Source organism: Nonomuraea deserti (genome assembly GCF_004348685.1).
GTDB lineage: Bacteria > Actinomycetota > Actinomycetes > Streptosporangiales > Streptosporangiaceae > Nonomuraea > Nonomuraea deserti.
The window spans coordinates 1-57671 of sequence record NZ_SMKO01000024.1 but is presented as its reverse complement, the minus strand read 5'-3'; the positions used below and the strand labels follow the sequence as shown (position 1 = coordinate 57671).

General features: G+C 67.2%; 48 protein-coding genes and 3 pseudogenes. 26 read left to right on the top strand and 25 right to left on the bottom strand.

The features are described 5' to 3' along the window. Window positions 1–48 precede the first annotated feature (48 nt). Window positions 49–1476 carry an amidohydrolase family protein gene (locus tag E1292_RS12815; RefSeq protein WP_220446797.1) on the top strand — a complete coding sequence of 476 codons (1428 nt, stop codon included), beginning with the start codon at window positions 49–51 and terminating at the stop codon, window positions 1474–1476. Window positions 1477–1556: 80 nt separating this feature from the next. Here E1292_RS12815 and E1292_RS12810 read toward each other — a convergent pair. The 11 genes and pseudogenes from E1292_RS12810 to E1292_RS12760 form a co-directional block, all read right to left on the bottom strand. After that, a pseudogene (locus E1292_RS12810) lies at window positions 1557–1751 on the bottom strand (integrase core domain-containing protein); the annotation flags it as partial. Window positions 1752–1804: 53 nt separating this feature from the next. Next, a complete protein-coding gene (locus E1292_RS12805; RefSeq protein WP_132595350.1) occupies window positions 1805–2104 on the bottom strand; it encodes a hypothetical protein in 300 nt (99 codons plus the stop codon). After that, window positions 2101–3432 carry a site-specific integrase gene (locus E1292_RS12800; RefSeq protein WP_220446796.1) on the bottom strand — a complete coding sequence of 444 codons (1332 nt, stop codon included), beginning with the start codon at window positions 3430–3432 and terminating at the stop codon, window positions 2101–2103. The genes E1292_RS12805 and E1292_RS12800 overlap by 4 nt, the downstream gene beginning before the upstream one ends. 539 nt (window positions 3433–3971) lie before the next feature. Then, window positions 3972–5012 (bottom strand): tyrosine-type recombinase/integrase, encoded by a 1041-nt coding sequence (locus E1292_RS12795; RefSeq protein WP_220446795.1) that lies wholly within the window; start codon window positions 5010–5012, stop codon window positions 3972–3974. A 229-nt stretch (window positions 5013–5241) separates the two neighbouring features. Next, window positions 5242–5763, bottom strand: coding sequence for an IS3 family transposase (locus E1292_RS12790; RefSeq protein ID WP_132595346.1), 522 nt, complete (start codon window positions 5761–5763; stop codon window positions 5242–5244). Continuing rightward, entirely contained in the window at window positions 5763–6068 is a 306-nt protein-coding gene (locus E1292_RS12785) for a transposase (RefSeq protein WP_132595344.1), read from the bottom strand. The genes E1292_RS12790 and E1292_RS12785 overlap by 1 nt, the downstream gene beginning before the upstream one ends. 73 nt (window positions 6069–6141) lie before the next feature. Beyond that, window positions 6142–8823: an alanine--tRNA ligase gene (alaS, locus tag E1292_RS12780; protein ID WP_132595364.1), complete on the bottom strand. Its 2682-nt coding sequence runs from the start codon at window positions 8821–8823 to the stop codon at window positions 6142–6144. Between the two features lie 1090 nt (window positions 8824–9913). Next, window positions 9914–10927 carry a beta-ketoacyl-ACP synthase 3 gene (locus E1292_RS12775; RefSeq protein WP_132595342.1) on the bottom strand — a complete coding sequence of 338 codons (1014 nt, stop codon included), beginning with the start codon at window positions 10925–10927 and terminating at the stop codon, window positions 9914–9916. After that, a complete protein-coding gene (locus E1292_RS12770; RefSeq protein ID WP_132595340.1) occupies window positions 10924–11697 on the bottom strand; it encodes a nucleoside/nucleotide kinase family protein in 774 nt (257 codons plus the stop codon). Before E1292_RS12770 ends, E1292_RS12775 begins: the two co-directional genes overlap by 4 nt. Continuing rightward, on the bottom strand, window positions 11694–12434 hold the full coding sequence (locus E1292_RS12765; RefSeq protein ID WP_132595338.1) for a dTMP kinase: 741 nt from the start codon (window positions 12432–12434) through the stop codon (window positions 11694–11696). Before E1292_RS12765 ends, E1292_RS12770 begins: the two co-directional genes overlap by 4 nt. A 99-nt stretch (window positions 12435–12533) precedes the next feature. After that, a complete protein-coding gene (locus tag E1292_RS12760) occupies window positions 12534–13361 on the bottom strand; it encodes a hypothetical protein (RefSeq protein ID WP_132595336.1) in 828 nt (275 codons plus the stop codon). 173 nt (window positions 13362–13534) lie between these two features. Between E1292_RS12760 and E1292_RS12755 the strand changes: the two genes are divergently transcribed. Then, window positions 13535–14488: a phosphotransferase enzyme family protein gene (locus E1292_RS12755; RefSeq protein WP_165974501.1), complete on the top strand. Its 954-nt coding sequence runs from the start codon at window positions 13535–13537 to the stop codon at window positions 14486–14488. A gap of 95 nt (window positions 14489–14583) precedes the next feature. Here E1292_RS12755 and E1292_RS12750 read toward each other — a convergent pair whose 3' ends face one another. From E1292_RS12750 to E1292_RS12700, 11 genes are all read right to left on the bottom strand, one after another. Next, on the bottom strand, window positions 14584–14949 hold the full coding sequence (locus E1292_RS12750) for a thioesterase family protein (RefSeq protein WP_132595332.1): 366 nt from the start codon (window positions 14947–14949) through the stop codon (window positions 14584–14586). 93 nt (window positions 14950–15042) lie between these two features. Continuing rightward, entirely contained in the window at window positions 15043–16383 is a 1341-nt protein-coding gene (locus E1292_RS12745; protein WP_132595330.1) for a preATP grasp domain-containing protein, read from the bottom strand. A gap of 11 nt (window positions 16384–16394) precedes the next feature. Next, window positions 16395–17627, bottom strand: coding sequence for an aminotransferase family protein (locus tag E1292_RS12740; protein WP_281284017.1), 1233 nt, complete (start codon window positions 17625–17627; stop codon window positions 16395–16397). A 23-nt stretch (window positions 17628–17650) separates the two neighbouring features. Then, window positions 17651–18844: an acyl-CoA dehydrogenase family protein gene (locus E1292_RS12735; RefSeq protein ID WP_132595326.1), complete on the bottom strand. Its 1194-nt coding sequence runs from the start codon at window positions 18842–18844 to the stop codon at window positions 17651–17653. Further along, complete coding sequence (locus E1292_RS12730) at window positions 18835–19896, bottom strand: 3-oxoacyl-ACP synthase III family protein (RefSeq protein WP_281284019.1); 1062 nt, start codon at window positions 19894–19896, stop codon at window positions 18835–18837. Before E1292_RS12730 ends, E1292_RS12735 begins: the two co-directional genes overlap by 10 nt. Continuing rightward, window positions 19896–20882, bottom strand: coding sequence for an ATP-grasp domain-containing protein (locus E1292_RS12725; RefSeq protein WP_132595322.1), 987 nt, complete (start codon window positions 20880–20882; stop codon window positions 19896–19898). Before E1292_RS12725 ends, E1292_RS12730 begins: the two co-directional genes overlap by 1 nt. Before the next feature lie 329 nt (window positions 20883–21211). Next, window positions 21212–21784: a GTP cyclohydrolase I gene (gene folE, locus E1292_RS12720; protein ID WP_132595320.1), complete on the bottom strand. Its 573-nt coding sequence runs from the start codon at window positions 21782–21784 to the stop codon at window positions 21212–21214. Further along, window positions 21785–22537 carry a 7-carboxy-7-deazaguanine synthase QueE gene (locus tag E1292_RS12715; RefSeq protein WP_220446794.1) on the bottom strand — a complete coding sequence of 251 codons (753 nt, stop codon included), beginning with the start codon at window positions 22535–22537 and terminating at the stop codon, window positions 21785–21787. Next, the gene (locus E1292_RS12710) at window positions 22534–23070 is read right to left on the bottom strand and encodes a 6-pyruvoyl trahydropterin synthase family protein (RefSeq protein ID WP_132595318.1); all 537 of its coding nucleotides are present in this window, start codon (window positions 23068–23070) and stop codon (window positions 22534–22536) included. The genes E1292_RS12715 and E1292_RS12710 overlap by 4 nt, the downstream gene beginning before the upstream one ends. A 774-nt stretch (window positions 23071–23844) precedes the next feature. Further along, window positions 23845–24645 carry an isochorismatase family protein gene (locus E1292_RS12705; protein ID WP_132595316.1) on the bottom strand — a complete coding sequence of 267 codons (801 nt, stop codon included), beginning with the start codon at window positions 24643–24645 and terminating at the stop codon, window positions 23845–23847. Next, entirely contained in the window at window positions 24642–26276 is a 1635-nt protein-coding gene (locus tag E1292_RS12700) for a dihydroorotase (protein ID WP_132595314.1), read from the bottom strand. Before E1292_RS12700 ends, E1292_RS12705 begins: the two co-directional genes overlap by 4 nt. A 1894-nt stretch (window positions 26277–28170) precedes the next feature. Here E1292_RS12700 and E1292_RS12695 point away from each other — a divergent pair. The 7 genes from E1292_RS12695 to E1292_RS12670 all read left to right on the top strand — a co-directional run bounded on the left by E1292_RS12695 (window position 28171) and on the right by E1292_RS12670 (window position 34619). Continuing rightward, window positions 28171–29118: an ABC transporter ATP-binding protein gene (locus tag E1292_RS12695; RefSeq protein ID WP_132595312.1), complete on the top strand. Its 948-nt coding sequence runs from the start codon at window positions 28171–28173 to the stop codon at window positions 29116–29118. After that, window positions 29118–29852, top strand: a complete 735-nt coding sequence (locus E1292_RS12690; protein WP_132595310.1) for an ABC transporter permease — start codon at window positions 29118–29120, stop codon at window positions 29850–29852. The genes E1292_RS12695 and E1292_RS12690 overlap by 1 nt, the downstream gene beginning before the upstream one ends. Window positions 29853–29855: 3 nt before the next feature. Continuing rightward, window positions 29856–30584 (top strand): ABC transporter permease, encoded by a 729-nt coding sequence (locus tag E1292_RS12685; protein ID WP_132595308.1) that lies wholly within the window; start codon window positions 29856–29858, stop codon window positions 30582–30584. A gap of 65 nt (window positions 30585–30649) precedes the next feature. Beyond that, a complete protein-coding gene (locus E1292_RS12680) occupies window positions 30650–30814 on the top strand; it encodes a hypothetical protein (protein ID WP_165974498.1) in 165 nt (54 codons plus the stop codon). A gap of 70 nt (window positions 30815–30884) precedes the next feature. Then, complete coding sequence (locus E1292_RS51000) at window positions 30885–31958, top strand: PqqD family protein (protein WP_165974497.1); 1074 nt, start codon at window positions 30885–30887, stop codon at window positions 31956–31958. Further along, window positions 31958–33325, top strand: a complete 1368-nt coding sequence (locus E1292_RS12675; RefSeq protein WP_165974496.1) for a TldD/PmbA family protein — start codon at window positions 31958–31960, stop codon at window positions 33323–33325. The genes E1292_RS51000 and E1292_RS12675 overlap by 1 nt, the downstream gene beginning before the upstream one ends. A 1-nt stretch (window position 33326) precedes the next feature. After that, window positions 33327–34619, top strand: coding sequence for a hypothetical protein (locus E1292_RS12670; RefSeq protein ID WP_132595304.1), 1293 nt, complete (start codon window positions 33327–33329; stop codon window positions 34617–34619). A gap of 385 nt (window positions 34620–35004) precedes the next feature. Here E1292_RS12670 and E1292_RS12665 read toward each other — a convergent pair. Further along, window positions 35005–35786 (bottom strand): annotated as a pseudogene (locus E1292_RS12665) (IS1634 family transposase); the annotation flags it as partial. Window positions 35787–36281: 495 nt separating this feature from the next. Between E1292_RS12665 and E1292_RS55725 the strand changes: the two are divergent. The 13 genes and pseudogenes from E1292_RS55725 to E1292_RS12600 all read left to right on the top strand — a co-directional run. Next, window positions 36282–36422, top strand: a pseudogene (locus E1292_RS55725) (LUD domain-containing protein); the annotation flags it as partial. 349 nt (window positions 36423–36771) lie between these two features. Then, window positions 36772–37275 carry a nuclear transport factor 2 family protein gene (locus E1292_RS12655; RefSeq protein ID WP_132595302.1) on the top strand — a complete coding sequence of 168 codons (504 nt, stop codon included), beginning with the start codon at window positions 36772–36774 and terminating at the stop codon, window positions 37273–37275. Window positions 37276–37443: 168 nt separating this feature from the next. Further along, window positions 37444–37797 (top strand): LamG-like jellyroll fold domain-containing protein, encoded by a 354-nt coding sequence (locus E1292_RS12650; RefSeq protein WP_181958219.1) that lies wholly within the window; start codon window positions 37444–37446, stop codon window positions 37795–37797. Window positions 37798–38185: 388 nt separating this feature from the next. Further along, window positions 38186–38893: a transposase family protein gene (locus E1292_RS12645; protein WP_220446791.1), complete on the top strand. Its 708-nt coding sequence runs from the start codon at window positions 38186–38188 to the stop codon at window positions 38891–38893. A gap of 541 nt (window positions 38894–39434) precedes the next feature. Further along, window positions 39435–40736, top strand: coding sequence for an ABC transporter substrate-binding protein (locus E1292_RS12640; protein WP_132595298.1), 1302 nt, complete (start codon window positions 39435–39437; stop codon window positions 40734–40736). A gap of 61 nt (window positions 40737–40797) precedes the next feature. Next, a complete protein-coding gene (locus tag E1292_RS12635) occupies window positions 40798–41676 on the top strand; it encodes a carbohydrate ABC transporter permease (protein ID WP_132595296.1) in 879 nt (292 codons plus the stop codon). Further along, complete coding sequence (locus E1292_RS12630; RefSeq protein WP_132595294.1) at window positions 41673–42560, top strand: carbohydrate ABC transporter permease; 888 nt, start codon at window positions 41673–41675, stop codon at window positions 42558–42560. Before E1292_RS12635 ends, E1292_RS12630 begins: the two co-directional genes overlap by 4 nt. Beyond that, window positions 42557–43273 (top strand): GntR family transcriptional regulator, encoded by a 717-nt coding sequence (locus E1292_RS12625; protein WP_132595292.1) that lies wholly within the window; start codon window positions 42557–42559, stop codon window positions 43271–43273. The genes E1292_RS12630 and E1292_RS12625 overlap by 4 nt, the downstream gene beginning before the upstream one ends. Continuing rightward, entirely contained in the window at window positions 43270–44334 is a 1065-nt protein-coding gene (locus tag E1292_RS12620) for an ROK family protein (RefSeq protein ID WP_220446790.1), read from the top strand. Before E1292_RS12625 ends, E1292_RS12620 begins: the two co-directional genes overlap by 4 nt. Continuing rightward, window positions 44331–45794, top strand: coding sequence for a DUF4127 family protein (locus tag E1292_RS12615; protein WP_132595290.1), 1464 nt, complete (start codon window positions 44331–44333; stop codon window positions 45792–45794). Before E1292_RS12620 ends, E1292_RS12615 begins: the two co-directional genes overlap by 4 nt. Further along, window positions 45773–47434, top strand: a complete 1662-nt coding sequence (locus E1292_RS12610) for an FAD-dependent oxidoreductase (RefSeq protein WP_132595288.1) — start codon at window positions 45773–45775, stop codon at window positions 47432–47434. Before E1292_RS12615 ends, E1292_RS12610 begins: the two co-directional genes overlap by 22 nt. Then, the gene (locus E1292_RS12605) at window positions 47431–48117 is read left to right on the top strand and encodes an N-acetylmannosamine-6-phosphate 2-epimerase (RefSeq protein ID WP_132595286.1); all 687 of its coding nucleotides are present in this window, start codon (window positions 47431–47433) and stop codon (window positions 48115–48117) included. Before E1292_RS12610 ends, E1292_RS12605 begins: the two co-directional genes overlap by 4 nt. Then, window positions 48114–50636, top strand: a complete 2523-nt coding sequence (locus tag E1292_RS12600; protein WP_132595284.1) for a glycoside hydrolase family 38 N-terminal domain-containing protein — start codon at window positions 48114–48116, stop codon at window positions 50634–50636. The genes E1292_RS12605 and E1292_RS12600 overlap by 4 nt, the downstream gene beginning before the upstream one ends. A gap of 68 nt (window positions 50637–50704) precedes the next feature. On the opposite strand, the gene E1292_RS12595 is transcribed toward E1292_RS12600, so the two are convergent. After that, on the bottom strand, window positions 50705–53080 hold the full coding sequence (locus tag E1292_RS12595; protein ID WP_132595282.1) for a glycoside hydrolase family 10-like protein: 2376 nt from the start codon (window positions 53078–53080) through the stop codon (window positions 50705–50707). A 189-nt stretch (window positions 53081–53269) separates the two neighbouring features. Here E1292_RS12595 and E1292_RS12590 point away from each other — a divergent pair, with 189 nt between their 5' ends. The 4 genes from E1292_RS12590 (at window position 53270) to E1292_RS12575 (ending at window position 56261) form a co-directional block, all read left to right on the top strand. Next, window positions 53270–53530 carry a hypothetical protein gene (locus E1292_RS12590; RefSeq protein WP_132595280.1) on the top strand — a complete coding sequence of 87 codons (261 nt, stop codon included), beginning with the start codon at window positions 53270–53272 and terminating at the stop codon, window positions 53528–53530. Window positions 53531–53625: 95 nt separating this feature from the next. Next, window positions 53626–54213, top strand: a complete 588-nt coding sequence (locus E1292_RS12585) for a TetR/AcrR family transcriptional regulator (RefSeq protein WP_132595278.1) — start codon at window positions 53626–53628, stop codon at window positions 54211–54213. Continuing rightward, complete coding sequence (locus E1292_RS12580) at window positions 54201–55400, top strand: FAD-dependent monooxygenase (protein ID WP_132595276.1); 1200 nt, start codon at window positions 54201–54203, stop codon at window positions 55398–55400. The genes E1292_RS12585 and E1292_RS12580 overlap by 13 nt, the downstream gene beginning before the upstream one ends. A 663-nt stretch (window positions 55401–56063) precedes the next feature. Next, the gene (locus tag E1292_RS12575; protein ID WP_132595274.1) at window positions 56064–56261 is read left to right on the top strand and encodes a hypothetical protein; all 198 of its coding nucleotides are present in this window, start codon (window positions 56064–56066) and stop codon (window positions 56259–56261) included. Here E1292_RS12575 and E1292_RS12570 read toward each other — a convergent pair. Next, on the bottom strand, window positions 56253–57035 hold the full coding sequence (locus E1292_RS12570) for a transposase family protein (protein WP_132595272.1): 783 nt from the start codon (window positions 57033–57035) through the stop codon (window positions 56253–56255). The genes E1292_RS12575 and E1292_RS12570 overlap by 9 nt on opposite strands. Window positions 57036–57671: the final 636 nt, after the last annotated feature.

Here is a 57671-nt window from a genome sequence, read left to right as displayed (position 1 = left end):
AGAAAATCAGACTGACTCCGACATGGCATGGGGAATGGAGGGAATTCGATGACTGAACGGTCCGACCGCCTGCATCCGACGATGTCTTCGGAGGGGACCGCCCATCTCCGTCAGTCGGATGCTGGATTCCTGATTCGCGGCAAGTACGTCCTGACAGCGTCAGAACCCGAGATGATTTCAGATGGCGCCGTGCGCGTGGTGAGCGACACGATCGCAGACATCGGGTCGTTCGACGATCTGTCCAGCAGGTTTCCTTCTTGTCCCGTTCTCGGCGGGTCCAACGATATCGTCACCCCCGGATTCATCAATACTCATGGGCACTTCTCCGAAGCCCTCGTGACAGGAATCGCGGAGAACTTCGCTCTCGGTGACTGGCTTCGAGTCCTGATCGACGCCGTCGCCCCCCACCTCAACCGGGAAAGCGCCTTCATCGGTACGCTGCTCGGCGGTGTTCAGATGCTGAGGACCGGGATCACGCTGACGAACGACATGTTCGTCTGTGACCCGAGGACGACGTCCGTCACGCCTGGAGTTGTCCAGGGCCTCGAGGAACTGGGCCTGAAGGGAATCGTCTCCTATGGCGCGAGTGATCGGCGGCCAGGGACTCCGGTGGAGGATGTGTTCGCCGAACATGCCGCGCTATGTGAGGCCGCGGCCGCCAGTACGCTGTGCCGGTTCCGCGTCGGAATGGCGACGGTGGCTGCGCAAGCCCCTTCGATGTTCGCACGGTCGGTTGACTTCGCATCGTTGAATGCAGACGGAATCCACATCCACCTTCATGAGACACGAGAGGAGATCGAGTTCATCCGAGAGTCCCGACATATGAGCCCGATCGCGTACTGCGCACAGAACGGACTGTTCGCTTTGCCGACACTCGCAGCACACTGCGTCTGGCTCGAGGATACTGACATCCGCCTCTTGGCATCGCACGGCGTCGGCGTAGCGTATAACCCGGTATCGAACATGATCCTTGCGTCGGGGGTATGCCCGGTCTCACGGCTGCGCGGTAGCGGGATCAATGTCGGGCTCGGCGTTGACGGCCCAGCCAGCAACGACCGCCAGGACATGCTGGAAGCGATCAAGACCGGCGTTCTCCTCCAACGGCTGGATCAGCTCGACCCTGCTGCTCTGACCGCGCGTGAGGCCTTCCGCATGGCGACCATCGAGGGTGCCGCCGCGCTGCACCTCGAAACCGCGGTCGGTTCATTGGAACCCGGAAAGGCCGCCGACCTGGTTGTCTTCGACGGCGGCTCGCCAGCCCTCGCCAATGTCCACGATCCGTTCCAGGCGATCGTCTACTGCGCGGGACCTCGCGAAGTGAAAGACGTCTGGGTGGCGGGACGGCGAAGGGTCGCCGACGGCGAGCTAATGGGCGTCGATGTGCCCGCCTTGGTTAGCGAATCGCGCAAGCTGGCTAACCGCCTGGCTCGGCGGGCTGGCCTCGGGGAACTGTCGTTGCTCGCAACATCGAACTAAGGGGGCATTTGATTTGACCGGCCCCCGGGTTCGGTGGAGGTGGTGTGCCCCGGGTGGGGTGGAGTCGCGGTGCTGGATTGTCATGCCACGGTGGACGTGTTCTCGAACTGTATCGGGGTGAGCATGCCCAGGCTGCTGTGCCGTCGTTGCCGGTTGTGCCAGATCTCCAGGTACTCGAAGATCGCGTTGGCGAGCTCGATGCGGCTGTTCCAGCGCTGACGGTCGAGTAGTGCGACCTGCATCCGGGACCAGAACGACTCCATCATGGCGTTGTCGAAGCATTATCCGGCTAATGAAGCCGGTTCTGGGCGTTGGCCGGTTAACGCTTTCAGCCGACCCGAGTAGTAAGTCGGCGGAGTTGCTCTTCGTGGTGCCGGACGCGTGCAGCGACGGCTTCCAGAGCGGTTTGGAGTGTGCGGATTTCGTCCAGGAGGCCGGTGAGGGTGCCGTTGGTGGCGGCGCGGCGGCGGTTCTCCTCGATGACGGCGCGGAGGGTGGCGCTGCGGTAGAGGGTGGTGCGGCCTAGCCCGGTGAGGTGGGCGACGGCGATGAAGGTGACGGGTTGGCCGTCGCGGTGGAGCTGGGCGCATGCCTTCTCGACGCGGTGGAGGGTGTCGCTGCTGGTCATCCGGCGTGGGCCTCGCTGATCAGGTGGTCGAGTCGGGTGATGAGCCGGCGGTGTCGTTCGGCTTCGGCGATCCAGCCTCGATTTTCGGCGTCTTGGGCGAGCGCGTCTGCGTCGACACGCTGGGCGGCGAGGATGGGCAGCGAGCTGGGTTCGGTGTGGAAGCTGGGGCAGTGTTCGCAGATGTTGGCGTAGGTGCAGGCGCCTTGGGCGGGTGCGCGTAGGCAGAAGCCGCCGGCCATTCTGGATTTGATCAGCGGGGTGTCTTTCCAGTCCTTGCCGCCGGTGATGTCGGCCAGGGGCAGGTGGACACGGCCGGGGGCCGGGGTGTGGGCTTGTTGTTTGGCCAGGTCGAGGGCTCGTTCGTATTCGGCGCGGATGGTGGTGTCGAACAGTCGTCCATAGCGCAGGCTCATCTCGGCGGAGGCGTGTCCGAGCAACGCCATCAGCGCTTGCAACGAGACCCCGGCGTTCACCAGGGCCGTGGCGTAGGTGTGGCGGAGCTGGTGGGAGGTGATGTGACCGAGTCCGGCTTGGTGAGCGGCGCGATCGAGTTCGGCGCGGACGGCTCCTTGGCCGAGGCGGCGGCCGTGGTGGGTGAACAGGAACTGCGCGGGACGTCGGTAGCGGGGATGCGGCATGGGTCTGCCGTGCGTTCGGAGCTCGATGGTGTGGTCGATCAGGTCGAGGATCTCTTCGTCGAGGGGGACCATGCGTTCGGTCTCCAGCTTCCCGAGCGGGATCTTCAGCCAGCTGCCATGGCCGGGAACCTCGTGGACGCAGTCGAGTTCCAGGTCCAGGAGTTCTCCGATGCGTAGCCCGCAGGCGCGTTGCAATCTTAGGGCGCAGGCGGCCAGCTGGTTGCCGGGACGGTCGCGGAGCTCTTCGGTCAGGCGGCGATCGGCATCGATGGGCAGGTAGCGGGGCAGCACCTGCGGGAGCTTGGGGTTGTCATCACGGAACACCAGCTTGCGGGCGGGCGCCTCAGCCCAGCCCCACTCGGTGATATCGGTGAGGAAGCCGGTCAGCGCGATCACCCGGCGGGAGCGGTCGGCGACGGTGATGACTTCGCCGTTCTTGGGGTTGACGGCCTCGACCAGGGCGGTGAGGTAGGGCTCAATGTGACGCTGGCGGTCCAGCTGGGCGATCGGGGTGAGTCCGGGATCGATGTGGGTGAGGAAGAGGCCGAAGTGTTTGAGCCGGGTGGCGATCGCGGAGACGGTCTTGGGCTGGCAGGTGGCGCGCTTGCGTTCCAGGTAGGCGATCATCGTGGTGCGGATCGGTTCTGCCACCTCGGCCAGCCGCTGCTCGAAGGGGACCGGCCCGCCCATCGTCGGCAGCGTGTCGATAATGCCCAGGTGGAACAGGACCCGCTGGGCATTGGCTGAGCGCGGACAGATAGTGACGGTGGTCCTTGCCGGTGCGGGCGCTGCGCGCGGCGCAGGCGGCGGCGAACTCTTCCAGATCGTCCAAGGTGAGCTGCTCCAGAGGGCGTCCGGCCTGGATGAGCAGCCGGGCCGGCACCTGAGAGCCGGTGGCCAGACGCACGCGCAAGGAGAAGCCGAGGTCCTCGGCGGCGGTCATGAAGCGCTGCACTCCCGCAGCGATGGGCGAGTCCTCGATCTCTCGCCAGAACGTGGACAGTTTGCGTTCCAGCAGGTAGTCGTAGCCGGGTCGTAGTCCGCGGTGCAGCATGAGAAAGGTGATGATCGGCCGCGTGTGCGCATCAGCCGACAAGCGGATCTCCAACGGTTCCGCGGCCCAGCACCCGGGGTCGGGCCAACGCTCGAAGAACACTCGCGCGGCCTGCTGATAGGGACGGTTGCCTCGCCCGGTCCGCTGCAGATAGTCCAGGTAATCGGCGTGCAGGCTATTGCTGGGCGCGGATGCGGCTGCGTGCGGCATCGAACTCGGCTTTCACGTGGGCGGGTGCCAGATGGATATAGCGGGCGGTGGTGTCGACGTGCGCGTGACCGAGCAACGCCTGCATCACCGCCAGGTCGACTCCGGCTTCGGCCAGTGCGGTGCCGAAGGTGTGTCGCAGCGCGTGGGGATGACCTGCGGTGATCCCGCTGACGGCTCGGTGATAGCGGAAGATCGTGCGCAGCCCGGCCGCTGTGAGCGGTCGTCCTCGGTTGGGGCCCTTGGCCACCAGGAACAGCCGCTGCTCGGTCGACTCGGGACGCTCAGCCAGCAGATACACCTGGATGACCGAGGCGACGTCGGCGTCCAACGGGACGCGCCGCTGCCGATCACCCTTGCCGATCACGCTCGCCCAGCGGCCACCGATGTCGGCGTCGGCGACGTTCAAGCCGAGCACCTCGGCCGAGCGCAGCCCGCAATACAGCATCAGGCCCGCGATCGCTCGGTCGCGCCAGGTGTGGAAGCTGGCCAGCAACTCGGCCGCCTGGGCCTGGGACAGTGCCTTGGGCAGGCGCCGTGGCTCGCGCAGTCGTAGCGAGGAGCGATTCTTCGGGCGGCGGATCGTGTGCGCGAGCATCCCGGACCGCTCGCCGGCCACCCGCCAGCGCGCCTCGCGTCCTTTCGGGACCGGGTTGATGGACTCCGGGTCGCGCATCGTGACGAACGTGAACAGCCCCGAGATGGCCGCCAGTCGCCGGTTGATCGTCGTGGCGGCGTACTGATCCATCCGGCGGCCTGACAAGGTGACGACGTTCGGGCCGCCGCGACGCCCGGGGACCTTGGCCTCGCGACAGGCGTGCAGGAACTTCAGCAGCGTCTCGGTCGTCACCTCGCCCAGCGACACGTCCTCGGTCGCCAGCCAGCGGCAGAATGCCAGCAGGTCATAGCCGTAGGCGCGGACGGTCTTGGGCGAGTAGTTCCGGTCTGCCAGATACGCCAGATACTCATCGACCAGGACGAACTGCCCGGCGGAGGGTCCGGCCAGCATCCAGCTCCCTTCACGCTCCTCCAGCCGGAGTCCCTGTTCGATCATGAGGACAGATGTACCCGCGATGACCCCATCCGGCCAGCAGGTAACAGATCACGGCGTGTCGCTGATCTGGGGAAACATAGGTGTTAGCCGGTTAAGAGGGAGGACCCCACGCTGCCCATCGACGGCAGCAGTCCGGAGCCCCTGGCCCGCTGAGTGAAGGCCCAGGACCCGAATTTGCTCGGAGTCAATCAGTCGTCGCAACACTGCTGCTCAGCAGCAAGTCTAGATGCTCGCTGAACGCTTCTGCCGGTGTCTTCCATCCGAGCGTCTTTCGGGCCTGGTGTTGAGCGCGAACGCAGCAGTACACCTTGCCCTCGTGCGTCGGGTGTTCGGTGATGTCGGTGATCCACAATTGGTCGGGCCCGGTTCGGGTGAAGGCGCGGTCGACCAGGTCGGTGGCGATCTGGTCGGGCTTGGCAAGCCGCCACTCAGGCCGGCTGAGGCCTTCCAGCCCGGCCCGGCGCATCAGCAGTTCCACCGCGCCGTGGCTGACCGTGGCCTGGTGGCCGAGGGCCGGTTCGGCACACACCCGGCGGGCGCCATAGGTGCCGCGCGAGTCCTGGTGGATCTGCCGGATCAGGTCGGTCAGACAGGCGTGCCGGATGGCCCGTGGCGAGGGCGGCCGAACCCGCCAGGCGTAGTAGCCGGACACCGACACGTTCAACACGTGGCAGGCGACCTCGACCGGGATGCCTTCGCCGGCCATCACCACGATGGCTGCGAACCGTCTTTTGGGGGCGCCGCCTCGCGAATGAGCTCGATGGCCCGGCGGGTGGCCTGCAATTCGGTCTCCAGCCCGGCGATGCGCCGTTTGGCGGCCGCCAGCTCGGCCTTCTCGCCGCTGGTCAGGCCCGGCTCCAAGCCGCGATCGATACGGTCTTGGCGTCGCCAGGTGTAGATCGTCTGCGTGCTGATGTCCAGGTTATGCGCCAGCTCGGTGGCAGCGCGGCCTGCTTCGAGCAGGTCCAGTACCTTGCGCCGGAACTCCGGCGGGTAGCCCCGTCGTCCCATGCCACTTTCCTCTCATCAAGTGGCACAAGAATCCAGTAACCCACCTCCACCCAACCCGGGGCACACCATCACACTAGAGACCCTGAGACAAACCCTGCGTGAGGATAGCCTGGCGCACCGCAGCGATTGCTTGGTCCACAGCGCTCGTGTCGGTGCCTGCTCCCTGCGCCACGTTGTCCTTGCCCCCTCCGCGACCCCCGAGAACCGTCATCGCCGTACGGATCAGCTCGCCGGCTTTCAATCCGCCCGCCTGTCCCTCTTCATTCACCGCGGCCGCACACAACGGTCGACCGTCCTTGACGGAGAATAGGGCGACCGCGGCTTCCGTGGACGTGAACTGAGCACACACATCCCGTGCCATCCGCCGCAGGTCGTCCATCACGATCCCGTCTCGCGCCTTCGCGGCGACCAGCGCGACGCCGCCGACGTTCTCGGCCGATTGCACCAGCGACGCACTCGCCTGCATGAGATTGTCCAGCCGGAAGCGGTCGATCTCCTTGTCTGCGTCCCGGATCCGCGTGATCATGCCAGCGACCTTCTCTGGCAGTTCCTCCGGTCTGCCCTTGACCAACTCGGTCAGCTGCCTCACCAACGTGTGCTCGCGTGCCATGAAACGGTAAGCGTCTACGCTGACCAGTGCCTCGACCCGCCGTACGCCCGCACCGATGGACGACTCGCTCATCAGCTTCACCAAGCCGAGTTGCGCGGTGTTGCGGACATGCGTTCCGCCACACAGTTCCTTGGAATAGTTGCCGATGGTTACGACGCGCACCCGGTCCCCGTACTTCTCGCCGAACATCGCGACGGCACCCTGTTTGCGGGCCTCATTCATGGTCATCACCGCGGCGGTCACTTCCAGCTCGCGGGCCAGCACTTCGTTGATCTCCTGCTCGACGTCCGCTAGCACGGAGTGGGGCACCGCGGACGGTGAGGCGAAGTCGAAGCGGAACCGCCCGGGGGAGTTCTCCGAGCCGGCCTGCGCGGCCGACGGACCGAGCGCGACGCGTAGCGCCTGGTGCGTCAGGTGGGTCGCCGAATGCGCACGGGAGATGGCACGACGGCGTTCGACATCGACCGTCGCGAGCACCGTCGAGCCGAGTGTGATTTCGCCGACCAGCACAGTACCTGAATGCACCAGGACGCCGGGTACCGGTTGCTGCACGTCGTGCACGGCCACGATCGCGCCCGAGTGTGTCTGGATTCGGCCGTAGTCGGCCAACTGGCCGCCGCCCTCGGCGTAGAGAGGCGTCCGGCTCAGGACGATCTCGACGTCGTCGCCCTCGGACGCCGCGGGCGAGGGGACGCCGTCGACCAGCAGACCGACGACCGAGGCCTCATCCTCCAGCAACTCGTATCCGGTGAACTCGACGGTCCCGGCGCGGTCTGCGACCTCCCGATAGGCGGAAAGGTCGGCGTGGCCAGCCTTCTTGGCCCGGGCATCGGCCTTGGCCCGGTCACGTTGCTGTTTCATGAGCTGTCGGAAAACGCCCTCGTCGACTTGCAGGCCCTGCTCGGCCGCCATTTCCAAAGTCAGGTCGACGGGGAAGCCGTAGGTGTCGTGCAGCATGAAGGCCTGGTCGCCGCCCAGGACTGAGGAACCGCGGCGTTTGGTCTCGGTGACCGCCTCGTCGAGGATGGCGGTCCCGGTTTTCAGTGTCTTGAGGAATGCGGCTTCTTCGGCCCGCACAACGATTTCGATGCGCGCACGGTCTGCCAGGAGCTCGGGGTACTGCTCACCCATGATGCCGAGAACGGCGTCGAGCAGGGCTCCGGCCACCGGCCCGGTGGAGCCGAGCAGCCGCATATTGCGGATGGCGCGACGTAGAATCCGGCGCAGCACGTAGCCGCGGCCCTCGTTGCCGGGCGTGACCCCGTCTCCGACCAGTATTACCGACGCCCGCATATGGTCCGACACAATGCGGAGCGAGACATCTGATTTCGGATCCGCGCCGTACGGCACTCCGGTCAGCTCGGTCGCCTTGCCGATGACGGCACGCGAGGTGTCGATCTCGAAGATGCTGTTCACGCCCTGGAGGATCATCGCTAGCCGCTCGAGGCCAAGACCGGTGTCGATGTTCTTCGCCGGCAGCTCCCCGAGGATCTCGAAGTCCTCCTTTCCGATACCTTCACCTCGTTCGTACTGCATGAACACGAGGTTCCACAGTTCGATGTAGCGCTCGTCGTTGACGGCTGGGCCACCTTCAGCGCCGAACTCCGGGCCGCGGTCGTAACAGATCTCTGATGAGGGTCCGCAGGGCCCGGGCACATCCATGGACCAGAAGTTCGGCCCCATGCCCAGGCGTTGGATCCGCTCCGGCGGGACGCCGACGACATCGCGCCAGATCGCCTCGGCTTCAGAGTCTTCGTGGAAGACGGTGATCCATAACCGCTCGGGATCCATGCCGTAGCCGCCCGCGTCCTGCGGGGAGGTCAGCAGTTCCCAGGCGAGGGTGATCGCTTCCTTCTTGAAGTAGTCGCCGAACGAGAAATTGCCACACATCTGGAAGAACGTGGCATGGCGAGTGGTCTTGCCGACCTCGTCGATATCCGGGGTGCGCACGCATTTCTGGATGCTAGTGGCCCGCTGGAAGGGTGGCGTTTCCTGGCCGAGGAAGTATGGTTTGAAAGGTACCATGCCCGCAGGTACCAGCAGCAGGGTCGGGTCGTCCGCGATCAACGATGCCGAAGGCACGACCGTGTGCCCGTGTTCCTCGAAAAAGCCGAGCCAGCGTTTGCGGATTTCCGCCGACCTCATCAGCATTCGTCCTTCCATGTCGCCGAGCGACCTGTGGCGGTCGCCCGGCTTCGTCGTGGATTTCCCGTCGTGTGACACAATGCCATGTGTCATCGGGCAGTCTAGACTCGAAGTATCGTAACTGGTTAGGTCTCCCGGATTAAGGCGGATGCGGTAACGCGACTGTGGGCTGAATGATGAGCTCTTCCGTGTAGGCCTCCGCGACTGGTGTTACTTTCGGGCGACCGCCGACGCCGATACCCGATAATCGAAAAGCGCGACTCTGCGGTCAGCCGATCCACCGCCGAGTTCCTCCCCGCCGAACTGGCAGCTCACCGGTTCGCGATCGACACCAGGACTGGAACGCCGACGTTGGCCCGTCCAAGCAGACCGTGCTGGTGCTGGCTGGTCCATCGAAACCACGCGGGTCCGTGACCTGGCCGTCGACAACGACATCGGCAAGAGCACCGCTTACGCCTACCTGCATGAAGGGATCGATGCACTGGCCGCCCGGGCTCCCGACCTGCACACCGCACTGGAGCAGGCCAAGACCACCGAGGTCTTGCACCTATACCTGGACGAGACCATGGTGCGTACCGATCGGTGTCCACGCCCGGCCCGAACGGTGCTGATCTGTGGTGGAGCGGCAGGTACAAGCTTCATGGCGGCAACATTCAGCTGCGCAGAGCCTGGCATCTGCGCGCCGCCATGCGGCGGAGCAGATCGCCATCTGCCCAATCTGCCGCAAACCGCGTCATCGTTTCGCAGAAGCTCACCCGAAGTCTGTTTCAGCACGCACTGGGACACGCATCCTGATTTCCGTCAGCGGCCAGACACCAGTCCTGATCGCGATGATCAGCCGGGATCCCCGTCCATCCATGTCCGGCCGTTCAAGAACCTGCACCGCTCGGGATCCGAACGCCGGGCGGGCGGTGGTGGCTACGCGGCCCAGGCTGTTGGCCAGCACCGGCGTCCAACTGTCAGAGTCCAGCGCCGCCGACAGTCGGGACGCGGCGGAAGGCTTCCGGCCCTACGTCGGCGTCCGGAGAAGGTCCGCGTCCGCCTTCCCGCCCGCGTCCCCTCGGATCGCATGGTCTGTGCGGGAGCGAGTTCAGGGAACGGTGACGATCTGAGCTGAGTAGCCGAGCCCGGAGCCGAACCCGGCCAGCAACGCCAAGTCGCCGGACTGGACCTTTCCGGTGGCACACAATGCCTCCAGTGCCATCGGAATAGACGCCGCCGACGTATTGCCGTCCTCCCGGAGACTGTGCGCCACGACAACGGACGCCGGCAGTTTGAGCTGATTCGCAATGCTCTCTATGATCCGTACGTTCGCCTGATGCAGTACGAGCGCTTTGATGTCGATGGGCTCGAGGCCTGCGGCGTCCAACGCCTCACGGATGACATCCGCGAGTGCACTGATCGCCCACCGGAACACCTCCACCCCTGCCATCTCCAGGTAGGGCCACCGGACAGCACTCGGTGTCTTCAAGGCCGAGAAGGACGCACTTTGCTTGATCGCGTGCAGATGCGTGGTGTCGCTGCCCCAGACGACAGGACCGATGCCCGGCTGCTCCGAAGGTCCGATTATGACTGCGCCGGCGCCGTCGCCGAACAGGAATGCTGTAGACCGGTCTGTGATGTCGACGATGTCGCTCATACGCTCGGCGCCGGCGACCACCACATACTGCGCGTCCCCCGAAGAAACGAGACTGCTTGCCACCGCGAGGGCCTGGGAGAAACCCGCACAGGCTCCTCCGATGTCGAAAGCCGCGGCGCCGGTCGCCTCGAGTTCCGCGACACATGCCGCGGCCGCGGGCGGCGCCTGGTGCAGATAGGACATCGTCGCGAGGATGACGCACGACACGTCTTTCGGAGTGAGGCCGGCGGCAGTGAGCGCCTTGCTCGCAGACCAGGCTGCCATCTCGGGAATGCTCTCGCCGGCCGCGAACCGGCGCGAGACGATGCCCGACCTGGTCTGGATCCACCTATCGTCGGAGTCGATGTACTTGCTGATCTCCTCGTTGCCCACGACACGGTTCGGCCGATAGGCGCCGATTCCCAGGATGCGGGCGGATCGTCGTCCGCGACTGCGAACCTTCGCCGAAGTGACGCCATCACTCATCGGTTCTTCACACTCCCAAGACCTGTTCGCACCGGCGGAATACGATCGGCATCGGCCTGCGGTGGCGGCTCCGCGGAGTCCACAGGGGTCGCCAAGACTCGTGACAGCCCGCCTGCCCTCGGTCGCAACATCTCCCACAGGAGAGGTCTGACATCTTCGAAGTCGTTGGGTGCGCTCGTGCCCACAACTGAATAAAGGTTCTTTTCAGCCAATTCTCGAAACCGCTTGACCTCGATCTCCTTGTCGTGCCGCGTCTGCGGGTGCACGGGTGAGTCAGTACGTTGCAGCACGCGGTCGAAAAGGAGATCGCTCGGTGCGTCAAACAACAGCCCGAGGTCCGGCCGGTAAAGTCGCTGCAGCGGCTTCGAGAACATCGCTTCGGAATTGAATACTAGCGGGGTGAGGGCGTATCGCTCGCAGATCACGAGATGACCCCGCCGAAGAGCGGGTTCAATGATCGCCCGCTGCCGGACCAAACGATCGCCGACCGCCATCAGTTTCAGGCCGGCATCGTCGATGAGGCTCCGATCGAACCCAAGAGACTCGTCGCTCCATGCCCGCCAGAGGTCATAAGCGCGCATGTGCTCTCCCGGCATCAACACGTGCGTGCACGGGATATCGTCACTCATGGCCGACACGAGCCACGAAACGAAATAGGACTTCCCGGATCCGTCCGATCCTTCGATGGCCAAGAGGCGGCCGGGAAATTCATGGCGCGGTCCGTCCAGTACGACGGGAGTCCAGTCCTGGCTTCGGTCGGTGTGACTCATCGCTGCTCCCTGGCGCTCGCAACTATCCGGGTACCGCAGGCCTGAGAAGGCAGCGCGTCAATGGCGATGAGACGCTCCCTGACAGCCCTCATAGAATGCGCAAGGCCGATATCCGTTCGAACCGATATGCCGTCGTTCAACTTGGCAAATTCACGAAAGAGTTTCGCTCTCATGGACATGCCTTCCAAATCGATTGACTCCGCCTCAGCTCCCCCACGGTCCCGCAGCCGATCGGCGGCAACCTCCACAGGAACATCGGCGAAAAGATAGCAATCTGGCCGGGGAAAATGCCCGGCGCAGCTCCAGACGGCACGACGCTCGGCAGCCGAGTGCGGCGTCAGCAAGAACTCCACCAGCGTCGTGAACAAATATCGATCGATTATCACCGTGTGTCCCGCCTGGAGATGACTCCTCACCTGATTGTGCAGCGTGAGCAGGCGGTCTCCCATCAGGACGAGCGTCAACCCGAACGGGTCGATGAAACCACGGTCCAGACTGCCCTGGCGATCCCTGTCGAACTCTCGGAACAGCGCCGTGTCCTTCAGCTCCCGAGATGGGAACTTGAAGCGCCGCACCACGATCGAGCGGCGCCTTGCCTCTGCCGCGATGCACCGGATCAACGTCGTCTTTCCGCTGGCATCGATTCCGGATACGGCAATGAGTTTCCCAGGCCAGATATGACGTCGCATATCGATCCGGAAATCTAGGTCGCCGTAACCACTCTCAGAATGATTCATCCAGTGTTCTCCTCCACCGGCTGACACGCCGGGTACGGGCTGTACCGTACCCGGCGTGCTCGAACACTTCCGATCCCCACCTCGCCGTCAAAACAGGGCTCAGGGAATGTCCGCCTCGATCGCCGTCGTCTGCGCGAAGGTCAGCACCGCCATGTCCTTCACGAAGGTGGTCTCGTGGGGATCGAGGAGCTCCCGCACATCGTCGGCGCGATCTCTCGTCGCGTCTGTCAGGACAGCGTGGGGGTTGTTCCCCGTACGAACGCCGTGCGCGAGGTTGTGCGGGTAGCCGAGGACGAGTGCGGCACCCTCGTACTCCTGGGGTGCGAATGTGATGTCGTGGTCGCGGCGCCGCAGCTCATCGACAGGAAGACCGGAGAAGTGAGCGCCGAATTCCGCTCCCTCGATATTCTGCGTTCTCACCGTGGGATAGAAAATCACACTGCCCACCGGCTCTTGCGGGGAAGCGATGTCGCGGTGGAGGAATCCTTCGTAGATCTGCCCGGCGCGCGCGATCACCCGGTAGAGGAACAGCGTCACGACTACGCGTTGCTCGTCGGATACGTCCGGGATCGCCAGCTGCGCCGCGAGGCGCACGATGCCGTCGAGGTGGGCGAACGCCGGCACCTCGGTCACGTCGGGGAGCTCGAGTCCCGGTTCCCCACGAGGCTCGAACTTGGTCTCGGACAGCGAGAAGGACGACTTGATGTCGCCGGCGACCAGCGCCGGAGTCTCGCCGCGCCCCAGGGAAGCGCGCTGGTAATTGTCCCAGCCTCGAAGCCGCGCGGCGACTTGTTCGGTTGATGACATTCGGAGACGATCGGTGATCTCGGAGAATACCTGCTGGAGGTGGCCAATCGAGGAACTGACCGGGCCCCCCTTCACCAGCCGCGCCATCGGCTCCGGGCTCTCCAAGTCGGGCTGAGCCATTACACACTCCTTCGAAGTAGTTTTGCAGCTGTGTCGGGCGAGGTAATGTAGCCACGCAAAACTCACCCATTACCGAAGCTGGAGATCGATATGGTAAGCGCAGGAAGTATTGCGGCATGACATCAATTCGACGCCCGATTCGCCCCCCCTATGACGGGGAGCCATTCCCTACCGTGACGCTAGTCCAGGCCTCGGCGGTCATCGACCGATACCAGCTCGACATAGATCCACGGAAAACGAAGCGGCTCAATTCGTCGGGCAACGTGCATTCGGTGTACCGGCTCGACGATAAGTATATCCTGAAAATACCGCGAGACCATCCGCGGGCGATCGGAGAAACACTCACTGCTTCAGTGGCGGTGCCGGCCGCCACTTCCGCCGGCGTACGGACCGGATCACTCGTCGTGTTCGACGACAGCCTGGAGATATTCAGCGTCCCGTTCTCGGTTTTCGAGTACGTGCGCGGCGACTCGGTGACCCCGTCCGCACAAGTCCTGCCGTCCGACGCGGCCGTCTGGCACGGCGTCGGACGTGAACTTGCGACACTCCACCACTCCGTGGGTCACGTGGACGATCCGAAGGGGTGGCTCGAGAAGTGGACCCGCCCTCTCGACCACGTCGCAATCCTGACAGGGCTCGTCGAAGCCGGCGTGGTGGCCGCGCACATGGCCGAGTGGTTCGACGAATTGTTGAGCGCCCTGAAGCCCTCGGTCAGCGGTGCGAACCGGTATCGGCGGTTCGTGCACGGCGACCTCAAGCCGGGGAACATCCTGCAGTTCGACGACCAGCTTCGCGCGCTGATCGACTGGGATGACGCGGGTTGGTTCGATCCGGCGATCGATTTCGCACAGATACCCCTGCACTTGGTCGACGTCGCTCTCGCCGGTTACCGAGCCGTCGCTCCGCTGGACGGGGACGACACGGCCGAGCAGCGGATCCTGTGGGACCACGTGATGACCGCGCTGACGGAGCTCTGGCGGCTTCGCATCGACATGGCCAAGATCTACCATCCCTGCCCCGGCGACGGGCTCGTCGAGGTGCTCGCCCTCGCCGTCGACGGCACGTCGTCGTTGCTCAAGTATTTCCCGGTTCGCCGGGGCCTGTCCCGGCAGGCGGCGCGGGGCTGACCGTGATCCGCCGCTGGAACCCTCACCCCGGCCGCTCGTGGGCGACCGCTTTCGCCGAACCTGAGCGGCCGGGGTGAGGAGTGTCACGGGGGATCTCAGGCGGATATGCGGGCTCGGAACCGGTCGGCGTCGACCACGGCGCGCTGGTGAACACCGTCGCAGAGCACACTGCCGTCGACGCTCTTGACGGCGAAGTCGAATCGAGGCGGCGAGCCGGAGCCGGCAGCGGTCGCCTCGATGACGACGACCTCGCCGACCCGGGCGGGTGCACGGTGGTTCATGACAACCTGTACGCCGACCGTCATCTCGCCAGGTGCCAGCTGCGGCTCCAGGAGATCAGCACACAGGCGCTCCACGTGGCCGAGGATGGCTGGGGTCGAAAGCACCTCGATACCGGGATTCCCCCAGCGCGAAGCGGAGTCGTCCGGGCTGACGGTTATTCGGCGTTCATTGCTGGTCATGGATACTTCTCCTGACATGTAGAGGCTCCCTCACGGCCACTGATCACGCCGGACCGGGGAGCCATGACCGTTGCTCGACGTCCGCTCAGCTGTCTACGGATGTTGTCGGCGCGACGTCGACAGCAGGTGGAGCCGCCGCTCGTAGTCAGCGGCTGTGGCGACGTCGGTTCCGACGGCGCAGTACTCGACCGCCCCGGACTGGGCGGTGTGGTCGCAGGTGAGGATGACGCCCTCGCCACGCTCGGGGTCGAACGCCAAGCCGGCCCGCTCCAGCGCCTCCGCGGCGCTCGAGAACGAATCCACCTTCAGATCGTTGTTGCTGATGAGGTACCGCCGTCGCAGGTAGTCGTCGCCGATGAGCGCCCGGCCAATCCAGTGGAGATGGGTGGAAGCGCCAAGGCGACCGTTGAACTCGTTGAGGACGACGACTTTGCCGTCGTCGGCCGCAAGCCCGTCGATATTGATGTACCCGCGATAGCCCATCGCGTGCACGACGTTGGCGAGTTCGAGCGAGTACCGTGAGAACTCGGCGTTGCACTCCTCGGAAATCAAACTCGGGGGTATCAGGAATCCGTCGAAGACGGGCGTCATCCGCATCTCCACGGTGTGGCGCATGACTGCGGACTCGCCGGCCAAGCTCACTTCACACCCCAACGAGATCGCGTTCTCCAGGTAGTGCTCGATGACGACGGGGTCGCGACTGTTCGAGCTGAAGCGCGGCCACTGCTCGCCCAATCGCTCCTCGACGGCGTGGCGGTCCGCGACGACGGTGAGGACAGCGGCTCCCAACTGAACGGTGTCCGCCGATGGCGTGAGGATCTCGTTGCCGTGACCGCCTTGGTGCGCGTCCTGTTTGACGATCACGGACTGTCCCGCCTCGATGAACGAGGTGACGAAGTCGGTGGCCTCGCTCACCGATCGGGTCACCAGGCCGTCCGCGACGGGGACGCCGGCTCCCCCGCAGAGTGCCCGAAACACACTTTTCCGGTTGATCAGGTCGACACCACCGGCCTCGCAGAACGCGGCACTCGCATCGTGCGACCCGATACCGACATCGCGGGCGAGCGACGCGATGATCTGGTCGTAGCAGTAGGGGACGATGCGATCGAGTCCCCGGCCGGCGATCATCGCTCGTAATTCGTCTACAAACCGGCCCTCCCGAAGTCGGTCCGCCGTCAACACGTCTTCGCCGAACCCGCCCGGCGGCGGAATGACGACGTCTGCCGATGTGATGGGCACACCCTTCAACCGGGAGGCGTAGCCGAGGAACTCGTCGCTGATAGGTTGCGGGCTGACGAGGAGGTCGCCGGGGTCCATCAACCAGACCAACCGACAGGACAGGTTTCCGCCGATCCGGCGCTCTTCGGGGTCGAACTGACTGAGGTCGCCGACAAGTGTCTCGTTGTACGAGTTCCCGACGTACAGGGTAGTCATCGTCACCGTCCTCAGACGCGCTCTGCTACGAACGATTGAGAGACCGCGCGGGTGAAGCGTGCGATCAGCATCTCGACCTCTCGGTCACGGATCGTCAGTGGTGGGCACACCATCACCGACTGCGTACGCGCATCGACGCCTGAGGGGTACACCAAAAGTCCGTTCCGCAGAGCGGCCTCGACGATCCGGCGATTCAACGGCGTGGTCGCGAAATCGACCGGGTTCTGCTCGATCCCCATGCCGAGGAGTAGACCTCGTCCACGTGGCGGCTGGAGGAAGGGGACCGACTCCGCGACAAGTTCCAGCTCTCCCCGAAGGAAGGTGCCCACCTCCCGCGCTCGCGAGACGAGCCGCTGGTCTCTCGTGTATTTGAGTACGGCGAGCGCCGCCGCAGCGGCCAGCGGGTTGCCGCTCATCGTGTGCCCCATCGACACGTCCGCCGCCGAGGCACCGGACAGCACGCGTTCCCCCACAATGCAAGCGCCAATCGGAAGGTAACCGCCGCTGAGGCCCTTCCCGGTGACCACGAGGTCGGGCGTGATACCGGACTTCGTGACGCCGAACCATTCACCGGTCCGGCCGAATCCGGTCATGACCTCATCCGCGATCAGCAGCGCGCCGACACTGTCACAGAATTCGCGGAGCCCGCGAAGCGTCCGGACATCCATCTCCGCCCCTCCGCTAGCTGCCCCTCCTACCGGCTCGAAGACGACGGCGGCAATCCGGGCTGGATCCACCCGTTCGAGGACGAGCAACCAATCCTCGAGCGAAGGGAGGATCTCGGCGTCGCGTGAGGATGACACCTGCTCCAGCTTCGCCACCCCGCCGAGCAGAGCCTCGAGGTTGCGGCGGCGAGGCGGATGTCCGGACACCGCGAGCGCGCCGACGGTCATGCCGTGATAGCTAGGCCGCTGCGAGACGATGATGTCTCGCCCGGTCCCGGCGTGGTGGTGCATGACGAGCCGGACTGCGGTCTCCATCGTCTCTGAGCCGGAATTGGTGTAGACGACCTCCCTGTACCCTGGGCCGGCGATCGCTAGGATCATGGCGGTCAGGTCTTCGACGGGCTGACTGCGGAATTGGCTGCGATGGGCGAACGTCACGAGCTGCGACTGCGCCGAGATCGCTTCGAGCACGTCGGACACACCGTGGCCGATGTTCACGCAGATCGTGCCGGAGCATCCGTCAACGTATTCCCGGCCGTCGGTGTCGACGATCATGACTCCATACGCCCGATCCACCATCGGCAGTGTGGATGCTCCCGCCATCACGTCCCTGACCCCCTCAGGCCTCGATCGAGCTCGCGGGACCGGTACGCACGCCGCACGTGGTTGAAAATGTTCTTCTTCTGCATCTCGTCCGTCCCGGCAGCGATCTTGAAGGCCACCGAGTCGCGCAGGTTGCGTTCTACTGCGCTGCCGGATTCGTAGCCCGAGTGGCCGAATGCCTGGACCAGGTCGAGCCCCGAGCCGACGAGACCTGTCGAGGCCAACAGCTTCGTCACCGAGGCACTGAGGCTGTATCCATCGTGCCGACCGTCCAGCAGGCCGAACGACCGATAGGCCAGCGCGCGGGACCCTTCAAGGGCCATGGCGAGCGACACAGCCTTTTCCTGCATGTACTGCTGCTCGCTCAGCGGTGCGCCGAACGCGTGCCTCGTCTCGAGCTGCCGGATCAGCGGCGCGAGCTGTGCCTCCAGCGAGCTCCCGACGATGATCCCGAACAGAATCCTGTCGTAAGCCAACGTGTCGTAGAGACAGGTCAGGCCTTTGCCGACGCCTCCGATCACCGCGTCGGCACGGACGCGCACGTCGCGGAACTTGATCGGCCCGGTGGGACTCGTCCGGAGTCCCAGAAGATCCTCACCGGGCCCGATCTCGACCCCTTCGACGCTGGTGCGCGTCACGAACAGGCTGAGTTCGAAAGCCCCGGGCTCAGTGTCAGTGCGAGCCGCGAGCATGACGACGTCCGCAACGGGCGCATTCGTGATGTGCGCCTTGCCGCCGTTCAGAATGAAGCCGCCGTCGGCTGCGGGGACCGCCCGGGTTGAGAACCCCCGGACGTCGGACCCGCCGGACTCCTCGGTGGACCCCGTGGCCGCGATGTCTCCAGATGTCAGACCCGGCAGCCACTTGTCCTGCTGCTCCGCGGTGCCGGCCGTCACCAGCAGCCGGATCAGTCCGCTCTGCGACGCGACGGACATGAGGAAGCCGAGATCATGCGCACCGAGCGAGAGGCCCTCCATCGCTGCCAGCCAGTCCCAGCCGTCCTGGGCGAGGCCTCCGATGTCCGCCGGCACCTGCAGCCTCCAGAAATCGGTGGCCGCCAACTCCTTCCAGACCCCCCGATCGAAGAATCCGTCTCGATCGCGGGCCTCGGTCCCGACCGCCACCAGATCGGTGGCGACCTCATGGAACCGCTCTCGGATCTCCAACTGACGCTTGTTCCACGTTATGTCCACGGCTCCTCCACTCTGGCACCCGGGTTCGACCATCTGATCAGGGTGCCTCCCCACGACATTCCGGCGCCGAAGGCTGCGAGCAGTACCAAAGACCCCTGTCGCAGCCGACCGTCCTTCACCGCCGCGTCGATACCGAGAGGCACCGACGCTCCGACGGTGTTGCCGAACACCTCGCCGGTACTCACATTCCGGTCCGCGGCGAAGCCCGCTTCCTCAGCGCATCGCGCCACGAGTTTGGGATTCGCCTGGTGACAGATCAGGTAGTTGACGTCCGCCACGGTGACACCCGCCATCTGCGTCACTGTGTTCACCAACTTCGGCAGTTTCTCGAGCATCAGCTCAGAGATTTCCCGGCCGCGCATCTTGAAGAGATGGCCGGCACTCTCGGGGGTCCGACCCGGCAGCGGAGGTGAGAAGCCGCCCACGGCGTAATCGCCTAGCGCGCCGTTCGTCGCGAGCTTCGTCGCCATGAACCCGCCCTCCTTGACCGGGCCAAGCACCACTGCCCCGGCCCCGTCTCCGAAGAGCGGCCAGGTCTGACGATCGAGCGGGTCTGTCATCCGCGACCAGAGATCACAACCGATGACCAGAACGAACGGCCGCTCGGCATCCACCCCGACCAGTGGCCGTGCGACCTCCAGCGCGAAGACGAACCCCGCACACGCTGCGTTGAGGTCGAACGCGAAGGCGTGTGTAGCGCCGAGGCGGTCCTGGACCCGGGCGGCGACCGCCGGGACCGGCGGGTCGGAACTGACCGTGGCCACGATGACGGTCCGCACTTCGTCGGGGCGGACACCGGCGGCGCGGAGGGCCTCCCGTCCTGCGCCGACGGCCAGGTCGGTGAGCGATGTCTCGGCGGGGGCACGACGCCGTTCGCGGATCCCCGTCGCACGCTCCGTCCACCCGGGCCTGGCATTGAGCGCCCGATCCATGTCGTCGCAGGTCACGACGGTGCTCGGCAGGCACGAGCCAGTGCCGATTATTCCCGTCGACGGCTCCGCCGCGGTATGGCCTGCGCGACCCTCCGACCGGCTCTTCGACCCGTGGTTCATCATCGCCACCCCCGTGCCGACTGCGCGCTGACGCTGCCCCGAGCGTTGACCTGGGTCTCCGCGAACTCCACGAGGTGAACGTTGGGGACTCGTGCCATCTCCGGGGTCCATGCGGCCCAGCCCGGCACCGGGTTCACCTCGATCACCGTCAGGCCGGACTCGCTCATGATGATGTCGACGCCGGCCATCGTCAGGTCCGTCGCCTTCACAGCTTGCAGGGCCAGGGACGCGAGTTCGTCCGACGGCTCGATGAGAGCGGAGCTCACCGGATCGTCGGCAAGGTCACCGGAGAAGGGCTTCCAGTCGTCGCCGGCGGTGTCGAACCGCGTGCAACTGGAGACCTTCGACCCGATGATGAGCACTCGGAAGTCGCCCTTGTGCGCCAGGTAGGGCTGGCAGAGGAGCGTGCCGTGGCGTTCGAGGAGTGTTTCGGTGAGTTCCAGCGCCGAGGTGGTCGGGCCTTCGAGGAGGCGCTCGACGTCGAGCCCTCGGTAGCCCAGAGCCGGCTTGACCACCACCTGGCCCCATGCGTCGAGCGCGGCGCGCACGTCGGCGGCGCTATGGCACTCCTTGGTCGGAGGGACGGGGATGCCGTGCAGCGTGAGCTGGTGGATCATGGCTCGCTTGCTTGCTGCTCTGATGTGCACTTCCAGCGGATCCAGGACGGTCACGCCTGGTTCGCCGTTGAGTAGCAGAAGCTGTTGGATCTTCTCCGTCCAGGGTGGCGTGCTGAGATCGCACCGACAGAGAATGAGGTCGAACTCCGACAACGGGGTCCCTTGGATGGTCGCCACCGCACCCGCGGGACCGGGATCACAGCGTAAGTCGTCGAGCTCGAACACCATCGCACTGTGCCCGCGTTCCCTGGCGACGTCCGCTATCCCGAGCGCTTCCGGTTCCGCTTTCTCCCACGCGAGAATTCCGAGCTTCACAGCGCCCACCAGAACGTGGGCACGTTGGTGACAGTGGTCATCAATATCCTCCATTCGCAGATGACTTACGCCGATCGCAGAACCCTCTGACCGGCTTCAGACAATGTCTGCCGCAGACAACACCAGGTGTGTTGCCGACGTCAAGGCGCGCACCGGTGCCCGACCTGCTCAGTCAGCAGTCGAGAAGAGAGGGTTAATCAGCCTGCGGCGTTCATACTCAACACCAGCACATATACAACGGTCGGCGATGACGAAGGTTCAGCTCCGGATCTCGTCTGTGCAACTGAGGATTCTCTTCAGTTGCACAGTTCAGTTGTACTGATCGGCCCGGACTTGGGAGCTCTCGATTTCGATCGCCGCCGGAATCGCGCCGGTTCGAGTGTTCAGACGTTCCGGGCTGCGTGCTCCGCGAGAATCGCTTGAAGATCGGCATGCCCCGGCTCCCACTCACCGACAGCTGCCTGCGTCGTCGTCAGTACGCTGTGTTCCAGGACGCCCCGCGTGCTGATGCAGCCATGCTCCGCCGTGATGATGCACGCGGCACCGACCGGGTCGAGCTTCTGGCGTATCGCTTCCACAACTTGGTAGCCGATGTGCTCTTGGACCTGCAGTCGCCGCGCATACCCGTGGAGCACCCGAGCGAGCTTGGACAGGCCGACGATGGGTGCTCCCGGTCGCGGGCGATACGCGACTGTCGAAGTGCCGGTGATCGGCAGCAGATGGTGCGCGCATGTGGAGGTCAAGCGGATCCCGCTGAGCACGACGAGGCCGGGATCCGACGGCCCGGTGAACGTCGCGTCCAGGTGCATGGCCGGATCGGTGTCGTATCCGGCGAGGCACTCGGCCCATGCTTCGGCGACGCGTCGGGGCGTGTCGTACGTATGCGAATCGCGCTCCACACCGAGCGCGAGCAGGAGGTCGGAAACACTCGACGCGACCTTGTCAATGTCAATCATTCAGTGACCCCTACAGTCTTGCCAGGCGAGAATATGCAGCCGGTGGGTAGCGTTGATGCCGGCATGCGCAGCCGCGTCCGCGATCGCGCGCCAGCGGCCGTTCAGCTCTTGTGCGGTCGTCCCCTCCGGCATCACCCAGACTTGACTGAGGGGCCAACCGGTTGTGCGAGCGATTTCGAGAGCGCCCGCGACATCGTCGGTCGAAGCGCACACCACCTTCAGGTGTGCGTTGCCGGATTCTGCGACCTCAACCCACCCGGTACGCAGTGCCGGATCGATGTTGCCGCGATGAACACCCGCATTTGCGAGTTTCGGTGACACCACGAATGTCTGGACACAGCCTCGAGTGGTCTCGTTCGGCACGATTGTTCCGTTGGTCTCGACATGGAGCGTGCAGCGGCGTGCTCTCAGCCCGTTGCACAGTGCGCGCCACGCAGGTCGATTCTGGTGCAGCAGCGGCTCTCCACCAGTGACGACGACAAGCGACGATGAGGGAACCTGGGCGAGAACCTCCTCTACCGGTGTCATTGGGATCTCGCGTCGCAGGTCGAAGCGCTGCGCATCCCAGGTGTATGCCGAGTCGCACCAGGAACACGAAAGATTGCAGCCGCCGAGCCGGACGAACCAGGCGCTTCGGCCGGCATACGGGCCTTCGCCTTGGATGGTCGGACCGAACACCTCGGAGACCGGCAGTGCCGGCATGCTGCCGTCTCCGGACTCGGGCAAATCCTGGTCAGCCTCGTCTGTCTTCACCTCGTAACCTCTGCGGCATTGACATGGGTTTCCCGCACCACGACCCGAGACACGCGCACACCTGGCCACCTCCGCGATCGGATGTATCCAGCTGTGACCCGGATGAGAAGCTCGGCGACGTTCTCAACCGTCGGATACTCGAGACCGACCGAGGGATCCGAATCGCCGAACACGAACACCTTGCAACCCGCCGCCTTCAAGGCCGACACCAGCTCGTCCTCGCGGCCCAGCATGGCCCCGTGATCGAGATTGCCGTCGATCCACTCCCGCAGGTAGCTCTTCAAGTCATGGAACTCCACAACTATGCCGTCGGTTCCAGTTTCGCCCGCGACGGTTGCCTCCACCCACCAGGAGTGACCGTGGAGATTTTGGCATTTTCCGCCCAGCTGCGGCAGACGATGCGCGGACTCGAAGTTGTGCCTAACAGTGATAGCGGTAGTCGCTGCGGCCTGCTGGATTTCACTGCGGCCGATCTCTTGCTCCTCCTCGCACCATGTCGCACCGCGTGCGAGTTTATCGGTTCTTCCATCCATCAAGCTCTCCTCCAGTTCGCACCAGGCTTCCGGTAAATGACGCGGAGAAGGTGCCGCCGACATTCACACGGCACATGTTCGCTCGTTCCCGCTATCGTGATGCGGCCGCAGGCAACATCACAAGAGACTCGTTGCCGACATGCCAACGCACAACGGGAATTTGATGCGGCCCACGCAGGTTCGATCGCACGTTGAATTACCCGTAAATGGCCAGGTCCCTTCAGTCGTAGATCGGTGAGGCCGCTGTAGTTGTCTGGGTCGTGGCTGATCGGGGGTGGTGGCCGCGCAATCCGGCGAGCGGCTCGGCGGGTTCGGTGGCAGGCGCGGGCTCGGGCTTGATGCCGGCGTCGCCAGGCCGGCCAGGCAAGCGCCCGGCGGAGCTGTTCGGCCGGATCGGACTGGTCGGCCAGCGGCCTCAACCTGAGCCTTCATCGCCAGCATTGCGCCGGCGACCTGGCAGCCCAGCACCACCGCCCCTCGGCGGTGGTGCCGATGACCTGCTGCAACCGCGCAGGACATGGTCACTACACAAACTGGGTTCGTGTGTCGTACGGCGCCCACGCGTCGTGCACCGCGACCCCACTGCACGCCGGCGGCGTCTATCTCGCCTCGGTGCCACATCTCTAGGTGGCGGAGATCGCCGTCTGGCCCAGTACGGCCTTCAGCGACGGCCGGGTACGGCCCCTATCCGCACGCCACCGCGCCCGCGGCGTGCCCATCCAACCCGACGTTCGTACGCTCAGGCATAGCCGGCGCCTGCATGGCGTCTAGGTGTCAGCTGGAGCTGGCCCTAGCTGCCGCCGGCGGGTAGACGTCGTCGAACATCCCCTCCTTGAGTCCTTCGAGATGGCCGAGGACCTCGTCAAGCCCGGTGACGTCGGCGTACTTCATATGGATGTCCATCAAGCTCACCTTGTGGGAAAGCACTGCTCGATCGAAGACCGCCTCATGCGGGATGGTGACACGAAGGTCGTAGGAGATGGCGTCCACGGCCGTGGCCCGTACGCAACCGCTCGTCGTCGTGCCCGTGATGATCAGCGAGTCGGTGCCGAGCATCGTCAGGTGACTCATCAGCGGTGTACCGAAGAAGGCCGAGGGCTTCCGCTTCTCGATGAGGATGTCATCGGCTTCCGGTGCGACCTCGGCGACGATTCGGTTGCCCATGTGTCCGTTCACGTCCACCGCCTCACCGCTGCGGGTGCTCTTCGACGTCCAGACGCCGAGGTCGAATCCATCCGGCCGCCGTGGGTTGGTCGTGTAGATCACCGGTAGCCGCTTGCGTCGGGCGACCTCCAGCAGCCGCGCGATCGCCGGTATCGCCGTGGTCCACGCGACCTCACCGCAGGAGTACCGCCAGCGGTTGATCGACTCAAGGATCGGCTCGGGCACGTCTCCGCAGAAGTTGTAGTTCACGTCGACGATCATTAGCGCCGGCCGTCGGCCGAAGCCTGCCCGACGTCCCCAGCCTGCGGCTTCGAAGACCATGCGGTCGGTCTTGCCGAGGACATCCGCCCAGACCTCGTCGTTGACAGCAGCATCTTCGTTGATGCCACCACCGTGGGTGTTGTCCCTCATCGCTCGACCTCCCCGAGCACGTCCGCACGCACGGAGGTGTACAGCTGGGTCTCCGCGCTGAAGCCAGGCCGGCTGAAGGCCGAACCGCTCCACCGGCGGTGCGACAGGTCGATGGCGGTCGGCTCCGCAATCGGGTAGGTGTGCGGTGCGCGCCCCGGGTACCGAGCCAGATACTCGCCCCGGGCTTCGGCTACCGGACGCATCCCCGGGGAGTCGTCGGCCCATTCGGCGGTGACCTTGCCACGCATGATCGTCTTGACCGGCCAACCGTGGAAGGAGTGGCCTTCCATGATCGACCATCCGGCTCGGGTGTTGATGTGTTCCTTGCCGACGGTGACCTCGCGTCCGGCGTCGACGATGACCATGTCCGCGTCGAAGCCGGGCAGCAGCGAGCCCTTGCGGCCCCAGAGGCCGCTGGTCTTGGCCGGGTTCTCGCAGCTGACCTGCACCAGGCGTTCCATGCTGATCCGGCCCTTGTGCACGCCTTCGGACAGGAGGACGGGCAGGAAGAGTTCGACCCGGCTGAAGCCGGTGCGGCAGTCCCAGATGTTTGGGTTGTACATCTCTTCAAAACTCGCCGGCTCCCAGCCGACCACGTGATCGGACCCGACGACGTCCACGGTGCCGTCGGCCAGCGCCTGCCACAGGGCGTCGATGTTCTCCCGGCGCCGCAACGGCACGTTGATCCGCCAGCCGTCCTCCGGCTGCGCCCACAGCCATGCCGGACCGGTCTGCGCGAAGATCCTCGCGCCTTCTGCGCGTGCCTTCGCCACCTCCTCGAAGCTGAGGCGCGTGGTGCAGTGCTGAAGGTACAGCGGAGGATTTCCCGGCGTCTGCTGCGCCAGATATGAGTAGGCCCGGATGTGCTGTGCCTCGAGGAAGTCGGGGGAACGGTCCGTCCAGGCGCCGAAGTCGGTGCGGTCAGCCGCGCGCAGACGGTCCTCGAAGACCCGGCCGATCTCCCAGTTCTCCGGGTGGATGTGCACCATTCCCGGGTAACCGAGGTGGGCCACTTGCTCCATCACCTGGTAGACGGTTCCGTCGTCGATGCCGGTACCGAGGCCTGCGCGCCGAGAAGGCCAGTTGCTGTCGTCCCCGTCCCTCATGGCCTTGAGGCCGCGCGTCTGCAGGTAGAGCTTGAACGAGGTGACGCCATGTCCCTCGGCATACTCCTGGATCTCGTGGGCCTGCTCATCGGTCTCGAGCATGTAGGTGAGGTAGGCATCGACGTGCGAAACGGTCTCGATCACCTTCCGAGCCGATGGGAACGCCTGATGGAACGAGACCACGTCGGCCCGGTTGACGACCTCTTGGAACGGTTCGGTACCCATACGCGTCACCGGCGCCTGGATACCCCAGGTGGTCACCCCGGCGCACGCCGCGGTCCGCGACTCGGTGCGCATGTCGTATTCGAAGGGCACGTAGCAGCCGGGGTGGGCCTCCGAGTCGACGATGCCTGGGAGGATGTAGTTGCCGAGAGCATCGATGCGGTCCTTCGCGGGTGGCAGCAACTCCTCGGGCGCGAGGGCGACCACCTTTCCGTCTTTGACGCCTACAGCCACGTTGTGGCGTCCATCGCCGAGGACGACCGTCCCGTTCGCTACGACCAGATCAAGGATTCCATCAGCCACGATATGTCCTCCAGTGAGTGCGCGATATGTGGTGAGTGCGAGGAACGTGACGGAACCTGCGCATTGACAGGGCGATACGCCGATCGGCGGGACGAAGTGCATTCGGGGAGGCGGATCGCCTTGTGTGATAAAGGGTTGAGGCCGCATGGCGAAGCGTTCCCGCCCACGGCTTGATGCGATCTCCTGGCGACAATACGGCGGTTCCTCGTCGAGCGCACGTGTGTGACGCTCAAACCAATCTGTCTCCCTGAGCCGTTTGTTCGACTGAGTATTATCGGCAGTTGAACAAGGATCTGACTCCCAGCTGCGGCTCATGCGTGCTCCGGCTGGCCATGGATGAGATCAAGAGGTAGTGCTGCTGGAACGGGCGTCGCCGACTATGCCCGTCAGTCATTGACGGCTCATGGGGACCGGGCGAAACGTCGGCTGGATTGGGCCGGAGTATCGCGAACCTTGCGTTCCAGCAGAAGCTGATTGCGCGATTCGCGAGGGTTGGATGGCGGTATCGGAGCGGGTTTCTTGACCGCTGGTGACTCTGCTCGACCCCGGTGCCACACTCCCGTAGACCGTACGATCTCGGCCGGCTCGGCGGTAGGGCTTGACCAAGTTCCGGGGGCGCGGTTGTTGGTGGTGCCAGGGAGCGGGAGTGCTCGTTAGGTAGTCGGCCTGCCGATCACGCATCCGCATTGCCGGCGCGTGCTGCTTTCGCATCCGCTGCGAGGTACGGGCCTCGGCGTCGTTGGCCCTGATCACCACGGCGCTGAGCCACAGCGGGACCTGCCCGGCCAGCGCCGGCTGCCGCCTTCCTGGCCGTCCGGGATATCGTCACCGTCCGGCAGCAGGCATGTTCGCCCCAGACGAACTCCACTCGAGCGCGGAGGCCGACCCGTCCCACGCGGAGGGCTCGCGCCGGGCCCACCGGTAGCATCCCGCCCCTGCGGTTCATCGCGTACGAGATCCGACGCCTGCTCGTCGCCCTGGCCGACCAGTCCGATCCGGCCGAACAGCTCCGCCGGGCGCTTGCCTGGCCGGCCTGGCGACGCCGGCATCGAGCCCGAGCCCGCGCCTGCCACCGAACCCGCCGAGCCGCTCGCCGGATTGCGCGGCCACCACCCCGATCAGCCACGACCCAGACGACTACAGCGGCCTCACCGATCTACGACTGAAGGGTCTGCCAAGTGCACGACGGAGATGCTGGTCCGAGATCGGCCCGCCAGTCGCTTCCCCACCCTGTGTCAGACCGCCCTCGCCTGAAAAACCGCCAATAGTCGCGGCATTTGTGCAAGAGGTGTAGTTGACATCATTTATTGTGCATGCCATGATCCAGAATCATCTCACCTGGAAAAGCAAAGCGGAATTGGTCTTGCACGAGAACTTCGACCTTTCCCCGTGATGCCGTGCATAATGGCCTTGCACTTGGAAGTCGGCATCCCGAATCCCGATCACACCCTTGGTGCTTGATATGGCGACTATGCGAATAGACAGAGAGCCCTTTGATTCATTTCCGCTTACCATCTCCGGATGGAGTTAGGTCAGCAGCAATACATCGAGGTCAATACTCATTTATAAAGTCCGGCGTCGGAGTTGATTTGGAGGTCAGCGACCTGCCGGCTCTGATATAGGCGCTGAAGCGGGTCTGCCCTGAATCTCGCTTCGGCGGGGAGGACGCGAGCCTCGCCTGGAGTGGAGAACTCGACCGGGCGTACGAACTCGTACGGGCGGTCAAATCACTGGCATACAGGCCGAGTGACTATGTTGCTATCATTGAGTTCCATCGGCGGTGCATTGCTGGCAGTGAGCGGAAATATCCTCGAGTTAGTTTCATTACAAGGCCCAGCGTCCGCAAGGAATCGGGCAAATACCCTGGGAATCTCCTGCCTATGGAGCGGTGACCATGCCTACATCTGTCAGCGGGATCGCCACCCGACAACTACGCCGAGAGTTCACCAGCAACGACGTTTCGACACGCGTGGCGGTTGATGATCTCGATCTCATCGTCAGGCCGGGTGAACTCGTGTCTATTCTCGGCTCCAACGGCGCGGGAAAGACCACGACAGTCCGGATGCTGACCGGTCTTCTTCTGCCCACAGCCGGGGAAGCAGTCATCGAGGGATACGACGTGGTGCGTGAGCGGCGAAAAGCCGCGCTGGCGTGCGGTTCGAGCCTCGGCGGAGATTCGGGACTCTATCCGCGCCTGACCGCGCTGCAGAACCTTGCCTTCTTTGGACTGATGTACGGCATGCGTGGACAGGCCCTCAAACGCCGCGCCGCCGAACTCCTTGACCATGTCAATCTCACCGATCGCGCGGACGAACCAGTCAGCACCTTCTCCAGGGGCATGCGTCAGCGGCTCCATTTGGCCAGGGCGCTGCTCCACAAGCCCCCGGTCCTCATCCTGGACGAACCCTCCGCGGGCCTCGATCCACACTCGGCGGCATCCATGCGGCGCCTTGTCCGCAGCTTCGCCGACGAGGGCCACAGCGTTCTGCTCACTACGCATGACATGCGAGAAGCCGAAGAACTCAGTTCGCGGGTGGTGCTCATGAAGGACGGATCAGTCCATACCGAAGCCACCCCTGCGGAGTTGCGTTTAGGGGCCGCACGCCAGCATGGTTTCGTCGTTGAGGTGATCTGGAACGGTTCCGATTCCACCGGTAACTGCTCAAATTGCCCCGGCTTGATGGACATCAAGCAGGATCGGGGGGTAACACGGCTGCGCGTCCGGGACGGCGGAATGGCAGTGCAATGGCTGCTCGCTGAACTCGGCGCTCAGATCCCGAGCCTGTCGGTCTCCCCGCCAACGCTGGAAGAGGTCTTCCTCAGTATGACCGAGGTCCGCTGATGTTCCCCACAGCCTGTCGGGCGGCAATCGATCAGATCAGAACCCAGGCCGTCAGCCCGATGTCCCTTCTCGCGGCTCTCGCGATGCCGGCGGTCTTCGCCTTCATCCTCTACAGCCACACCGCCACCCATACAGACGCCGCGACGGCAGTAGGAATAGCCGGCATCGGCATGCTGAACGCGGTGATCGTGGATCTCCTAGTATCTCTGTCAGGGGAGAAGAGGTGGAAAACACTGTATCCGGCGCTCAGCAGTCCGGGTGGGCTGATTCCCTTGGTGGTGGGGCGCCTGGTAGGAGTCGCCGTACAATCGCTCATCTCACTGCCGGGAACGCTGCTGATGCTGACCCTCATATGGGGGATGTCACCGAACTTCGACTGGAGCAGATGGTTCCTTGGTGGCCTGTGTCTTGCGGTCGCCACAACCGCCCTCGTAGGCCTGCTGTCGTATTCTCTACTGCGGTTTCCCTCCTCTCCCGGCATGACCAACGGGTTGACTGGAGTGCTCATCGCGCTTAGTACCCTACTTGTCCCAAGTACGGCGCTGCCCCCCTTCATGCAGCCCATCGCGTGGTTGGTGCCGCAATCCCACGTAATGGCATGGGTGCACGGCGGCGCTGTCGCAGAGTTGGCGACAGCGCTGTCGCAGAGCACCCTGATTTACCTCGTCATTCTGCTGTCCGTCAGGCGTGTCGAGCACGCGGCGCGCGCCCGTGCCATTCCGCTGGAGGCCTGACCCATGGACAACCATGTCGTCCGAGGGGCTTTACTGTCCTACCGAGCTCTGTTCACCTGGTCGAACCCGCTGGGCTACCTCAGCTCACGCATTGTCAGGCCCATCGGCCTGACCGTGACCTTTGGCGCGCTCAGCTCGCACTACGGAGCCGTCGTCGGCCCAACCTTGATCGGCGCCAGTCTGCTCGCTGGCGCCCACGCCGTGATCTACGGCATGGCATTGTCAGTGGGCAACGAACGTTCTTACGGGACCTTGGACATCTGGCTGGCGAGCCCTCAGAACAAACTCGGCGCCGTCTGCCAAAGAGCGCTACCACATCTTGTGGACGCTTTCATCAGCGGAATGATCACATACCTAGCGTGCTGTGCCCTGTTCGGCGTGCTTCCGCTGCCTGCCCAAACGTTCGCTTGGCTTCTCGTGCTGTCACTGATCAGCTCCTTTGGCTACGGGACGATGGTCAGCGGTCTGTCTATGACGATCAAAGATGTCTTCGTGCCGCCGAACCTTACATATCTGACGCTCATGGTTCTGTCCGGCGCCCTGGTCCAGGCTGACATGTTGCCTGGGCCCGTGCGGTCCGTCTCGGCTGTCTTCCCGCTCAGCCACGTCATGCAGGGCATCGAGGAGCCCGATGTTCTCGGAGCCGTGGGCGGAGAGGCGGCGGTCGGCCTCCTGTGGTTCACAGTAGGAGCCCTGGTCATCCACCGTGCGGTGCTTCACGCGCGCCGATGACCATGTCCCAGACCCCCCGCGCCGTCCGGCCCGGGGTCGTTGACGAGTGCTGAGAGGAGGATCCCATGGAGGACATCTTGGAGTTCGACGCCGTGGACGCGGTTGACGCCGTGGACGCGGTTGACGCCGTGGACGCGGTTGACGCCGTGGACGCGGTTGACGCCGTAGACGCGGTTGACGCCGTGGACGCCGTGGACGCCGTGGACGCCGTGGACGCCGTGGACGCCTAATCGGTCGCTTTCAACGGGGCGTGAATGCGGTAAGCGTTCGCGCCCCTTCTATGGATTACGAGGCAAATCGATGGCCTATCGCGAAGAAAAGCTCGCCACTGCTCGAACTGCAGTCGCTACCTTCATCGCAGACGCTCAGTTGGACTCCGTCTATCTCGCAGGCAGTCTCACCGCTGGACTTGGCAGCCCCACCAGCGATGTTGACGTGTTCGCCATCACGTCGGACTCCGAGAAGACCGGGGTACGGCAGGAGCCGCTTGGCGGGCAACGTCTGGATATCGAGACCTATACCGCTGAATGGTACGAAAATACGCTACGAAAGCTGGCCGATTGGGAACTCAGCCGTACCGACCTGCGGTCCAAGCAGCTGAGCGAAGAACAGCTAGACGTCCTCATACGGATGCGCCAAAGCGAAGTCATCAAGGACTCCCCCCGTCTGACAACCTTCCGCGACCAGCTCCTGCGTAACGAAGACAAGCTCCGCCAGATGGTGCTGTCAGCGTGGGCGGTCGAGGCCAACGGGCACCTGTCCGACTTCCGGGGTGCGCACCAGGACGGTGATATGGAATCGGCCGCCCTCATCGGGCAGGTCCTGATGCTGTGTGCCGGCAAAGCGGTCGCCGCGGCAGCGGGGGATCTCTACTACGGTCACAAGTGGGTGCATTGCCAGCTCCGCCGATCCGCAGGAGCGGCCTTCCCACTCCACCGGTTCTCATTCCTCCAAACGGGGGCGTGGGCGCGCGAGGACTACACATCGGGCGCCACCGAGTTCGCGACCTTCACGCAGACGCTGATGGCAGCGGCCCAGATCCTCGGGTGGGAGGGCACGCACCTGACTGAATGGCCGTTCTGGATCGCCGGGCCGGAAGGCTATCGACGGAACCCCGACTTCACCACAATCCACCTGACCCAGGGCGTGCTGCTGAACGACGAACTGAAGAGGCAGTTCGTCGTTCAGCCTCATGTGGCGTTGATCTGGAGCCTGTGCAACGGCCGTCCGGACGAGGAGATCATCGATGCAGCCCTCCACCTGGAACCCTTCACAGTCGGCGCAGAGCAAGTGCCGCTGACGGCCGGGCGAGTTCGTGGGATCCTCAAAACCCTCGACGAGCGAGGCCTGATCTCCCGGACACAGTTTCGATGATGGCCGAGGATCTGGAGGGCTTCGAGTCCTCGCTGATCGATATCGCCGCACACTGGTGCGAGGAGGGTCTGCGGCTTGGAGCCGAATACGCCCAGGCCTTCGTCGAGGCTGGTGCCGACCTCCGATGGGAGTCGCGACTGCGCGGTCCGGCGGTCTCGGCCACCGCAACCTCGGTGAACCGGCGGTATGGCGTCGGTCTCCTCTTACGTCGCGCGGGAGTCTGGACGTACAGCTGCGCGCCGTTGCACGAGCCACAGACTCTGGCGGAGAAGATAAGCGCCCTCTGCCCCGGCACTCCGCGGATCCCCTCGCCGTGGCGCGGCCGCAGTCCGTTGGAGACGGTGCCCGCTACCACAGCCCGACCGCTGACCGACGAAACCTGCGTGACGCTCCAGCCCAACACAGCGGTCCGGTTCATTCAGGATTTCTTCCGCCAGCACCGTGTGATCGTGGACTCTGCCGGTACCCGACGAGCGCTGCGGGTAGGCGGCGGCCGCCGACGGGCCATCGCCACCGTGTTCGACGGTACGGCGACTGCTCGTGCCTTCACTCGGAGTAACAACCCGCACTGGGAACCGGCTAGCGCTGAGACGAGCTTTGTCGAGTCAGCCGCACACCTGATCAAGTCCGCTGCCGACCAGGCTCGTGCCCTTCTGCGATTCCGCTCTATGGGACACAAGACGACCCCTGTCGTGTTCGGGCCCAAGACCGGCGCGGCGTTCCTGCACGAGCTCATCGGTCACGCGTTGGAGGCGGACAACCTTGCGAAGAACTCGCCCTACTCAGTCGGCCTCATGGGCGAACGGCTCACAAGGGCATCTCTGAATCTGCTGGACGACCCGTTCCTTCCCGACGGGATGGGTAGCCGCGCGGTAGACGACGACGGTCAGTTCTGCGCCCCTACGCCTCTCGTGACCGATGGGACAGTGGTCGGTCGACTCACCTGTGCCAGGCTCGACTCCCCGAGTGGCAGCGGGCGCCGGGAGAGTTATCGCCACGCTTCCCTGCCTCGAGCCTCCAACACCTCGGTTCTGGGCGGCGAGGATAGTGTGCCGTCCCTACTACAGCCGTGCCCTGGGTCGGGGTTGCTGTACATCTCGTCGCTCGGATCGGGTGAGTTCAACCCCGCGCGAGGGGAGTTCTCCTTCTCCGCAGCGGCGGCCCACTATCTGACCTCCGCGGGAGAAGCCGTGCCCCTGAAGGACGTCAACCTGTTCGGAGACGCACGGGAGGCCATAGATCGCCTGGCAGGCATCGCCGACGACGTCGAGGGTGACAACGCGACCTGCGGGAAGCAAGGACAGTCGGTCCTGATTGGGCTCTACTCACCGACTATGCGCTTCGACCGCCTCGATTGGCACTGCTGACATGAATTACGACGAGCTGCTCAACGCGGCCACCCGGAACTCGCTGTGTCTGGTGGAGCTGGTTCGGCCGGGCGAACGGATCCAGGTGGTGTCCACCGCACGCCTGCGCCGCGCGCATACCGTCTCTCCCCGCGGGGTTCGGTCGAGGACCCCGCAGAGCGAAGGGTTCACCCTGCTTGGCCTGGCCCATGATGGGCGAGACGTCCATATCGGTCAGGACGGTCTCGCCGCGCACGTCGGCGTCGAACTCGTAAGTACGGCACGCGAGCTCGCGCCCCATGGTCGTGCGTACCGCGACCGGACGCCATCATGGTCTCCCCACCGGTGGGATCGGGACCGGTTCCTGGATCAGGAGTTGGGCACCAACCCTGCCGGAGCGCTGACCGAACTCCAGGCGAAGCTCACCTACTGGGCCACCGAGACTGCTCATCGTCAATGTCTGGACATGAAGGTCGTCAAGTGTGCCGTCACCGAGCATGTGACCGCAGAGGCCTTCGCCTCGTCAGACGGGTCTGCCGTCGGTTTCGCGCAGACGTGGTCCGAGGTTCGGGTCTTGTACGAGCTGGAAAAGGGGGGCAGGACATTGCGGCTGTGGGCGTCCCGGCACACGGGCAGGCTCCAGGATCTCCACGTGGAAGATCTCACCGTGGAGGCTGCCTGGCGAGGAGGCGCCTTGTTGGCACCAGTAACGGACGAGAGATCGGCGGACGATCTCGTCCTCTCTCCCCGTCCGTCCGCCACCGTCCTGCGCGTCCTCGTACAGGACATGGTCGAGCGGGAGCAGCCGATGATCAATATGATGGCCGATCTGCCCTGCTCTCTAGTCGACGATCCGCATGCCGCTCTCGGCGGTCATTCGCGCCCCTTCGACCATGAAGGGATCTCCACGCAGGCGACGGTCCTGCTTGACCGCCACGGCCGGCGGACGGAACTGAACGGCAACGCCGTACGCTCTGCGGCCAGCCTCACCCCCGAGTACTTCCCGTCCAACGTCCGTCTCGAGGCCGATCCCTTCGACGTGCCGGTGGAGTACACGGGCCTGCTCGGCTACGGCACCCGAGGGGAAGGAACACAGGGGATGCGGGCGGGGGATCGCATCACCTTCCGCGTCGACGTCGCCCGCGTCCAGCAAGGGGAGGTTGTGTCGCGGAATGCTCCGGTGGTCTTCTCGGCCACCGCGCTGGACATCCTTTCCGCGATCACGGGGGCGAACGCGGCCCTATGTTACTTCCCCTGGCGCGACTACTCCACCGCTGGATCATGGCTGCGGCTCACCCCGTCTTTCGCGGTGTGAGAGCAGATGCGGGGGGATGCACCCCATGGAGGACGGCATCGACATCGAAGACTTCTCAGCCGTTGTCGCTCTCCCTGCCTCCTGGCTGAGCGTCCCGACTCGACCGAGCAGCGGCTGTTCCTGGTAGCCAAGGGCCCCAACCGGGTGACGACCACTCACGGCAGCCGGGCTGCGCACGATCTTTCCGCTATCACCGCGCCGTCATCGGATCACCGCTGGTCATCCTCACGCGCTGCGGCACACCTTCGGCACCGCACCGGCCGAAGCCGGACCCGCGTTCCGCAGATGTGTAGTGGGAAAAGCACACAGATCTGGGCTGTGAACTGCGGGAACACTTGCGGGCGCGCTGATGCGGCGTGTCACTAGGCGTGAGTGTTGTGCCTGGTCAGCCGTCTGTGGCTGGGATGGCTTCGACGATCTTCTTCGGGGTCGGGATGTCGGTGGTCTCGATGATGCGGATCACCAGCAGCGCCAGCCAGCACAAGATGACGTGTGCGCGGATGCGTTCCTCCAGCCGGTGATGGACCGGGCGCAGGTCGATGACCTGCTTCATGTCGCGCCGGCCCCGCTCGACCTCCAGCAGTTGCTTGTAACCGACGGCGATGTCCTCGGCCGGCAGCTTGGGGTCGGAGCAGCGCAGCAGGTACTTGCCGTCCAGGTTGTCTCGGCCTTGACCTTCGCGGCGTCGATACGCAGCAGCCCGTTCGGGGTGGTGCGCAGATACCGGTTCAGGCCGGGCTCGGTGGAGATGACGCCGCGGAGTTCGGCGCGTTTGGTGGCGCTGAGCGCGTCGGTGCCGGCGATCACTTCCTCCAGTTGGGCGATCAGACGCCGGCGGATGGCGGCGTTGCGTTCGGTGCCTTCGGGGTTGAAGCAGATCACGAACCGGTCGGCCTCGCCGATCCGGACCTCTTTGACCTTCAGATTCCCGGCCACGTCCTGGTAGCGGCCCTGGCGCGACAGCGCGGCCTTGGCCTCGGCCGAGCCCGAACGCAGCCGCTCGCCGATGATGCAGTGGTGATCGCCCTGGCGCAGGTAGCGGCGGTTGTCAGCAGAGGCGAAGCCGCGATCACCGACCCACACGATCTTGGACAGGGTCCAGTCCCGCATGTCGTCCTTGACCTGGCGGATCAGGGCGGTGTCGGTGGTGTTGCCGGGCCAGGACCCGCCGTCCCGGGCACGACCTATGCAGACGAGCACGTTAGAGGTCCAGACGCAGACCTGTCGGCCCGGGACGGCGGCGGGTCCGCGTCAGGGCGGCGTGCGCGACCGTGCAGTGTGAGCCCCGTCACGTTCGCCGGCCGTCCCGACGCGCCGGACTCATTCGTCGATGAACTGTAACCGCCACTGCGGCAAGAAGGCCACCATGGACGATCGCTCCTGCTACGTCGGCAAACGGATAGGGCCAGATGGCGCGGCCGAACTGGGAGGGAGGCCCGTGCACAACCGCCGAAAGGCCAGAGCGAGTGTCCGCCACCACGACGAACTCCGGGCCGCCCCGAAGCCATCCTCGCCAGCGAGACTCTCCGCCTGTCCGGCATCGACGAGGACATCAACACCAGCGACCTCCACCAGGCCCTCAAGCCGCGCCTGCTGCCATGGACCGCGCGCCACCGAAGGCGACGCGACATCCGGCGACTGCTCGCCAGCCCCGACGTCGTCGTGGGCAGTGTCAGCGCCGTCACCGAAACCGGTGCCCTCGTGGTTCTCCCGGCCGGCGGAAGCCAGTTGCCCGCCTGCTCCGGCGGCGCCGCTCACGCGATCTGGATCGCCGGCGCGCAGAAGCCGGTGGCCGACCCGAGCGCAGCCCTGCGCCGTGTGGAAGAGCACGCCCTCCCCTTGGAAAGCGTCCGAGCTCAGAAGGTCTACGGGCAGCCCGGTGCCGTCAACCGCATGCTCATCCTCAACGCGCAACCCCACCCCGCGCGGCACCGTTCTGCTGCTGCGCCAAGCCATCGGATTCTGACACCACCAGCAGTACACGCCGCCCGTCCCCCTCCACACCACCGACATCCATCGCCTCAGGCCCTTTTAGATACAGCCACCAGACCTAGACGTTCAGTGAAGCGCTGCTGGTGCGGACGCACCCTGCGGCACCCTTCGGCAGGAGCCCGATGCCGTCATCCATCACGTTCGCAGGAGAGAGGAAACGATGAGAGATCTGCAGACTATCGCCGACCGCGTCGAGATCGAGGCGCTGCGGGGCGAACACGTCGACGCGGCAATGATCGGCGACTACGACCGTTTCGCGTCGCTGTTCACCCGGGACGCGGTGTGGCGGATACCCCCCGCCAACGTCGAGTTCGCCGGGCGGAAGGAGATCCGCGCCGGTATCGAACGACTGCAGGGTGCGTGGGAGTTCTGGGTGCAGAACGTGCACCCGGGCACGATCCAACTCGATGGTGACACCGCGACCGGCCGGGAATCCATCTTCGAGATCGGTCGCCAGCGCGACGGCAGGTCGGTCGTCATGTACGGCCTGTTCCACGACCGCTACCAGCGCACCCCGGATGGCTGGAAGTTCACCGAGCGCGTCCTCGAGCCCAGGTACCTCGACACCACTGCGCTGACGGGTTCGCCTCATGTGACCTGGGACCCCGCCGGCCCAGAGGCCGCAAACACCTCCTCTGCGGAAGAACCCGATAACCACGGCTGAACCGATATCTCCCGACGCCCCTCCGCATCTGGACGAGTCGCATCGGGGATGTGGTCCCGCCGGCTGATCCGGCAACGCAACATCACGGAAGGTGAGGCGACCTGTGGGGCGACGCGCCAGCCTCACAGGTTCACTCCGCTGTCCTGTCGAACTGGCCGCTGGTATGCCATGTCCCGGCAGCAGCGGGACGCCATCGCATCGCCCGGCGGCTGGTTGACCACGGTCGCCGGGCGTATCTGTCTGGACCTACCCTCCTCGCCACGCGTCCGGCGCGAGACGTACGTGGGCGAATGGATCCCCGAGCCTGCCACGTACACCAGCGGCTCGCGCACCGCGAGCCTGTACCTCAACGGGGCGAGCATCGGCAGCGCCGCGCTCGCCTTCACGCCGTGGCACGCGGAAGGCCCGATGACGCTCGGTACGGCGATGACGGGCACGCTCGACGAGGTCTGGGTGCACGGCAGAGAGCTTCTCGCCGACGAGGTGTTCGCCCTCATGGACGGCAGCTCGGCCGGTGGGTAGCCGCCTCGGCGAAAACGTGAAGGTGTGGGAGGGCGTCCAGCCCATCACCGGTGATGGCCGTCCGTGGACGCGTACACATGGAAGCTGCGCCATCGTGAAGTAGCTGATCAGGGTGGTGGCGTGAGGGTCGTTCGGGGTGCTCGTGCTGGTGGTGGGCGGCAGTCCGAGGTGTAGATCGTCTGGCAGGGTTGGATTTGCGGGTTCTCGTCCGTCGGGATCGGCGCCGCTCGTACGCTCCGGCGCATGATGGACCCCGAGATACAGGAACGGATCGCCACGCGTCGTGCGGAGCTGGACGGACTCGAAGAACAGCTGGTCAAGCAGCTGGCGGAGGTGCAGGCCGAGCGGGATGAGCTTGCCGTGGCCGAGCGGGTGTGGCAGCGGATGAGTGAGCAGCTCGCCGACGAGCGGGCCCAGGAACTACCTCGCCGATCTGCTGCGCGGCCACCTGAAGTCGATACGGTCCAGGTGGCGGGCACTGCCGGCCGGGAGGATCGCGACGATCGTGCTGGCCGTGCTGCGGCACGATCAGCGCCTGGCCGACATGGCCGGCGGCAACGACGTCTCCGCCACCACCATCCGGCGCTGGCGCGACGAGCTGATCACCTTGCTGGCCGCCAAGGCCCCACGGCTGGACCGCGCCCTGAAGAAGATCGCCCGGCGGGGCGGCGAGGTCGTCCTGATCGACGGCACCCTGATCCCCACCCAGCGCCGCACCGGGACGGCGAACCGGCCGAACTACTCCGGCTACCACCACCGCCACGGCCTGCACGTCCTCGCCCTGACCGACGAACGGGGCCGGATGATCTGGATCTCCGCGGCTCGGCCCGGCCGCACTCACGACGCTCCCTCGGCCTGGACGACGACCCGGATGACCCCGTGGTCGTCACCGGCTTCAAGGCCGCCCGCGCCCGCAAGCTCATCACCGGCGACAGGAAGCGAACCGGGCGCTCGCCGCCGCACGCGCCCGGTCGAGCACGGCTTCGCCCATCCCCAGAACTGGCGGATCCTCACCAAGCTCCGCACCGATCCCGCCCGCGCGACCGGCCTGCTGCGCGCCCTGTTCGTCCTGACGAACCTCGAAGGAGCCCGCTGACAGATGATCTACAACCGAGACCTCCGCCGAACACCAGCATGACCACCCCGAACGACCCTCACGCCACCACCCTGACCAGCTACTTCTAGAGGGCGCAGCTTCACTGAAGCTCGCAGCCACGGAGCGTCACGCCGTGGGTCGGCTGGATTCGGTGCTCACTCGCCGTCCTGCGAAGTGGTGCCGGACGCCTCTACCAAGCAAGCTCGGCCGCCCGCTACGAGCTCGTGGCCTGTGCCTGGCTCTGAACCTGCCTCCACGCCTGGTCAACCGCGGCATCCTCGTCGAGACCGAGGCTGGATCGTGCGCTGAGCCACGCCCTCAGCCCAGCTGGTGACGCCCTGACCAGCCAGCCTTTCCCTAGAGGTCAGCTACTCGCACCACGCCTCTCAAGGTAGGTCAGACCACTTCGCCATGTGGTACGGACAACATTCGGTCATCCCGGAAGACGTCTTGACAGGCCGCGCCTATACGCTTCAGACTCTCCACGCAAGTGGTACGGACCACTCATGTTCATTTGGCGCGCCTCTCCCCCTGGAGCACCATGCGTACGACGCTTTCCCTTCGCCTCGTCGGCGGCCTGGCCGGACTGTCCCTCGCCGTGTCCGCCTGCGGCCTCGGCGGCGCCGAGCAGTCCGCCGCCACGCAGCAGAACGACGGCGGCGTGACCGGCACGGTCGTCTTTCAGACCTTGCAGCTCAAGCCCACCTTCACCGACTACATCGAGAAGACGGTCACGGCCTTCGAGTCGGCCAATCCGGGTGTCGACGTGAAGTGGGTCGATATTCCGTTCCAGGGCGCGCAGGAGAAGCTGGTCGCCGACGCGGCCGCGGGCAAGCTGCCCGACGTGGTCAACCTGAACCCCAACTTCGCCCAGCCGCTGGAGGCCAAGGGGATCTTCGTCGACCTGGAGACGGCGGCGGCCGACGCCAAGCCGCTTTACGTGCCCGGGGCCTGGGACGCCTTCAAGGTGCCCGGCACGAACGGCGCGTTCGGGTTCCCCTGGTACCTCACCTCCGAGGTGACCATGTACAACAAGAGCCTGTTCGAGAAGGCGGGCCTGGACGTGGACAAGCCGCCCACGACGCTGGAGGAACTGCACGCCGCGGCCGAGAAGATCGGCGCTGCGGGCAAGGGCGCCTTCTACGGCCTGCACCCGGCGCTGGAGAACCACTTCATCACCGATCTTGCCAAGCTGGGCGTCCCCCTGCTGGACGCGGACGGCAAGTGGACGTTCAACGCCCCTGAGGCCGTAGCGCACGTCGAGAGACTGACCAAGATGTACCAGGACGGGGTGTTCGCCAAGGACTCGCTCACCCAGGACCACGCCAAGGAGACCGAGGCCTACCAGGCGGGCAAGATCGCCCTCTTCCCCAGCGGTCCGAACTTCCTCACGCTGGTCAAGGAGAACGCACCGAAGGTGGCCGAGCAGACCGGCGTCGGCCCGCAGATCACCGGCGAGGCCGGGGTGTCGAACATGTCGGTCATGGGGCTGCTCGTGCCCAAGTCCAGCCGGAATCAGGCAGCCGCCGTCGAGTTCGCCCGCTTCATGACCAACGGCGAGAACCAATTGGCCTTCTCGAAGATCGTGACGGTGCTGCCCAGCGTCAGCGAGGCGCTGAAGGACCCGTACTTCACCGCCAGTGACGGCAGTCCCGAGGCGGAGGCGCGCAAGCTGTCGGCCGCGGCGCTGCGGAACGCCAGGAACCTCACCCCCGTCCAGTTCGACGACCGGATCAAGAAGATCGTCGTCGGCAAGGTCCAGCTGGCCATGCAGAAAGAGCTGACCGCCCAGGAGGCGCTGGATCAGGCGGTCGAGGAAGCCAACCAGATCACCGGCTCCTGACCGTCCCGGTCCCGGCGGCCCCGCCGGGACCGGTCCGCCCACCCTCATGGAGGTCCGCCACATGATCGGCCGCCGCCCGGCCATCCCCTGGTTGTTCGTCGCCCCGGCCCTGCTGGTGGCACTCGTGTTCTCGCTCGGGCCGTTCGTCAACACGGTCGTGCTCGCCTTCACCAACGCCTCGACGCTCGGCGGCGGCACGTTCACCGGCCTGGACAACTTCGCCCGTCTGGCCGAGGACCAGAAGTTCTGGCACGCTCTGGGCAACACCGCGCTGTACGTGCTGCTCTGCGTGCCCGCCATGGTGGTGCTGCCGCTGCTGCTGGCCCTGCTGGTGCAGAAGAAGATCTTCGCTGTCGGGATCTTCCGCGCGCTGTTCTACTCGCCCGTCGTCGCGTCGATGGTGGTGGTGGGCCTCATCTGGTCGTGGCTACTGTCCAGCGACGGGCTGGTCAACGCGGCGCTGCGGGGCCTGAACGTGATCAGCGAGCCGCTGCCGTTCCTCACCGACGCCGACCTGCTGCTGCTCAGCGCGGTCGGGGTGACGGTGTGGAAAGGGCTGGGCTATTACATGGTCGTCTACCTGGCGGCGCTGGCCGACGTGCCGCGCGAACACCACGAGGCGGCCCAGGTCGACGGCGCCGGGCTGCTGCGCCGGTTCTGGTCGGTGACCGTGCCGGCGATCCGTCCCACGATGGTGCTGGTCGCCACGCTGTCAGCGGTCGCGTCGGCCAAGGTGTTCGCCGAGATCTACGTGCTCAGCAACGGCTCGGCGGGGCCGGGCGGCCAGGCGGCGAGCATCGTGTACTACATCCGCGAGGCCGGGCTCGGTCTCAACGGCGAGTCGGGCTACGCCTCGGCGCTGAGCCTGGTGCTGTTCGTGGCCACGCTGGGCTTCTCGCTGCTGATCACCCGGCTCAACCGCCAGGAGGACAGGTCATGACCCCGACCCGGGAGAGATCTCCCGCGCCGGCCCCCTACCGGCCGCCCGCCCACGTCACCGGGCGCAGGCTGGCCGGCCGGTTCGCGCGCTACCTCCTGCTGCTCGTCGTCCTGGTGGTGCTCATCGGCCCGTTCGCCTGGCAGCTGTCCACCTCGCTCAAAGGATTGACCGAGGACATCTTCAGCTATCCGCCCGACCTGTGGCCCGACGAGCCCACGCTGCGGAACTACGCCAGGGCCGCGGACACGGTGCCGGTGTGGCGCTACGGCCTCAACTCGCTGGCCGTGGCTCTCGGCTCGGCGCTGTCCAACTGCCTGTTCGGCGCGATGGCCGGTTACGCGCTGGCCCGGATGCGCTTCAGGGGCAGCAAGATGGTGTTCGCCGCCTTCCTCGGCACGATGATCATCCCGTTCGAGGTCATCATGGTGTCGGTCTACCTCACCTCGCGCTCGCTCGGTCTGGTCGACACCCTGCTCGGCGTGGCCCTGCCCACCGCGGTGACCGGCCTGTCGGTGCTGCTGTGCCGTAACGGCTTCCGCAACCTGCCGATGGAGGTGGAGGAGGCGGCCATGCTCGACGGCGCCAACGAGTGGCAGCGCTTCTGGCGGGTGGCCATGCCGTCGGTGCGCGGCACCCTGTCGGTGGTGGCCATCTTCAGCTTCGTCTTCGCCTGGGACGACTTCCTGTGGCCGCTGATCGTGCTGTCCAGCCCGGACAACTACACCCTCACCGTCGGCATCCAGTACCTGTCGGGCACGTTCACCTCGGACCAGAGGGTGATCGCGGCGGGCACAATGATCGCCGTACTGCCGTTGCTGGCGCTGTTCTTCGCCCTGCAGAAATTCTTCTTCCGGGGCGTCGGAGAAGGAGCGGTCAAGGGATGACGCAGGAAACCAAGTACGAGACGCTCCGCCGCGCGCTCGTCGAGATCATCGACTCGCGGATGGCCCCGCACGATCCGCTGCCCAGCGAGCGGGAGCTGATGCAGCAGTACGGCGTGAGCCGCATGACCGTGCGGCAGGCCGTCGAAGGGCTCGTCCGCGACGGGCGGGTCTACCGCATCCAGGGATCCGGCACCTTCGTCACCGAACGCGGGAAGATCACCAAGTCTTTGACCTTCAGTTCCTTCACCGAGGACATCAGGGCCAGGCGGATGACGCCCGGCAGCAAGCTCCTGCTGCTGGAGGTCCAACCGGCCGAGATCGACGTGGCCCGCGACCTGTTTCTGGAGCCCGGCAGTCCCGTCGTCCACGTCAGGCGGCTGCGGACCGCCGACAGCGAGCCGATGTGCCTGGAAAACGCCTGGGTGCCGGAGGAGTTCGCCGCGGCGCTGGCGCGCGGGCGCGACGTGGACAGCCTCTACGACGTGCTGGAGGCGGCCGGGGCGGCACCGGAGCACGCCGACCAGATCATCTCCGCCACCGTGGTCAACCGCGAGCAGGCCGAGTTGCTGGGCGTGCCCAACAATTTTCCCGCGCTGCGCGTGTCAAGGGTGACGCACGACGCGCGCGGCCGGGCGGTGGAGCGGGCGATCAGCCTCTACCGGGCCGACCGCTACGACTACCGGGTGTCGATCGCGAGGAGCCGCAAGAAGTGAGGCTGGGCATCGACATCGGCGGCACGAAGATCGCCGCCGGGCTGGTGACGGACAGGGGGGCCGTGCTGCGGCGCGAGCAGGCACCCACCCCGGCCAGGCAGGGCCGGCACGCTGTGGTGGACACGGTGACGCGGCTGGCCCGCGAGCTCGGACTCGACGGGGTCGCCGCCGTGGGCGTCGGAACCGCCGGTGTGGTCGACCCCGGCGGGCGGACGATCGTCGGCGCCACCGACGCGATACGCGACTGGGCGGGCACGCCGCTGGCCCGGCTGCTGGAGGCGGCGCTCGGCGTGCCCGTAGTGGTGCGCAACGACGTGCAGGCGTTCCTCGCGGGAGAGCTCGCGGTCTCCACGTGGCGGACGGCGTTGGGCGTCACCGTCGGCACCGGGATCGGCGGGGCGGTGGCGGTGGACGGCGTGGTGGTGCGCGGCGCCCACGGCGCCGCGGGTCATCTCGGCCACGTGCCGGTGCCCGAGGCGGAGGGGCTGCGCTGCGCCTGCGGCGGTACCGGCCACGTCGAGGCGGTGGCCGGCGGCCCCGCCATGACGGCCCGGCTGGAAGCGGTCAGCGGTCACGGCGCGGAGCCGGACGATCTGACGGCCCCGCCGGAGGCGGACAGCGGTCACGGCGCTGAGCCGCCCGCCACGACAGACCCGCTGGAGGCGACCGGCGGTCGCGGTGCGGGGGCGGGCGCCCGCGTCGATGGCTGCGCGGCCGGCCGCGAACCCCGGGACCTGCGGTGGGTGCTGGACCGCGCCCGGGCCGGGGACGAGCGCGCGCGGGAGGTGCTGGCGCTCGGCGGCGCCGCGCTCGGTCGGGCGCTGGCCGGAGTGGTGAACGTGGTGGATCCGGAAGCGGTGATCATCGCGGGCGGCGTGCTGGCCGCGGGCGAGCGGTACCTGGCCCCGCTGCGGTCCGCGCTGGCCGCCGGGCTTCTGCCCGCCCTTGCGGGCGTTCCCGTGCTGCGCGCCCGGCTGGGTGACGACGCGGTGCTGGTCGGAGCGGCCCTCGATGCGGCCGCCACGCCGTCCGGCGCCGGAGCGCGGCGGGCGGGTTCATGACGCCCACCCTCGCGCTTGTCCCGTTGGACGAGCGGCCGGTCTGCGCCGCCCTGCCCGCCCAGATCGCGGCGGTGGCGGGGGCGCGTACGCTCCTGCCGCCGGCGTCGGCGCTGCCCCGCATCCGCCGCCCCGGCGACCCCGACGCGATCGCTGCCTGGCTGGCGTCCACGCCGTGTGACGCTGCGGTCGTGGCGCTGGAGACGCTCGGGTTCGGCGGGCTGATCGCCTCCCGTACCGTCCCCGTCACCGTCGAGGAGGTGACGGGGAGGTGGGCGTCGCTGCGGTCACTGGACGTGCCGGTGCACGCGGTGACGCTGGTGACGCGCACGCCGGACTCCCGCGACGCGATGGAGGAACCCGACTACTGGTCGGCCTACGGGCCCGCGCTGCACCGGCTCTCGGCCCGCTTGCACCGGGAATCCGACGCGGAAGGCTCCGGTGTCGCGGCTGACATCCCGCCCGAGGTGCGTCAGGACTTCATGCTGCGCCGGTTGCGGAACCACACGCTGAACCTCGCCGCGCTCGGCCTGCTCTCCGACGGGACGCTGCGCTCGCTGGTCGTCGGAGCGGACGACACCGCCCTGTGGGGGCTGGCCACCGGCGAACTGGCCTGGTTGCGTACCTGGGCGACGTGGCTGGGCGACGATCGCGTCGCGGTACGGCCAGGCGCCGACGAGGCGACGGCGGCGCTGGTCGCTCGCGTGATCGCCGGCGGCGACCCGGTGACCTTCACCATCGCGGCGACCGGCCCGCTGGACCGGGTCGCTCCGTACGAGAACATGCCGGTCGAGCGGACCGCGCGCGGCCAGATCGCCGCCTGCGGCGCGGTCATGGACGAGGCCGCGCCGCAGGTCTCCCTGCTGATCCACGTCCCCGACCAGAGCGGCGCTGACTGGGCCGTGGCACCACCGTCCGGCACCGACAGGGCCGCGGCGGAGCGGCTGGCCGCGCTCGCCGAACGGCTGCTCAGGGCCGGGCGGCGGGTGGCGGTGGCGGACTGCGCCCAGCCCAACGGCTCGGACCCCGCCCTGGTCGAGGCGCTGGCCGGGCGGGGGCTGCTGCACAGGCTGACGGCCTACGCCGGCTGGAACACCGCGGGTAACGCCATCGGCACGGCCGTGGCTCACGCGGTGGCCGCGGTGGCGGGACAACGCTCCGGCACGTTCGACGCCGGGGCGCACCGCCGCCTGCTGCTGCGCCGGCTGGTCGAGGACTACGGCTACATGACCAAGGCTCGCGGCGCCGCACGGCGGCGGTTGGGCGGCGATCCGCTGCTGCACGACCACGTGCCGGCCGGTCATCCGGTGATCCACGACATCGCCGTGGCACTCGACGCGCTGGACCTGCCCGGATTCGGAGGGCTGCGCGTCCGGCGCGTCAGGCTCCCGTGGGAGCGCACATTCGAGGTGGACTTCGACATCGAAGAGGGGGGCGACGCGTGCGTACAGCCGACGTCGTGATCGTCGGGGGTGGGCTGGGCGGCGTGGCCGCCGCGCTCGCCGCCGCGGAAGCGGGCCGTAGCGTGGTGCTCACCTGCGCGGAAGAGAGCCTGGGCGGGCAGATCACCACCCAGCTCGTGCCCGCGCTGGACGAGCACCCGCACGTGGAGACCGGCGGCGTCTCCGCCTCCTACCGGCGGCTGCGCGACCTCATCCGGGCCGGCTACGGCGGGCTCGCCAATCCCGGCGGCGGCTGGGTCAGCAGGCTGTGCTTCGAGCCGCAGGCCGGCGCGCGGGCCATCGAGCAGTTGCTCGCCCCGCACGTCGCGGCCGGGCGGCTCACCGTGCTCACGGACGCCGCGCCCGCCGCCGTACGCGGGCACGCGGGCCTGATCGAGGCGGTGACGCTCAGCGACGGGCAGGAGGTCGAAGGAGAGGTGTTCTGCGACGCCACGGAACTCGGCGACCTGCTGGCCCTCGCCGGCGCGCCGTGGGTCTGCGGCTCGGAGGGCGGCGACGCCCATGGCGAGTCGCTGGCGGTCGAGGGCGGCCCACGTCCGGAGGCGGTCCAGTCGTGCACCGTCGGCTTCCTCGTGGAGCACCTGCCCGGCGAGGACCACACCGTCGCGAGGCCGCCGGGGTACGAGCGCTGGCGCGACTGCCAGCCGTTCGCCCTGGACATCGCCGGCTGGGATGGCAGGACCCACCGGTACCGGATGTTCGACGAAGGGCCCGACGGCAGCCCGCCGTTCTGGACCTACCGGCGGCTGCGCGACGCCTCGGTGCTCGGCGGCCGGGACCTGGCGCTGATCAACTGGGTCGGCAACGACTACGCCGACCGCTCGCTCATCCACGAGCCCGAGCGGGCCGCGGCCGAGGCGCGCCTGCTGTCGCTGGCGTTCCTGCACTGGCTCCAGGCGGAGGCGGGTTTCCCCGGGCTGCGGTTGGTCACCGAGGCCCCGGGCACGTCGCACGGGATGGCCGCGCACCCGTACGTGCGGGAGTCGCGCCGCTTGGCCGTGCCGACCCCCGTCACCGAGCACGCGCTGCGCCCCGTGCCAGGACAGGCCAGGGCAGCGGCCATGCCGGACTCGGTCGGAGTTGCCTGGTACCACATGGACCTCCATCCGCGGGTGGGCCATCCCGACGTCCACTACGCGCCGTCGGCGCCGTTCCAGATCCCGCTGTCGGCGCTGGTGGCGCCCCGGCCCGGCAACCTGCTGGCCGCCGCGAAGAACCTGGGCGCCACCCAGGCCGCGGCCGCCGCGTACCGCGTGCACCACGGCGAATGGGCCGTCGGGGAGGCCTCGGGCACGGCCGCCGCCCACTGCGTACGCCGGAGCATCCCGCCGGCCCGGCTGGGCGAGCCGGCCGAGCTGGCGGCCCTGCAGGCGGCGCTCGTCGCCAGAGGGGCGCCGATCGCGTGGGTGCTCGACGTCGGCCCGGACGACCCGTTGTTCGCACCGGTGCAGCGGCTCGCCGCGGCCGGCGCCGTCCGGCCGGACGGCCTCGACATCCGGCCGCATGACCCGCTCACCGACGCGGACCGCGCCGCCCTCCTGGCGGCGGCCGACCGGCTGGGTCGGCCCGGCTCCGGCGCGGACCTCGGTGACACGTGGGCGCGGGCGGCGACCGCGCTCGCCGGGAAGGAGGCTGCATGACCGCGGCGGAGCTGTTCGACCGGCTGCGCGGCCGGCTCGTGGTCTCCTGCCAGGCCTATCCTGACGACCCGCTGCACGGGCCGCACTTCATGAGCGCGATGGCCCGCGCCGCCGTCCTGGGCGGCGCGGCCGGAGTGCGGATCAACGGCCTGGCCGACGTCGAGGCGGTACGCGCGGCCGTAGCGGTGCCCTTGATCGGGCTGTGGAAGGACGGCGGCGGCGAGGTCTACATCACGCCGACGGCCGAGCACGCCGTGGCGGTGGCGCACGCGGGCGCCGACGTCGTCGCGCTCGACGCCACGGGCCGCCCGCGCCCCGACGGGCTCGGCCTGGCCGAGACGTTCGAACGCGTCCACCGGACGGGTGCGCTGGTCATGGCCGACGTCGCCACCTTGGAGGAAGGGCTGGCCGCAGTCGACCACGGTGCGGACTGCGTCTCCACGACGCTGTCCGGTTACACCCCCGACTCCTCCCCCCAGGACGATCCGGACCTGGACCTGGTGGCCGCCCTGGCGGGCAAGTGCCGGGTCCCCGTGTTCGCCGAGGGCCGCATCGCCACCCCGGCCCAGGCGGCCCGCGCGCTCGAGTCAGGCGCCCACGCCGTCGTCGTCGGCGGCGCGATCACCCGGCCCGCCGACATCACCCGCCGCTTCGCCTCCGCACTGAAGGAACGCCGCCCATGACCGTCTGCCATGTCGTCAGCCACGTGCACTGGGACCGGGAGTGGTACCGCACGTTCGAGTCGTTCCGCTCGCGGCTGGTCGAGCTGGTCGAGCACGTCTGCGCAGAGCTGGAGAGCGGGGGGATGGACGCCTTTCACCTGGACGGCCAGACCGTCACGCTGTCCGACGTGCTGTCCATCAGGCCCGACCTCGCCGAACGGGTCAAGGGGCACGTCGCCGCGGGCAGGCTGGCGATCGGCCCGTGGCATGTGCTGGCCGACAACCAGCTCGTCTCCGGCGAGAACATGATCCGTAACCTGCTCGCCGCGCGCCGGGTCGCCGGCGCGGTCGGAGGGCTGACCCCGGTCGGCTACTCCCCCGACGCCTTCGGTCACCCCGCCGACCTGCCCCGCGTGCTGCGCGGGTTCGGGCTGGACACCGCGCTGGTGTGGCGGGGAGCGCCCGCCGGCCTGGCCCGGTTCCGCTGGCGAGCGCCTGACGGCTCTCAGGTGTACGCGGTCAACCAGGGCTACCACGAGGCCGAGGTGCTGTGGGTGAACGCCGAAGAGCGCCTGGCCGCCTTCCTGTCCAGGGAGCGCGGACGCTCGCCGCAGGGCCCTTGGCTTCTGCTGAACGGCGGCGACCACCTGGCTCCGTCCGGCACCACGGCCCGGGTCGCGGCCTTGGGTGAGCCGCTGCGCGAGAGCACGCTCGCCGACTTCTTCGCCGCCGCCCGGTCGGCCGATCCCGAGCCGCAGGTGGTGGAGGGCGAGCTGCGTCACCCCGGCGGGCCCCTGACGTTCCTGTTGCCCGGGACGCTCAGTGCGCGCACCTATCTCAAGCAGGCCAACAGCAGCGCCCAGACCCTGCTGGAACGCTGGGCCGAGCCGTACGCGGCGCTGTCGGGCAGGCCAGGCCAGCTGGAGAGCCTGCGGCACGCGTGGGACCTGCTGCTCAAGAACGCCCCTCACGACTCCATCTGCGGCTGCAGCGTGGACGAGGTCCACCGGGAGAACATGACCCGCTACGACCGCGTCCAGTCGGTGGGCGAGCAGGTGCTGCGTCGCAGCCTGGAGTCGCTGGGCCTGGACGTGCGGCAGCACGGCGACCCGCGCGCCGACGAGGTGACGCTGGCCGTGCTGAACCCGCACGGCGCCCCGGTCACCCAAGGTGTGCAGGCCGATGTGCTGACCGCGCCGGGCGTTCACCCGCGCGCGGTCTACGGGCCGGACGGCGAGGCGGTGGCCTTCGAGACGGTTACCGCGGGGCCGGAGAAGGTGTTCGAGGCCGATCTCGACCTGCTGCCGGACACGCGTGAGGTCGTCAGGCACCAGGTGGCGTTCCTGGCCGGGCGGGTGCCGCCGCTGGGCTGGCAGTCCTACCGGGTGGAGCTGGGCCCGCAGCCCGTGGCCGCGCCGCGCACCGTTCCTGGCGACACGGCGCGCGTGGGCTCGCGCGTTCTGCGGGCCCGGGCGGACGCCTCCGTCACGGTCTCGGACGGCGCCCGGGTCTTCGCCGGGCTTGGCCGGTTCGAGGACGTGGGTGACCGCGGTGACGCCTACACCTTCGATCCGGTGCCCGGCGCCCCGATCGGGGCCCGGCTCGTCAGCTCCCACGTGACCGTCTCGGCCGTGCGTACCGTACTGTCCCTGGGAGCCGTGCTCGACCTGCCCACGGGGCTGGACACGGAGCGGGAGCGCCGCGCGTCAGCGACGGTGCCGGTGCCCGTACACGTTGACGTGACGGCCTGGCACGGCCTGCCGGATCTGCACTGGGACGTCAGCCTGGACAACCGGGCCGACGATCACCGGCTTCGCCTGCTGTTCCCCGCCCTGGACTCGCCCGGCGAGTGGCTGGCCGACGCGCACTTCTCGCTGCTGCGCCGCCCGGTGGAACCCGAGCTCGGCCCGCTGCCCGGCGAGGTGGCCCGCGAGGCCAGGCACTCGGTGGCCCCGGTCCAGACGTTCGGCTCGGTCGGATCGGGGGCTGACCGGGTCACGGTCGCCGCTCCGGGGCTGCCCGAGATGCAGGCGCTGCCGGGCGGCGACGGAGACGTGCTGGCCGTCACATTGGTGCGGGCGGTGGGCTGGCTGTCCAGGTTCGACCTTCGTGCCCGTACGGCGGGTGCCGGCCCGATGCTGGCCACGCCCGAGGCGCAGTGCCGCGGCCCGCGGCGGTTCCGGCTGACGGTGCGGCTGGGCGAGGCCGGCGACCTGGAGCTGGCTCGCGCCGCCGCCGAGGCCCGGGTGCCGGTGCGAGCCCTGCAGGCCAGGCCGGGCAGCTCGCCCGCGTCCCGCCGCGTCGGGCCTGGCGTCACCGGCGGGCTGCTGAGCGCGCTCAAGCCCGCCGAGGGCGGTGGCGGCTACGTGTTGCGTGTCACCAACCCGACCGGGCAGGCGGTGACGGCCGGACTGTCGCTGCCGCCTGGCACGCTCGTCACCGAGGCCCGTCTGGACGAGACCCCGTGCGGCGACCCCGCGCCGGCCGGCGAGAGCCTGGAGCTGCCGCCTTACGGTCTGCGCACGCTGCTGGTGCGCTGACCTGCGGGACAGGAGAGCCCGCCACCTCTCTACCGCGAGGTGGCGGGCTCCTTGCCGTTCGGTCGCGGTCAGCGGCCGGTTCTGGACAGCCACCGCTGGTACATCGCCAGGTCGCGCAGCACCCGAGCGCGGAACGCGGGTTGCGCGCCCGAGGCCCGTTCAAGGCGGCGGGCGGCCGAGGCCAGCTCGGCGGTGGCCCGCTCCAGCTTGCCGAGCCCGGTCCAGCGGTCCGCTGCGGCCAGATCCTTACCCATGTCCTTGGCCAGGCGGGTGGGCACGCAGGCCGCGTCGAGCTGACCGGTGGTGTAGCCGATGCCGGCGCGGGTCGCGGAGGCGGGATCGGCGTGCGGCACGAGCGCCTTGGTGCGGAAGACGCCCTGTCCCACGGCGGCGGCCTGGTCGTTGCGCAGCTGGAGGTAGGAGAACAGGGCCGCGCCGTCGGAGTCGGCCTCCCGCACCGCCTGCACCTGTTCGGTCACCAGGTCGGGACCACTGCCGCGGAAGGGCCCGTAGGTGGCGGTGTAGAGGAGGTTGTCCGAGCCGACCGAGGCACGCATCCTGGCCGTGTCGACGGCCACCGCCTCGGCGGAGGTGCCGAAGGCCATTCCGGTCAGCACGTCCACGTAGCCCTTCTTCACCCAGTCGGCCCAGTTCTGGAACTTCTTGGCCAGCCCGTCGCTGGGGTCGGGGAAGACCGCCGCCGACAACTGCACCTGGGGCGCCACCTCGCGTTGCAGGTCACGCACCTCTGAGACGAAGGTGGTCACCTGCCGTTCCCGCCAGGCGTTCCAGTCCTGCCAGCGGGGATCGTCCATGGTCAGCGTGTAGGGGTCCACGCCGTCGTTCTCCTTGGCGAAGGCGGCCCTGCTGTAGTCGCTGTAGGAGAAGGACGCCTGGTAGGGCATCGAGACCGGGTAGCGGATGTAGTCCAGATGCAAGCCGTCGGTCCGGTAGCGGGTGAGAATCTCCTGGAAGATCTCCTTGATGTACTGCCGCGGCTCCGGCATGGCCGCATCGAGGAAGTAGTATCCGGCCTCCTGCGAGGAGGGCTGCGGTCCGGCCTTGCCCACATCCTCCCGCTCGACAGCGGCCCACTCGGGGTGCGCGTTGAGGATGGGGCCCGCCCCCTTGCTGGTGCCCTGGTGACCGGCGAAGAACGTGTGCACCCAGGCGTGCAGTTCCATGCCTCGCCGCTGCGCGCCCTCGATCCACACTTTCAGCGGGTCGAAGCCCTTCATGTTCGGCCGCTGCCCCTCGATCCCCCACTTCTCCGCCACCCGGCTGGGGAAGATCGTGTAGCCCTGCCAGAGCGTCTCCAGGAAGATCATGTTGACGCCGGTGCTCTGGAGGCGGTCGAGCGACTTCTCGATCTGCTCGGGCGTGGTCTCGGTCGGCCGCACCCAGATGCCGCGGCCCTCGGCCGGGCGCGACTCCCGGGTGCGGTACCACGCCTGGGCCGCCTCCCGGCCGGCCCGCTGAGCCAGTTCGGCCGAGGCGGGCTCGTCGGTCTCCGCCCGTGCCCGCGCCAGCAGTTCCTCCGCCTGCCTCAGGTGCCGCCCGGCGGCGGCGCCGTCCACAGGGAGGCAGGTGGCGGTGGCATCGGTCAGCCCTGTGCCGGCCGTGGCGATCTGCCGCTCGGCGCCGCGAACATAGGTTCCCGCGTCCACCGAGATGGCGACATGGCTGTCCTGCCGGGTGACGGCTGCGCCCATCACGGCGTTGGCCGACAGCCACTCGCCCTTGGACCCGTGTCCGCTCAGCACATAGCCGCCGGCCGGGATGGGGCTGTCGCCGCCGCCCCGCGCGCTCACCCTGCCGTCCACCACGGTCACCTCGAAGCCGTAGGCGTTGGTGCCGGTCCTTTCGCCCTGGGTGTAGACGACGAGCTGCTCGGCGCCGCGGCAGCCGGGGAAGCACTGGCCGGTGGCTGGGTCGACGCCCGCGGGGTTGCTCGCGGCCGTCGGGTCGACGGCGTCCAGCGTGGCATTGACGCTCCTGAAGAGCAGGTTCTCCAGGCGTACCCGATCGCCCCGCTTGAGGTGGTCGCGCAGGAACTCCCGTACGTCCGGGGTGCCGCCCGGGGACGCGGACAGGACCATGCCGTCGGCCGGGATGGCGTTGTCGCCGGGGTTGTCGCACGAGGGTGTCAGCGCGGTGCACACGTCGAGCACCTCGTAGACGTCCCGCTCGCCGGTGCGCCGCAGCACCGCCTCGCCGCCGAAGGCGTTGGTGCCGGTGCTGGGCTGGAAGGCCGGGGTGTACAGCGCCAGCGCCCCGGCCGCCCTGCTGGTCGGGTCGATGGCGGTGATCTCCTGCCGGCTGCCGTCGGCGGCGACCACCGCCGGCCCGCCGGCCGGGCCGGTCGTGGCGTGAGCCGGGACGGCTGGCGGGAACGCCAGCACGGCGGCACCCAGCAGCGCGGTGCTCCATTGTCGAGTGCGCACGGATCCTCCTGATCAGCTGTTTGCTGCCAGGAGTCTGACGTACTGGTCCGTACAAGTAAAGAGCGATTATGCCTGCGTGTAGGCCACTTATCACCAGTGGTCCGTACCAGCTTGCGGAGACGTCATGAGACAGCTCCGATCGTGGCGCGCGTCCCGGACCAGATCGCGTACAGTCCGCGTGAGCACGGCATGCAGGTCGTAGAGGACGAGGAGCGCTCCCTCGTACAGCGCCGCCCGTGCCTCCGCGCTCCCGCCGACGGTCGTCATCACGGCCGCGCCCGCCGAACGCGCGACGTGCACATCGCCTACCCCGCCGGAACGCGGCTGCTGCCCCGCTCCCACCCGTCCGTCCGCACGCTCAACCCGGCCGCGCCGTTGGCGCTGGACGTCCACGGAACCCGGCCGGCCACACTCGATCGAACACGGCTCCACCTGTTTGAGCGCCCGTGACCTGCCCGAACCCGCTTGGACTTGGACGTGGCCGGAGCGCGACCATACAATCAGGGCATTGATACAGGACGACTGCCCTGATAGAGGAGAGAGCCATGGTCTCCCCAGCGGCCGAGCGCGGGCGCGCGGTACGGGAACGACTGCTGAATGCAGCGGCGGAGCTCATCCCCGAACGCGGCTGGACGGCGGTGAGCACCCGGATCCTCGCCGAGCGGGCCGGGGTGACGCCGAGCGTGGTGCACTACCACTTCCCCTCCTTGTCGAGCCTGCTGAGCGAGGCCGCGACCAGCCGGATGAGGGAGTTGCTCGCCGGGCTGAACGAGCTGATGGAAAGCACCCGCTCGCCCGGCGACGCCATCGAGACGATGCTCGCGTCGGTCGAGGAGTACACCGGCGTCGACGCCAGCTCGCTGCTGTTCATCGAGGCGTATCTGGCGAGCACCCGCGACGACGAGTTGCGCGAGCGGATCCGCGAGCTGGTCGCCGAGTTCCGGCAGCGGTTCGGCCAGTGGCTGGACCAGCACGGGGTGCCCGCCCCGTTCGAGACCGCCGCCGTCTTGGCGGCCTGCGTGGACGGCCTTCTGCTGCACCGCGGCCTGGGCCTGAAGGCGAAGGATCCCTCGGCGGTGCTACGCAGGCTTCTTTCCGCGTCCCCCGAGGAGGAACGACAGTGCGAACAGTGATCTGCGGGGCCGGGATCAGCGGCCTGGCCCTGGCCCATCGGCTCGCCGCCCCAGGCGGCGAGGTCGTGGTGGTCGAGCGGGCCCCCGGGCCTCGCCCCCAGGGATACATGATCGATTTCTTCGGCCCCGGGCTGGAGGCGGTCGAGGCCATGGGGCTGCTGCCCGCGTTCGAACGAGCGGCCTACCACTATGACGAGGGGCGGCTGGTCGACCAGAACGGTCGCCGCCGCGCCACGCTCCGGACCAAGAGCTTTTCGCGCGGCCGGCTGCTGGACCTCCTGCGCCCCGACATCGAGGCCGTACTGGCCGAGAACCTTCCGGCCCAGGTCGAGCTGCGCTATGAAACGGCGCTGACCGACGTGGTCAACCGCCCCGACGGCGTGGCGGTAACGCTGGGGGACGGCACCGTCCTGGACGCCGATCTGCTCGTGGGCGCCGACGGGATCCATTCGACCGTCCGCCGGCGGGTTTTCGGGCCGGAGGACCGCTACCTGCGCTACCTGGGCCTGCACACGGCGGCGTTCACCTTCGACGCGCCGGACGTGCACGCCGCCACCAAGCACGCGTTCTGCCTCACCGACTCCGTCAACCGGCAGATGGGCTTCTACGCGCTGCGCGACGGCCGGGTTGCCGCGTTCGCGGTGCACCGCAGCGCCGACCCCGCAATTCCGGACGCTCTTCGAGTGGCGATCCAGCGGGCCTACACCGGTCTGGGATGGGTGACGCCGCGCGCGCTGGAGCAGTGCCCGCCGGACGAGGAGATCTACTACGACCAGGTCGCGCAGATCGAGCTTCCGGAGTGGAGCACCGGCCGGGTCGTCCTGCTCGGCGACGCCGCCTACGCCGTGTCGCTGATCGCCGGGCAGGGCGCGTCGCTCGGGATCGCCGGCGCCTTCGTGCTCGCCGATCGCCTTGCGCAGGCACCCACGATCGAGCGGGCCGCCGCCGAGTTCGAGCGCCTGTGGCGGCCCGTGGTCGAGGACAAACAACGCAACGCCCGATCGATGGCCCGCTGGTTCCTGCCCTCCTCGCCGACCGACCTGCGCATCCGGCGCATCATGCTCGGCCTGACCCGAGTGCCCTTCGTCACCGGTTACCTGAGCTCCATCCTCGCAGGCAAGGACATCAGACTCGCCGACGTCATGCGCCAGGCATCCGGCGCCGCGACCGAACCGGCGGTCGCGTAGCACCCGCTCCGATCTACGGTCAGCCAGCCGAGCAGATCGACGGCCTCGCCACCGGCGAAGTTCGGCCACAACTCGACGTCGCCCGGCACGTACGCCGGCCACCGGGTGCAACTCGGTGGCGTCGGTCCGGCGCAGCGCGGCAGGGTCGGCTACGTCAAGCCGGTCGAGGTTCAGGCCGACGACTTCGGCCCGGCGCAGCCTGGTGCCGAACAGCAGGTAGACGAGGGCGCGATCACGGAGGGGGCGGGCGTGGGCGTGCCGGCGCCCGGGGTGGCGGCGGCCTCCGAGTCATGGAAGATCTCGAATGGGCCACACACGCCGGAGGGCCGGTGCCGACGGGCGAATGTGGTCGGAGCTCGCGCACGCCACGCTAAGGCCTGCATGGCCATGACCTGGGTGGATGCATTATCGGCAGGCGCAAAGCCCTAGCAGACCAGCCGCGGGACCGCCGTCCCTCCATCACCGCCCTGACACCAGGCAAGCGGCCGGGCGGCCCCGCTACCCGTTGGGTGGGACGACGGCAAACGGGCAGGCGAAGCACGCGGCCGTGCTTCAGCAGTGCTTGGTCAGCTACGAAGTCGAAGTATGGCGAAAGTCTGCTTAAAGCGCCTTTTGATCCGCTGTCGCCAACGAACCTTGGGAGACGGCATGGTACCTCTAGCGATGGGCGCCACCCTGGCAATTCTGGTGCTCTGGGCCGCCGCATGGCACTCACAGCAAGCAGGACAAAACCGTGACGCGCTCGCCCTCCGGCTGATGGCCTTTCTTGTGATCTTGGGGGTCCTGGCTATGACCGGATACAAGGTGGTGGAGCTGGAGCGAAAGTATGACGAGGTCCCCAGTGAGTGCTTTTCATTCTGAGTAGCGGCCTTCTTCGATGAGCTGCAGGATGAGGATGGCCTGCACGATCGTGGTGGCGCGGTGCGGGCAGCATCGCAGCCGGGTCAGGACCTTCCAGGTCTTCAAGGGGGCTACAGCGCGTTCCCCGCAAGCACGGATGCGGGCGTGCGCGCGGTTGACCGAGCGCTGATGGCGTGACAGCGGCGGCCGCAGCCGGTGGCCTTTGAACGGCGTGCGGATGCTGCCGCCCGCGCCCTGATATCCCTTGTCGGCGAAGGTTTTCACCCCTGCAGCGGTCAGCGCGTCGATCAGGCCGGTGGCACGTGCCGCGGTCAGGTCATGCGTGGCACCGGGCAGTGCGGGTGAGGCCCATACCAGCCGACCGGCCGGATCGGCCAGGACCTGCACGTTCATGCCGTGGCGTCGGTGTTTACCGGAGTAGTAGGGCCGTTCATCGGCCAGCCGGTCGATCGGGATCAGGGTGCCGTCCAGGATGGCGTAGGCCAGCCGGTCGGCGCGTACGACGGCGGCATGGACGTCGTCGGCGAGCATGGCGAGCAGGTCGACCGCCTCGCGGACGTAGCGCCAGGCGGTGCTGGTGCCGATGGCGAAGCCCGCGGCCAGCCGCGCGTAGGTGTCGCCGTTGCGCAGGTGGGCCAGGACCAGCAGGGCTTGCCGGGACGCATCAAGGCGCCGCCAGCGGCAGCGGCGCTCGGCACGCCGGGCACGGAGCAGCTCGGCCAGGCGGATGAGGGTGTGATTGGACAGCGGAATCGCGGCAGGGTAAGACAGCAACGAGGCTCTCCGGTAGAGGCATCGGATCTTGGTCGACTGCTGTCTTACCGGGAGCCTCTTCTCATGCCAACCGGTGCTGGCACCGCCCCTGCTGGCCAGCGCGATCAGGTTGGAAAAGCCTCAGTGTTGATCCGTTGTTCTGATCGCGCGACAAGCGGAGGGCGGCGTCGAGACTTACACGCGCTGGTCTGTCGCACTGGTGAATCGCGGCCGAGTCTCGGGCACCCACAGGAACATGAGGCGGGAGGAGTCGGGCAAGCTGGATTATCTGCGCGCATGACATTGTCGGCAGGCACACATCCACGCGACGATCGCGGCCAGGGCATCGGCCGGCGGCGATCCCACCGGCGCCGGCAGCGCACCCCATCGGCGCGACCAGCAGCGCGGTGAATCCAGGCAGCCATGGAGGGTGGAGGCCTCTTCAACCCTGCGTCCGGTGAACGTTCTTCGATCCCTGAAACCTTGGCTCACGAAAGGTCGAAGATGAGACCGGTGCCGACGGCCATGGAAGACTCCTGGTGGGCGGCCAGTTGAGTCCCGGCTGATGGCCACGAGAATTCCCCGTGGATGGCCTCGGGTGCCCTGATCTCCACCCGCCCCTTGGGAGACCTCCCCGGTCCGGTTTGCTGATGTTTG

What these genes read in the sequence shown, in the direction of transcription:
- E1292_RS12655 (WP_132595302.1), top strand. Translation starts at nt 36,772, where the DNA reads ATGAGAGATCTGCAGACTATCGCCGACCGCGTCGAGATCGAGGCGCTG.
- E1292_RS12685 (WP_132595308.1), top strand. Translation starts at nt 29,856, where the DNA reads ATGGACAACCATGTCGTCCGAGGGGCTTTACTGTCCTACCGAGCTCTG.
- E1292_RS12575 (WP_132595274.1), top strand. Translation starts at nt 56,064, where the DNA reads ATGGGCGCCACCCTGGCAATTCTGGTGCTCTGGGCCGCCGCATGGCAC.
- E1292_RS12785 (WP_132595344.1), bottom strand. Translation starts at nt 6,068, where the DNA reads ATGGGACGACGGGGCTACCCGCCGGAGTTCCGGCGCAAGGTACTGGAC.
- E1292_RS12805 (WP_132595350.1), bottom strand. Translation starts at nt 2,104, where the DNA reads ATGACCAGCAGCGACACCCTCCACCGCGTCGAGAAGGCATGCGCCCAG.
- E1292_RS12625 (WP_132595292.1), top strand. Translation starts at nt 42,557, where the DNA reads ATGACGCAGGAAACCAAGTACGAGACGCTCCGCCGCGCGCTCGTCGAG.
- E1292_RS12815 (WP_220446797.1), top strand. Translation starts at nt 49, where the DNA reads ATGACTGAACGGTCCGACCGCCTGCATCCGACGATGTCTTCGGAGGGG.
- E1292_RS12790 (WP_132595346.1), bottom strand. Translation starts at nt 5,763, where the DNA reads ATGGCCGGCGAAGGCATCCCGGTCGAGGTCGCCTGCCACGTGTTGAAC.
- E1292_RS51000 (WP_165974497.1), top strand. Translation starts at nt 30,885, where the DNA reads ATGGCCTATCGCGAAGAAAAGCTCGCCACTGCTCGAACTGCAGTCGCT.
- E1292_RS12675 (WP_165974496.1), top strand. Translation starts at nt 31,958, where the DNA reads ATGGCCGAGGATCTGGAGGGCTTCGAGTCCTCGCTGATCGATATCGCC.
- E1292_RS12765 (WP_132595338.1), bottom strand. Translation starts at nt 12,434, where the DNA reads ATGAATCATTCTGAGAGTGGTTACGGCGACCTAGATTTCCGGATCGAT.
- E1292_RS12745 (WP_132595330.1), bottom strand. Translation starts at nt 16,383, where the DNA reads ATGACTACCCTGTACGTCGGGAACTCGTACAACGAGACACTTGTCGGC.
- E1292_RS12705 (WP_132595316.1), bottom strand. Translation starts at nt 24,645, where the DNA reads ATGAGGGACAACACCCACGGTGGTGGCATCAACGAAGATGCTGCTGTC.
- E1292_RS12650 (WP_181958219.1), top strand. Translation starts at nt 37,444, where the DNA reads ATGTCCCGGCAGCAGCGGGACGCCATCGCATCGCCCGGCGGCTGGTTG.
- E1292_RS12635 (WP_132595296.1), top strand. Translation starts at nt 40,798, where the DNA reads ATGATCGGCCGCCGCCCGGCCATCCCCTGGTTGTTCGTCGCCCCGGCC.
- E1292_RS12800 (WP_220446796.1), bottom strand. Translation starts at nt 3,432, where the DNA reads ATGGGCGGGCCGGTCCCCTTCGAGCAGCGGCTGGCCGAGGTGGCAGAA.
- E1292_RS12695 (WP_132595312.1), top strand. Translation starts at nt 28,171, where the DNA reads ATGCCTACATCTGTCAGCGGGATCGCCACCCGACAACTACGCCGAGAG.
- E1292_RS12750 (WP_132595332.1), bottom strand. Translation starts at nt 14,949, where the DNA reads ATGACCAGCAATGAACGCCGAATAACCGTCAGCCCGGACGACTCCGCT.
- E1292_RS12730 (WP_281284019.1), bottom strand. Translation starts at nt 19,896, where the DNA reads ATGAACCACGGGTCGAAGAGCCGGTCGGAGGGTCGCGCAGGCCATACC.
- E1292_RS12630 (WP_132595294.1), top strand. Translation starts at nt 41,673, where the DNA reads ATGACCCCGACCCGGGAGAGATCTCCCGCGCCGGCCCCCTACCGGCCG.
- E1292_RS12775 (WP_132595342.1), bottom strand. Translation starts at nt 10,927, where the DNA reads ATGAGTGATGGCGTCACTTCGGCGAAGGTTCGCAGTCGCGGACGACGA.
- E1292_RS12605 (WP_132595286.1), top strand. Translation starts at nt 47,431, where the DNA reads ATGACCGCGGCGGAGCTGTTCGACCGGCTGCGCGGCCGGCTCGTGGTC.
- folE (WP_132595320.1), bottom strand. Translation starts at nt 21,784, where the DNA reads ATGATTGACATTGACAAGGTCGCGTCGAGTGTTTCCGACCTCCTGCTC.
- E1292_RS12690 (WP_132595310.1), top strand. Translation starts at nt 29,118, where the DNA reads ATGTTCCCCACAGCCTGTCGGGCGGCAATCGATCAGATCAGAACCCAG.
- alaS (WP_132595364.1), bottom strand. Translation starts at nt 8,823, where the DNA reads ATGAGGTCGGCGGAAATCCGCAAACGCTGGCTCGGCTTTTTCGAGGAA.
- E1292_RS12640 (WP_132595298.1), top strand. Translation starts at nt 39,435, where the DNA reads ATGCGTACGACGCTTTCCCTTCGCCTCGTCGGCGGCCTGGCCGGACTG.
- E1292_RS12600 (WP_132595284.1), top strand. Translation starts at nt 48,114, where the DNA reads ATGACCGTCTGCCATGTCGTCAGCCACGTGCACTGGGACCGGGAGTGG.
- E1292_RS12725 (WP_132595322.1), bottom strand. Translation starts at nt 20,882, where the DNA reads ATGGAGGATATTGATGACCACTGTCACCAACGTGCCCACGTTCTGGTG.
- E1292_RS12670 (WP_132595304.1), top strand. Translation starts at nt 33,327, where the DNA reads ATGAATTACGACGAGCTGCTCAACGCGGCCACCCGGAACTCGCTGTGT.
- E1292_RS12615 (WP_132595290.1), top strand. Translation starts at nt 44,331, where the DNA reads ATGACGCCCACCCTCGCGCTTGTCCCGTTGGACGAGCGGCCGGTCTGC.
- E1292_RS12590 (WP_132595280.1), top strand. Translation starts at nt 53,270, where the DNA reads ATGCAGGTCGTAGAGGACGAGGAGCGCTCCCTCGTACAGCGCCGCCCG.
- E1292_RS12585 (WP_132595278.1), top strand. Translation starts at nt 53,626, where the DNA reads ATGGTCTCCCCAGCGGCCGAGCGCGGGCGCGCGGTACGGGAACGACTG.
- E1292_RS12740 (WP_281284017.1), bottom strand. Translation starts at nt 17,627, where the DNA reads ATGGTGGATCGGGCGTATGGAGTCATGATCGTCGACACCGACGGCCGG.
- E1292_RS12770 (WP_132595340.1), bottom strand. Translation starts at nt 11,697, where the DNA reads ATGAGTCACACCGACCGAAGCCAGGACTGGACTCCCGTCGTACTGGAC.
- E1292_RS12710 (WP_132595318.1), bottom strand. Translation starts at nt 23,070, where the DNA reads ATGGATGGAAGAACCGATAAACTCGCACGCGGTGCGACATGGTGCGAG.
- E1292_RS12795 (WP_220446795.1), bottom strand. Translation starts at nt 5,012, where the DNA reads ATGCTGGCCGGACCCTCCGCCGGGCAGTTCGTCCTGGTCGATGAGTAT.
- E1292_RS12680 (WP_165974498.1), top strand. Translation starts at nt 30,650, where the DNA reads ATGGAGGACATCTTGGAGTTCGACGCCGTGGACGCGGTTGACGCCGTG.
- E1292_RS12760 (WP_132595336.1), bottom strand. Translation starts at nt 13,361, where the DNA reads ATGGCTCAGCCCGACTTGGAGAGCCCGGAGCCGATGGCGCGGCTGGTG.